The sequence below is a fragment of the Corallococcus sp. AB018 genome, assembly GCF_003986945.1.
GTDB lineage: Bacteria > Myxococcota > Myxococcia > Myxococcales > Myxococcaceae > Corallococcus > Corallococcus exiguus.
The window spans coordinates 1-54,375 of the sequence record NZ_RAWR01000035.1; the positions used below are offsets into that span (position 1 = coordinate 1).

At 69.6% G+C, this 54,375-nt stretch carries 38 protein-coding genes; 18 read left to right on the forward strand and 20 right to left on the reverse strand.

Annotation, left to right across the window (positions count from 1 at the left end; genetic code table 11):
* Nucleotides 1–68 precede the first annotated feature (68 nt).
* The 11 genes from D7Y11_RS10120 to D7Y11_RS10170 all read left to right on the forward strand — a co-directional run bounded on the left by D7Y11_RS10120 (nt 69) and on the right by D7Y11_RS10170 (nt 15,029).
* On the forward strand, nt 69–1,664 hold the full coding sequence (locus tag D7Y11_RS10120; protein ID WP_121751782.1) for a hypothetical protein: 1,596 nt from the start codon (nt 69–71) through the stop codon (nt 1,662–1,664).
* 42 nt (nt 1,665–1,706) lie between these two features.
* On the forward strand, nt 1,707–2,042 hold the full coding sequence (locus tag D7Y11_RS10125) for a cytochrome c (RefSeq protein ID WP_121751781.1): 336 nt from the start codon (nt 1,707–1,709) through the stop codon (nt 2,040–2,042).
* Nucleotides 2,043–2,101: 59 nt separating this feature from the next.
* Nucleotides 2,102–2,422 (forward strand): hypothetical protein, encoded by a 321-nt coding sequence (locus tag D7Y11_RS10130; RefSeq protein WP_120574424.1) that lies wholly within the window; start codon nt 2,102–2,104, stop codon nt 2,420–2,422.
* A gap of 188 nt (nt 2,423–2,610) precedes the next feature.
* Complete coding sequence (locus tag D7Y11_RS10135; protein WP_120574423.1) at nt 2,611–3,258, forward strand: hypothetical protein; 648 nt, start codon at nt 2,611–2,613, stop codon at nt 3,256–3,258.
* A gap of 64 nt (nt 3,259–3,322) precedes the next feature.
* Entirely contained in the window at nt 3,323–3,757 is a 435-nt protein-coding gene (locus D7Y11_RS10140) for a cytochrome c (protein ID WP_120574422.1), read from the forward strand.
* Entirely contained in the window at nt 3,757–8,112 is a 4,356-nt protein-coding gene (locus tag D7Y11_RS10145; RefSeq protein WP_121751780.1) for a DUF4114 domain-containing protein, read from the forward strand. The genes D7Y11_RS10140 and D7Y11_RS10145 overlap by 1 nt, the downstream gene beginning before the upstream one ends.
* Entirely contained in the window at nt 8,109–8,615 is a 507-nt protein-coding gene (locus D7Y11_RS10150) for a prepilin-type N-terminal cleavage/methylation domain-containing protein (RefSeq protein WP_120574420.1), read from the forward strand. The genes D7Y11_RS10145 and D7Y11_RS10150 overlap by 4 nt, the downstream gene beginning before the upstream one ends.
* Entirely contained in the window at nt 8,612–9,820 is a 1,209-nt protein-coding gene (locus tag D7Y11_RS10155; protein ID WP_120574419.1) for a PilW family protein, read from the forward strand. The genes D7Y11_RS10150 and D7Y11_RS10155 overlap by 4 nt, the downstream gene beginning before the upstream one ends.
* On the forward strand, nt 9,817–10,512 hold the full coding sequence (locus D7Y11_RS10160) for a Tfp pilus assembly protein FimT/FimU (protein WP_126933568.1): 696 nt from the start codon (nt 9,817–9,819) through the stop codon (nt 10,510–10,512). Before D7Y11_RS10155 ends, D7Y11_RS10160 begins: the two co-directional genes overlap by 4 nt.
* A 167-nt stretch (nt 10,513–10,679) precedes the next feature.
* Nucleotides 10,680–14,264, forward strand: a complete 3,585-nt coding sequence (mfd, locus tag D7Y11_RS10165; RefSeq protein WP_121751778.1) for a transcription-repair coupling factor — start codon at nt 10,680–10,682, stop codon at nt 14,262–14,264.
* A 36-nt stretch (nt 14,265–14,300) separates the two neighbouring features.
* Nucleotides 14,301–15,029 (forward strand): DUF2652 domain-containing protein, encoded by a 729-nt coding sequence (locus D7Y11_RS10170; RefSeq protein WP_126933569.1) that lies wholly within the window; start codon nt 14,301–14,303, stop codon nt 15,027–15,029.
* Between the two features lie 9 nt (nt 15,030–15,038).
* Here the strand turns inward: D7Y11_RS10170 and argE are convergent, their stop codons facing one another.
* The 6 genes from argE to D7Y11_RS10200 all read right to left on the reverse strand — a co-directional run bounded on the left by argE (nt 15,039) and on the right by D7Y11_RS10200 (nt 22,795).
* Nucleotides 15,039–16,181: an acetylornithine deacetylase gene (gene argE / locus D7Y11_RS10175; RefSeq protein WP_126933570.1), complete on the reverse strand. Its 1,143-nt coding sequence runs from the start codon at nt 16,179–16,181 to the stop codon at nt 15,039–15,041.
* 67 nt (nt 16,182–16,248) lie between these two features.
* Complete coding sequence (locus tag D7Y11_RS10180) at nt 16,249–17,781, reverse strand: hypothetical protein (RefSeq protein ID WP_126933571.1); 1,533 nt, start codon at nt 17,779–17,781, stop codon at nt 16,249–16,251.
* 26 nt (nt 17,782–17,807) lie between these two features.
* Nucleotides 17,808–19,211, reverse strand: coding sequence for a hypothetical protein (locus tag D7Y11_RS10185; protein WP_126933572.1), 1,404 nt, complete (start codon nt 19,209–19,211; stop codon nt 17,808–17,810).
* 144 nt (nt 19,212–19,355) lie between these two features.
* On the reverse strand, nt 19,356–20,819 hold the full coding sequence (locus tag D7Y11_RS10190; RefSeq protein WP_121751785.1) for a hypothetical protein: 1,464 nt from the start codon (nt 20,817–20,819) through the stop codon (nt 19,356–19,358).
* A gap of 63 nt (nt 20,820–20,882) precedes the next feature.
* On the reverse strand, nt 20,883–22,265 hold the full coding sequence (gene hutF, locus D7Y11_RS10195) for a formimidoylglutamate deiminase (protein ID WP_121751776.1): 1,383 nt from the start codon (nt 22,263–22,265) through the stop codon (nt 20,883–20,885).
* A gap of 44 nt (nt 22,266–22,309) precedes the next feature.
* Nucleotides 22,310–22,795 carry a DUF2383 domain-containing protein gene (locus tag D7Y11_RS10200; RefSeq protein WP_120574411.1) on the reverse strand — a complete coding sequence of 162 codons (486 nt, stop codon included), beginning with the start codon at nt 22,793–22,795 and terminating at the stop codon, nt 22,310–22,312.
* Nucleotides 22,796–23,046: 251 nt separating this feature from the next.
* Here D7Y11_RS10200 and ligD point away from each other — a divergent pair, with 251 nt between their 5' ends.
* Both ligD and D7Y11_RS10210 read left to right on the forward strand, forming a co-directional pair.
* On the forward strand, nt 23,047–25,611 hold the full coding sequence (gene ligD / locus D7Y11_RS10205; protein WP_126933573.1) for a DNA ligase D: 2,565 nt from the start codon (nt 23,047–23,049) through the stop codon (nt 25,609–25,611).
* Nucleotides 25,612–25,683: 72 nt separating this feature from the next.
* On the forward strand, nt 25,684–26,637 hold the full coding sequence (locus D7Y11_RS10210; protein ID WP_121751774.1) for a DMT family transporter: 954 nt from the start codon (nt 25,684–25,686) through the stop codon (nt 26,635–26,637).
* Between the two features lies 1 nt (nt 26,638).
* On the opposite strand, the gene D7Y11_RS10215 is transcribed toward D7Y11_RS10210, so the two are convergent.
* The 5 genes from D7Y11_RS10215 to D7Y11_RS10235 form a co-directional block, all read right to left on the reverse strand.
* Nucleotides 26,639–30,388: an FG-GAP-like repeat-containing protein gene (locus tag D7Y11_RS10215; protein WP_126933574.1), complete on the reverse strand. Its 3,750-nt coding sequence runs from the start codon at nt 30,386–30,388 to the stop codon at nt 26,639–26,641.
* A gap of 94 nt (nt 30,389–30,482) precedes the next feature.
* Nucleotides 30,483–32,030, reverse strand: a complete 1,548-nt coding sequence (locus tag D7Y11_RS10220) for a hypothetical protein (RefSeq protein WP_120574407.1) — start codon at nt 32,028–32,030, stop codon at nt 30,483–30,485.
* A gap of 21 nt (nt 32,031–32,051) precedes the next feature.
* A complete protein-coding gene (locus D7Y11_RS10225) occupies nt 32,052–33,470 on the reverse strand; it encodes a DUF1501 domain-containing protein (RefSeq protein WP_126933575.1) in 1,419 nt (472 codons plus the stop codon).
* 17 nt (nt 33,471–33,487) lie between these two features.
* Nucleotides 33,488–34,159, reverse strand: coding sequence for a hypothetical protein (locus D7Y11_RS10230; RefSeq protein WP_120574405.1), 672 nt, complete (start codon nt 34,157–34,159; stop codon nt 33,488–33,490).
* A complete protein-coding gene (locus D7Y11_RS10235; RefSeq protein ID WP_120574404.1) occupies nt 34,159–36,123 on the reverse strand; it encodes a DUF1585 domain-containing protein in 1,965 nt (654 codons plus the stop codon). The genes D7Y11_RS10230 and D7Y11_RS10235 overlap by 1 nt, the downstream gene beginning before the upstream one ends.
* A 175-nt stretch (nt 36,124–36,298) precedes the next feature.
* Here D7Y11_RS10235 and D7Y11_RS10240 point away from each other — a divergent pair, with 175 nt between their 5' ends.
* Nucleotides 36,299–36,868, forward strand: coding sequence for a DUF420 domain-containing protein (locus tag D7Y11_RS10240; protein WP_126933576.1), 570 nt, complete (start codon nt 36,299–36,301; stop codon nt 36,866–36,868).
* 9 nt (nt 36,869–36,877) lie between these two features.
* Here D7Y11_RS10240 and D7Y11_RS10245 read toward each other — a convergent pair whose 3' ends face one another.
* Genes D7Y11_RS10245 through D7Y11_RS10260 form a run of 4 tightly spaced genes read right to left on the reverse strand, consistent with a single transcriptional unit; the run spans nt 36,878 to nt 41,343 of the window.
* Nucleotides 36,878–38,068, reverse strand: coding sequence for a hybrid sensor histidine kinase/response regulator (locus tag D7Y11_RS10245; RefSeq protein WP_120574402.1), 1,191 nt, complete (start codon nt 38,066–38,068; stop codon nt 36,878–36,880).
* A complete protein-coding gene (locus tag D7Y11_RS10250; protein WP_169819688.1) occupies nt 38,065–38,502 on the reverse strand; it encodes a response regulator in 438 nt (145 codons plus the stop codon). The genes D7Y11_RS10245 and D7Y11_RS10250 overlap by 4 nt, the downstream gene beginning before the upstream one ends.
* Nucleotides 38,499–40,763, reverse strand: coding sequence for an ATP-binding protein (locus D7Y11_RS10255; protein WP_126933577.1), 2,265 nt, complete (start codon nt 40,761–40,763; stop codon nt 38,499–38,501). The genes D7Y11_RS10250 and D7Y11_RS10255 overlap by 4 nt, the downstream gene beginning before the upstream one ends.
* Complete coding sequence (locus tag D7Y11_RS10260) at nt 40,744–41,343, reverse strand: biliverdin-producing heme oxygenase (RefSeq protein WP_120574399.1); 600 nt, start codon at nt 41,341–41,343, stop codon at nt 40,744–40,746. Before D7Y11_RS10260 ends, D7Y11_RS10255 begins: the two co-directional genes overlap by 20 nt.
* Nucleotides 41,344–41,628: 285 nt before the next feature.
* Here D7Y11_RS10260 and gltB point away from each other — a divergent pair, with 285 nt between their 5' ends.
* From gltB to D7Y11_RS10275, 3 genes are all read left to right on the forward strand, one after another.
* Nucleotides 41,629–46,200 carry a glutamate synthase large subunit gene (gltB, locus tag D7Y11_RS10265; RefSeq protein ID WP_126933578.1) on the forward strand — a complete coding sequence of 1,524 codons (4,572 nt, stop codon included), beginning with the start codon at nt 41,629–41,631 and terminating at the stop codon, nt 46,198–46,200.
* Nucleotides 46,201–46,203: 3 nt separating this feature from the next.
* On the forward strand, nt 46,204–47,664 hold the full coding sequence (locus tag D7Y11_RS10270; RefSeq protein WP_126933579.1) for a glutamate synthase subunit beta: 1,461 nt from the start codon (nt 46,204–46,206) through the stop codon (nt 47,662–47,664).
* A 116-nt stretch (nt 47,665–47,780) separates the two neighbouring features.
* Nucleotides 47,781–48,101, forward strand: a complete 321-nt coding sequence (locus tag D7Y11_RS10275) for a hypothetical protein (protein WP_121751766.1) — start codon at nt 47,781–47,783, stop codon at nt 48,099–48,101.
* 32 nt (nt 48,102–48,133) lie between these two features.
* Here the strand turns inward: D7Y11_RS10275 and D7Y11_RS10280 are convergent, their stop codons facing one another.
* From D7Y11_RS10280 to D7Y11_RS10300, 5 genes are all read right to left on the reverse strand, one after another.
* A complete protein-coding gene (locus tag D7Y11_RS10280) occupies nt 48,134–50,299 on the reverse strand; it encodes a hypothetical protein (protein WP_233604820.1) in 2,166 nt (721 codons plus the stop codon).
* Between the two features lie 301 nt (nt 50,300–50,600).
* Nucleotides 50,601–51,998: an ammonium transporter gene (locus tag D7Y11_RS10285; protein ID WP_126933580.1), complete on the reverse strand. Its 1,398-nt coding sequence runs from the start codon at nt 51,996–51,998 to the stop codon at nt 50,601–50,603.
* Nucleotides 51,999–52,160: 162 nt separating this feature from the next.
* Entirely contained in the window at nt 52,161–52,583 is a 423-nt protein-coding gene (locus tag D7Y11_RS10290) for a hypothetical protein (RefSeq protein ID WP_126933581.1), read from the reverse strand.
* A 22-nt stretch (nt 52,584–52,605) separates the two neighbouring features.
* A complete protein-coding gene (locus tag D7Y11_RS10295) occupies nt 52,606–53,259 on the reverse strand; it encodes a hypothetical protein (RefSeq protein WP_126933582.1) in 654 nt (217 codons plus the stop codon).
* Between the two features lie 129 nt (nt 53,260–53,388).
* The gene (locus tag D7Y11_RS10300; RefSeq protein WP_126933583.1) at nt 53,389–53,721 is read right to left on the reverse strand and encodes a hypothetical protein; all 333 of its coding nucleotides are present in this window, start codon (nt 53,719–53,721) and stop codon (nt 53,389–53,391) included.
* A 330-nt stretch (nt 53,722–54,051) separates the two neighbouring features.
* On the opposite strand from D7Y11_RS10300, the gene D7Y11_RS10305 reads away from it, so the two are divergent.
* Complete coding sequence (locus D7Y11_RS10305) at nt 54,052–54,252, forward strand: hypothetical protein (protein WP_126933584.1); 201 nt, start codon at nt 54,052–54,054, stop codon at nt 54,250–54,252.
* Nucleotides 54,253–54,375 lie beyond the last annotated feature (123 nt).

The window sequence follows — 54,375 nt, forward strand, 5'->3', positions numbered from 1 at the left end:
CCCCCGACGCGGCCCCGGCGTCTCCCACCGAGGCGCACGCGCCCCGCGCCACGGGATTGCCCAGAGCGGTGTGGGCCGCGGTCGCGGCGCTCTACGTGGTCCTCTTCCCGTACCACCCGGGCCTGCGCTCGCCCAACGAGCTGTGCCGCCTGTGGCAGACACGCGCCCTGGTGGAGGACGGGACGCTGGAGATCAACCGCGCCCTGCGCGACTACGGCCCGGTGGGCGACCTGTCCGTGATGGACGGGCGCTACTACCCGTCCAAGGCGCCGCTGCTGTCCTTCGCCGCGGTGCCCGTGTACGCGAGCCTGAGGCTCCTGGGAGGCAGCCACCGCTACGCCGTGCCGGAGGTGCCGCTCGTCTTCTTCAGCCGCCTCTTCCTCACGGTGCTGCCCACGCTGGGACTGCTGTGGCTGGTGCGTCGCTTCCTGCGCGCGTTCCTGTCGCCCGTCGTCGCGGACGGCGTCACGGTGACGTACGCGCTGGGCTCGCTCGCGTTCAGCTACTCGCTGCTCTTCATGAGCCACCAGACGACGGCGGTGCTGCTCTTCGCGGGCTTCTACGCGCTCTGGAAGCTGTCGCGCGGCGAGTGGCGCGAGCGTGGCTACATCGTGGCCGGCGCGTGCGCGGGCGCCACCGTCGCCGCCGAGTACACCGGCGCGCTCGGTGTGCTGGGCCTCATCCTCTACGCCGTCCTCACCGTGCCAGGCACGCCGGAGCCGTGGGCCGCGCGGCTGAAGAAGCTGGGCCGGGCCACGGGGCTCGCCGTGGTGGGCGCGCTGCCCTTCATCGTGGCGCTGGGGCTCTACCACCAGGCCACCTTCGGGCACCCGCTGGAGACGGGCTACAAGCACCTCAACGACGCGGCCTACCAGCCGTGGCACCTGGGCGGCTTCCTGGGCATCCGCACGCCGGATCCGCGCGCCTTCGCGCTGTCGTTCTTCTCTCCGCTCAGGGGCCTCTTCACCCTGTCGCCGTTCCTGCTGCTCGCGCTGCCCGGACTCGTGCTGCTCAAGCGCCTGGGCCGGACCTCCGCGGAAGGACGCGCCCTCTTCTGGATGTCCGCGGCCACGCTCGCCGGCTACACGTACTTCACCTCGTCGTTCACCTACGACTCGTGGGGCTGGACGACAGGCCCCCGGCACCTCACGGGGCTGGTGCCCTTCCTGCTGCTGCCCGCGGGTCTGGTGCTGGAGCGGCTGCGCGGCGCCGGCAGGCCGGTGCTGTCCGGCATCGCGGCCATGCTGTGCGCGGCGTCCGTGCTCATCACGGGCCTGGCCACCTTCGTCAACTACATCCCCGACGACGTCTCCACCCCCGTGCTCGCGCTGGCCCGGCCGCTCATGCTGGACGGCTACCACCCGCCCAACCTGCTCGCCTGGCTGGGCCTGCCCACGTCCCTGGCCGGCGCGGTGCTGTTCGCGGCGCTCGTCACCGTGGCGGCGTCCGTCTTCGGGGCGCTGGGCCGGGACGCGGCCGGACGCGCGCCTCCGCCGGCGGTCTGGGTGGCGGGGCTCGCCACACTGGCGGTGCTCGCGAGCGCGCAGGCGGTGTTCACCCGGAACGACCGGGCGGATCAGAACGCGGTGCGCTTCCTGGAGTCCGTCTGGCTCCAGCCCCCCGGCCGCCCCACCGCGCCCTTCTGGCCCCAAGCCGGCTCCTGAGCGCGTGGCTATACTGGCCTCCCCCTCGCTCGGAGACCGTGCATGACCTCGCGGTGGTTCCTGCTGTCCACCCTCCTGCTGTGCTCCCCGGCCCTCGCCCACGCCGAGGACGCCGCCGCCCTCTGGGACAAGAGCTGCAAGAACTGCCACGGCCCGGACGGCCGCGCCCAGACGCGCATGGGCCAGAAGGAGTCCATCCCCGACATGAGCCGGGCCTCCTGGCAGAAGAGGGAGTCGGACGCCGAGCTGCGCAAGGTCATCGCCAACGGCTCGTCCCACAACCCCAAGATGAAGGCCTACAAGGACCGGCTCACCCCGGAGCAGATGGACGCCCTGGTGGGATACATCCGCACCTTCAAGGCCGAGGCGAAGGAGTAGCGCTCGTGAATAACCCTTCGCGTCCGGGCGTCGTGGGGATTGGGAGAATTGGAGCCGCCATGAAGACCCTCACCGTCGCCATCGTGTTCTGCCTGTCCATGGTCAGCCTCTTCACGTCGGTGCGCGCCGACGCCAATGCCTTCCCCCGCCTGGAGCCGGGCATCTCCCAGCCGGTCGCGCTGATGCCCAAGGGCGGAGACGGCAAGGGCGGTGGCAAGGGCGGCAGCGACGGTGGCAAGGGCGGCGGCGAGGAGGATGAAGAGGAGTACCGCCGGCAGACCCGCGCCCTCTCCCAGAAGGCCGCCCTGGAACTGGTGGATCCCGGCGTCCTGGACGACATGCTCCGCCTGCGCGCCGCCGTGCGCGGCGGCCACCGCTGACGCCGGGCTACCTCGCAAGAATGAGGGGGCTCGCAAAGTTTGCGCAGCCCCCTGACGTCACACGGCACCCCCCCGCATCGCGGACATCCCTTATTCCGGCGGGTTGAGTGCCGGAATTCCCGGCACGAAGCTTGCTGTTCAGTGGCTCCCAAGACGTACCTCCCCCAGGGTACGTGAAGGAGCCCCAGATGGTGCGTCGCCCAACCCCCCGCCGTCAGTCCCGTGGCTTCACGCTCCTGCTCGCACTGGGCGTGGTCACGCTGGTGACGATGGCGGTGATGCTCAGCTACAGCGTGGTGGGCCGCGAGGCCGACAGCCAGGCCGACACCCGCCGCCAGAAGCAGGCGTTCTTCGCCGCCGAGGCGGGCCTCGCGGAAGGCCGTGAGACGGTGCGCCTCATCATGGCCAACGCCAAGAACCTCGGCGAGCTCACCATCGACCTGCGCGCGACCCTGGGTGCGCCGGTCAACGACATCCCGGGCCTGGGCTCCGCGGCCCGCCCCTATTTCGAGCTGCTCCCGCCCGGCGGTGGCGAGGTGTGGAACCGCTACGAGCTGCTCACGAGCACCCTGGAGGATGCCGAGCTCCCCGCCAACGTCGACTACCCGGAGCAGCGCAACGTGCGCTACCGCGTCTTCGTGCGGGACGACGACGACAGTGATCCCAGCCCGGAGGTCGACGGCAACCAGCAGGTGTGGGTCGTCTCCATCGCCGAGGTGGCGAATCCCCGGGGCCGCCCGACGCGCTCCGTCGTCCAGGCGCTCGTGACCAACGTGAGCACCCAGTCGATCGTCGGCCCTGGCACCCCCTCCGGGAACGCCAACATCAACAACTAGTTCCCGCAGCCGGTGGCACCGCCGCGTCCCTTTTCCAGAACTCCTGCCTCCCCCCGAGCCCTCCATGAAACGCCTGACTCCCCTGCTGCTTCTGCTCCCGGCGCTCGCCAGCGCCCAGGACCGCGGCGAACTGGCCTTCAACAAGGCCTGCGCCAAATGCCATCCGGCCGAGGTGCAGAAGCGCTCCTTCGGCACCCGCGCACCGGCCGGCCCCCCCATGGCCACGGTGCTGCGCAGGAAGAGCCTGGAGGAGATCCGCACGTGGACCGTGGCACCGCACCGGATCAACCCGAAGACCAACTGCGACACGCGGCTCCTGGCCCCCGACGACATGGACGCGCTCGTGAGCTTCCTGGCGACGGTGACGGTGGCCACGCCGCCTCCGCGCCGGATGCTCCTGCGGCAGCAACTGGAGCAGGGCGGCACGCAGAAGGTTCGTGAACAGCCCGAAGCCGAAGAGAAGGCGAAGTCCCAGCCCAAGAACCAGGGGAAGAAGTGATGCGGACGTTCTACAAGGGACTCTTTGCCCTGGCGCTGACGCTCTCGTCGCCGGCCCTGACGGCCACCACGCCCACCCAGCTCTGCCGCAACGACCTGGACGAGGACGCCCAGGGTGACTTCAAGCTCGGTCCGGACGGCCTCACCGTCGCCAACGACACCATCATCCTGCGCCCTGACGGCCGCCTCCAGCTCAACACCAACCTCAAGAAGCTGGACTCGGAGAACATCACCTTCCCGTTCGACCAGCGCGTCACCATCAGCTACGTGTACGAGTCCGCCGGTGCGTCGCACGCGCTCGGCTACATGTACCTGGATGACGTGAAGGACCGCCACTACGCGGACGCCAACGGCAACCTCGTCGACCTCAACAACAACGGCATCCTCGACCTGCACGAGGCCCTCTACAACCTCACGCCGGCGGACGACACCAAGCTGACCCACAAGTACATCGGCGTGCTGCCGCGCCGCTGTGACAAGACCTTCACGTCCGGTGGCATCAAGTACAACCATCCCGAACTGGCGATGGACAAGGACTGCAAGGAGAAGTTCGAGTCCCAGCTCGACACCACGGACGCGCGGCCAGGACGCACGTCGGGCGCCTACAACATCAAGGCGGACTGGGTGGGGCTGCAGATGCCCCTGAACAACAACAACTTCGACACTCCCAAGGACCTCTCGGACAACGACGCGTCCGACAAGGGGTTGTTCCCCCACATCCCCAACCTGCTGGAGCCGAGCGCCGCAGCCAACGGCTATCTGGGCCTGGGGCGCATGGTCTTCCTGCTCGCGGATGACGACAGCGACAAGACCGTCTTCCGCAAGCTGGGCCCCGTGCAGGATGCCACCACCGACAACGACGGCATCCCGGACTACGACGTCTCCAAGTACGACTACCGCGGCCTCGAGCAGTCGGTGAACCCCGACCCCGGCATCACCGCCCGTGACCGCACGGTGGACCTGGGCCTCATCGAGGGCGGCAAGGAGATCGTCTTCTTCGCCATCGTCTACTACGACGCCCGCCACAACCTGGACAACGACACGGTCGCGCCCTGCCTCAAGCGCAAGAAGTACTCGGACAACGCCGCCGAGGACGGCAAGTGCCTGCTGCACCTGCGCACGTCCATCTCCGTGTTCTTCTCCAAGGCCACCTGGAACATGGACCAGAACTTCCTGGCCCCCGCGGACAACAAGGTGGCCGAGCGCAACATCGGTTGCGAGTACTCCGACCAGTGCAACCCGCCCGGCTACAAGGACGCCTGCACCATCGTCAACACGAACAAGAAGGCCTGCGGCTGGCTGGACGACGCCACCCTCCAGCGCCTGAACACGAACACCTACAACAACCTGCTCATGCCCAAGGAGGGCGTGACGGTGATGCGGCCTGGCACGGAGCCGGGGCTCGAGAAGAAGGAAATCGACCGGATGAACTACATGCCCCACGTCATCGTGGGCGCACCCACCACCGACCCCTTCCGGTGGATCCTCGGCTTCGAGGACCTCAACGGCGGTGGTGACCGGGACTTCAACGACATCGTGTTCCTCATCAACAAGGAGAACGGCGGTGGCGCCAAGTCCACCACCATCACCTCCAAGGTGCTGAGCCCGGAGGGCGATACGCCCGGCCAGAACTTCACCATCACCAAGGTGCGCTTCCGCCGTCAGGACGACGTGGCGCCCTACGCGAAGCCCGGCAATCCCCCCACGGAGATCCGCAAGGACTGCACTTCAGCGCCTTGCTGGACCGAGGAGGCCAAGAATGCCTGCACGTCGACCGGCATCCTGCCCACCATCACCTATTCCATCGCGGTGGACTGCCGCACCTTCGACCCGGTCAACATCAAGTACAACGACAACCCGAACCCCACGTGGGTGCCCGTGGTCTTCCCGGCCCAGACGCCCGCCGCCCAGGAGGTGGAGATCGACATCCTGGCGCTGGGCCTGACCGGTTCGCAGCTGTGCTGGAAGGTGGACATCAGCAGCCCCAACGAGCAGTGCCGTCCCATCATCGACGACGTCGACATCGGCTATCAGGCCGTGCGCGCGGGTGCCTATTCGCGCGCCACCCCCACCACGGTGGGCAACGTGGTCATGTGGGGTGTGAACGAGACGCCGGGACAGAACTGGGGCACGGGTTGGCCCTCCGTGGAGAGCAGCCTGCCCGCTCCCGGTATCCGGGCCTATGACGGCGCCAAGGACTACACCCTGCGAGGCCGGTTGTACCTCCAGTCCATCTACGACCCTGAGAACCCCGAGACGACCACCAACGAGCAGCAGTGGGAGGGCGGCCGCGTGATGGCCGTGTCCATGACCTCCGGTGAGCCGCGCAACCGCAAGCTCTACTCGATGAACGCCGCGGGCCAGCGCAAGGAGGTCAAGGAGCTGGCCGGCACCGCCGACAGCGTGCTGTTCCCGGACGTGCTCTGCAACGACTACAGCGAGATCGACAGGCGCTATCCGTATGACCTGAACAAGGACAACATCTGCGGCACGCCCACCATCACGCAACCCCCGGGGACGGACAAGCACATCACCGGCGACCACAACGACCGCGACTTCCTGGTGGACTGGCTGTACGGCTACGAGAACCGTCACGCCGCCGGGGCCAACAACGCGCGCCGGCCCTGGCCCATGGGCGGCGTCAACCAGTCCACCGTGGGCGTGGCCGTCCCGCCGTATCAGGACTCCTGGTACCAGGCCGCGAAGGCCAGCGAGCGCGACCTGTACTTCAAGAACTTCATGACGCCCCTGAAGGAGCGGAGCAGCATCGCCTATGTGGGGACGATGACCGGTGTGCTCCACGCCTTCGACACGGGCGAGTATCGCGCGGCCCTGAACGACGAGTGCGTCTCTGGCAGCCAGTACCGGGGCTTCTTCGTTCCGGAGAAGTGCGGCACGAAGGAGAAGCCCGCCGAGCGCATGTACGGCAAGGGCAGCGAGGTCTTCGCCTACATGCCCAGGCTGATGCTGGGCCAGTACCGCAACCAGTACGTGCGCTTCCGCAACTCCGGCACCCTCGTGCGCCCCCAGATGGACGCCACGCCGGCCATCGCCAACGTGGACCTGGGTGACAAGAACGGCTGGGACGCCAGCATCAAGTACGACTGGACCCCGCTGACCACGGAGAACAAGAAGCAGGGCGCCAAGACGGTGCTCGTCTCCGCGACGGGCAAGACCTCCCCCGTGGTCTTCTCGCTCGACATCACGAATCCGAAGGACTCGTGGTACCCCTCGCCCATGTGGGAGTTCAGCTTCATGGACACCGCCATGGCCTCCTACTTCAGCGCGGCGCAGGTCCTGAACAGCGCCGTGCTGCTGCCGGACAACAGCGGTTCGCGGCACGTCCCCAACGTCGCCCGCATCTCCTGGGGCTCCGCGGATGAGAAGGACCGGCGTTGGGTGTCGGTGGTGGGCACGGACTACCAGCCGGCGGACAAGCGCGCGGGCACCGTCTACGTGCTCGACATGAAGACGGGCCAGCCGCTCGAATCCGGCTCGGGTCCGGCGGGCAAGTACGCGGGCGTCATCACGCTGGAGAAGGGCTCCGGCGTCGCGGCGGCGACGCCGATGGTGGACCTGGACCGGGACGGCAGCTACGACGTGATGTACGTCCCCACCACGTCCGGAAGCGTCTGGCGCGTCAACTTCAAGAAGGTGAAGATCACCGACCCGGCCGGCGACCAGGTCCAGAAGTGCATGCTGGCGCATGCCGCCACGGCCCTGAAGGACCACAAGGACGCCGCCAGCCAGACGGCGCTGGAGCTCCAGCAGCTCTACTCCAGCATGGCGGTGCAGTTGGTCACCACCAAGACGGGGCCGGCGGTGCGGTTCTACTTCGGCACCAGCGACAATCCGGATGAGTACTCGGACGGCTATCCCGAGTTGGATCCCAAGAAGCCCACCTACCAGTACCACCTGCTCGCCTTCGAGGACTCGGACCCGACCGGCAGCAAGCCGTGCGCGGAGCTCAAGCCCCTGTGGGTGCAGAAGATGGATGCGGGCCAGAAGCTGTGGGGCGGTGTGGCGCTCAGCGAGGAGAACGTCTTCGCCGCCACCGCGGCGGGCACGGCCGCGGACATCTGCAACCTGAGCGATACGCTCAAGGGTCAGTCGTACGTCGCCAACAAGGGGACAGGCGCACTGATCAGCAAGAAGGACAACAGCTTCCACGCCATCGTCGCGCCCGTCATCCATGACGGCTTCGTCCTGCAGGGCACGGTGACCGGAGATGTCGCGCCGACGCCCGCGCCTGAGAACCCGGACGGGAAGCACAACAACCCGACCGCCAATGGTGGCGTTCCCCGTTCGCAGATCATGATGTGGGAGCCGCTGCCCGACGGGAGACTGCCGCAATGAAGCAGCGTGCCTCACGAGGCGTCACCCTGTTGGAGGTCATGGCCACGATGACGGTCATGCTGCTGGGCGTCATGGCGGCCATGACCGTCGTGACCCAGACGAGCGCCTCCAACCGGCGCACGCTGACCGCCAACCAGGCCCAGGTGATCGCGGAGCAGGCCCTGGAGCGGGTCATGACGCTGGGCTGCCTGAACCCGACCTGCAACAACCTGCGGGACGAGAACTACTCCGTCTGGCAGACGGCTTCGGGGGCGCTGCGGACCATCGCGCCCACGGAGCCGGGCCTGGTGGCGAGGGAGTACAGGGTGAACATCGACGTGGACAACCCGAGGGAGCCCATCACCATGGAAGGGGCCAAGGTGGGCTGGCCCCCGCTGGACCGCATCGTCGTGGCGGGAGCGCCTGGCACCGTCGTGAACGTGCGGGTGTCCGTGAGCTGGGATGAGCCGGGGTTTCGCTCGGACCGGCAGATGGTGGTCCTCCAGACGCGGATGGCGCCATGAAGACCTCCTCGTTCCAGGGCCGGGGGTTCACGCTCCTTGAGATGATGATCGCCAGTGCCCTGGGTGTCGTCGTCATCACCACGGGGCTGGTGGTGGGCACCCAGATGCAGAAGCGCGCCCTCTTCGAAGAGCAGACGATGACGGCGCAGGTGACGGGCCGGACCGTGAAGGACGTGCTCGTCGCCGACGTGTGGCGGGCGGGCGTGGGCATGGGCAACACGCCCATCGCCTTCGACGTCGACGATGAGCGGTCCGCCATCACGGTGTGGCACAGGGCCGACCTGACCGCGGACGCGACCTTCGTGCAGGCCCCCACGGCGGCGCTGGCCTCGGACGCCCTCCAGCTCTACTGGGGTGAGACGAACGGAGCCATCACGCTGGCGTCATGCCCGGGGGGAGACTTCCGGAACGGCAATACCTTCTGCGCGCTCCCCGAGGCCCCCACGGCCCTGGTCACACCCAGTGGCCCGACGCTCGCGGTCATGGCGAGCGGTGGCCGCCGGATGGCGTGCCCCGTGAACATCACCGCCGTGGCGCCTGGCGCGCCCGGCAGCATGTCCACCATCACCACCGACGGCGCCGACAAGAACCCTGCCTGCATCGACGGCGCTGCCGCCTGGAGCGGGCCCACAGGGCTGGCCATTGACGTCGTGAACTGGATGGCCATGCGGCTGGGGGGCGTGGCCTACCGGGTGAACTGGAGGAACAACATCCCCACGCTGGAGTACCGGCCCGTGGGGGAGGCCAACTGGTTGCCGCTGAGCCGTGACGTGGAACAGCTCACCGTGCGGGAGGGGCTCATCGACTTCAACAACCCCGACAACGCCCTGCAGTGGTTCCCCAATGAAGGCATGCTCCCCGTCCCCGCGCAGGCACACCCGGCCATCTCCGAGTGCACGCTGGCGAAGTACGACACCAACGAATGCTCACTGGGTCTGCTGGAGGCGGATGGCTCCGCGGTGGTGAAGCCCCCCAATGACCTGGATCTGCGCAAGAGGCTCCGCCAGCGGGTCCGCCAGTTGGAGGTGACCCTGGTCATCCGGACCCGTCGTTCCAACCAGGAAGCGATCCAGCCCGGGCTGGATGAGGAAGGCTTCGTGCGAGACGGGTACAGCCGCCGACGGTTCACCTTCACGGTCGAGCCCCGCAACTTCATGAGCGTGGGAATGGTCCGGGTGGCCGGAGCGGGAGGGGCAGCGCCATGAAGAACACGCGAGGAATGACGCTGCTGGAGATGATGACGGCCGTCGCGGTGTTGGGGGTGCTCGCCACCCTCGCCATTGCCGGCATGCAGGGCAACATCAGCGCCCAGCGCGAAAACACCGCGACGCGTGAGTTGTGGTCGTCCGCGCTGCGGGCACGCCAGCTCGCCATCAGCACGAACCAGCCCGTGCGCATCGTGGTGGAGAACGACATCACCCTGCCAGACGGCTCGCGGGCCACCGTGGCGCGCTGGGAGCGCCTGAAGTGTGGCACCGACCTCAGCCCCCCGGATGAATGGACCCTGGACAACTGCCCCAGTCCAGCCTGTGTGGACAAGACCTGCCGCACCGAGCCCAACTGCTGCACGGACACGGGGCAGGACATCATCATCCCCACCACGATGAGCGCCGCGGACATCAACAACCTGTGCTTCCTGCCGGGTTCCGGCCGGCCGGCGCTCAACAAGATGGACTGCCTGCAGGGGCAGCTCGGTCAGCCCGCCACCATCGCGGGGGCGGCGCCCTTGGATGAATCCATCCAGTTCCGGTTCACCTCCAACCGCGCCAAGAGCGTGCTGATGGTGGAGCCGCTGACGGGCATGTCCAACGTGATGGATTGCGATTCGATGTCCGCCACCACCACGGACACCGCCAAGCGGGACATCCGGCTGGCGAACGCCTGCGACAAGCCCTGAGCGGGCCTGCCGCGCGCCCGGGGACCTTCCCATGTCCCGGGCGCGCGTGAGCCTCCCCGCCCAGCGGCCGTCCCGCTGTCCCCCTGGACACGACAGGTGTCCGCATCCAGCGTTGATTTGGGAGAGGCCGCACCCTAATTAGCCGAGGGCCCCACACGGGCCCCCGAATGGATACCTCTCCTCCTCCGAAGTCCGATGGCACGCCCTGGCCCGGCGGCGCTCCCCCTTCCTCCGGTGATGCCTTCGCCCGGCTCCTCGCCTCCCTGCGCGTGGGACACCGTGCGCGGACGCAGGGGGTGAAGGGCGCGGCGCGCGGCCACCTGCTCGCCCGCCTGCACCGCGAGCTGCGCGCGCCCCTGGTGTGCGTGGCCGTGGATGAAGAAGCGGCGGACGCGCTCGCGCACGACCTGGCCTTCTTCCTGGGAGGCACCGGCAGCCTGCTGGAGCCTCGCGTGCTGCGGCTGCCCGCGGACGAGGTGCTCCCGTACGACGAACTGTCGCCGGAGGCAGGCCCCATCACGGAGCGCCTGGGCGCGCTGTTCCACCTGGCGCGCGGCACGCCGTTCCCCGCGCTGGTGCTGTCCCTGCGCGCGCTGCACCGCCGCGTGCTGCCGCTGGGGGTGATGGAGGGGCTGGCCCAGCGCGTGGAGGTGGGCCAGGACTTCGACCGGGACTCGCTGGCGCGGAAGCTGGCGTTGATGGGCTACCAGAACAGCCCGCTGGTGGAGGACAAGGGCACCTTCAGCGTGCGCGGCGGCCTGCTGGACGTCTTCAGCCCGCTGTACGAGCGGCCGGTGCGCCTGGAGTTCTTCGGGGACACCATCGAGTCCATCCGCGTCTTCGACCCGGAGTCGCAGCGCACCGTGGACGCGCTCAAGACGGTGGACCTGGTGCCCGCGCGCGAGCTGCTGCTCACCGACGACACCCGCCCGCGCGCCGAGGCCGCCGCCCGCGCGGTGGCGGACCGCATCAACCTGCCCACCATCAAGCTGCGCGAGCGGCTGGACGCGCTCCGCGAAGGCCTGCCCGGCTTCGGGCTGGAGGGGCTCTTGCCCGGCTTCTTCGAGGGCGGGCTGGCCTCGGTGTTCGACTACCTGCGCGCGTGGGCGAAGGAGCCCGTCGTCTACCTGGACGACCCGATGGGCCTGGACCGCGCGCTGGAGGAACTGACCGCGGAGCTGGCGAAGGGCGTGGAGGAGGCGGACGCGCGCCAGGACCTCACCTATCCACCGGAGCACCACTTCCTCACGCGCGAGGGCGTGGCGGAGGGCCTCAAGGCCCTGCGCGTGATGGAGGGCGGAGGCCTGTCGCTCACGCAGTCCGAAGCGCCCGTGGCCTTCACCTTCGGCACGACGCAGGACCTGCGCGAGGCCATCCTCGCGCACCACGGTGAGGAGGGCGCGCTCACCCCGCTGGTGGAGCGGCTCCAGCGCTGGCGCGACACCGGCGTGGCGTGCGCGGTGGCGTGCGGCACGCTCAGCCAGGCGGACCGGCTGAAGCGGCTGCTGTTGGACCGCTCCGTGATGGTGAAGGTGCACACGGAAGCGCTGCAGGAACCGGCGAAGCTCTACGAGCCGGCCATCTGGGCGCACCTGTTCACCGGCGAGGTGAGCCACGGCTTCATCGACCCGGAAGGCCGGTTGGCGGTGCTCGCGGACGAGGAGATTTTCGGCGTCCGCTCCCGCCGCCGCGTCAAGCGCAGCAAGAAGCTGGACGCGTTCGCCGCGGGCTTCAAGGACCTGAAGGAAGGCGACCTCATCGTCCACACCGACTTCGGCATCGGGCGCTACGCGGGCCTGACGAAGATGGAGGTGCAGGGCGTGCCGGGGGACTTCCTCGTCCTGGAGTACGCGGGGCGGGACAAGATCTATCTACCGGTGGGCCGCATGAGGCTCATCCAGAAGTTCACCGGCGGCGACCCGGAGAAGGTCCAGCTGGACAAGCTGGGCACGACGAGCTGGGAGAAGACGAAGAAGCGCGTCAAGGAGCAGCTGCTCAAGATGGCGGCGGAGCTCCTGCAGATGGCCGCCGCGCGCAAGGCGCACCCGGGCTATGCGTTCGCGCCGCCGGACCGCTACTTCGCCCAGTTCGAGGCGGACTTCGAGTTCGACGAGACGCCGGACCAGGCGAAGGCCATCGAGGACGTGCTCGCGGACATGCAGAAGGCGCAGCCGATGGACCGGCTCGTCTGCGGCGACGTGGGCTACGGCAAGACGGAGGTGGCGATGCGCGCCGCCTTCAAGGCCACGTTGGACCGCAAGCAGGTGGCGGTGCTGGTGCCCACCACGGTGCTGGCGCAGCAGCACTTCCACTCCTTCAAGAAGCGCTTCAAGGACTACCCCGTCACGGTGGAGGTCATCTCCGGCATCCGCAAGCCGCCGGAGATCCGCGACATCCTCCGCCGCGCGAAGGAGGGCAAGGTCGACATCGTCATCGGCACGCACAAGCTGCTGGCGGGCGAAGTGGCCTTCAAGGACCTGGGGCTCCTGGTGGTGGACGAGGAGCAGCGCTTCGGCGTGAAGCAGAAGGAGGCGCTCAAGCGGCTGCGCACGCAGGTGGACGTGCTGACGCTGACGGCGACGCCCATCCCCCGCACGCTGCACATGAGCATGTCCGGCGTGCGCGACATGAGCATCATCGCCACGCCGCCGCAGGACCGCCGGGCCATCCGCACCTTCGTGATGAAGTACGACGAGGGCGCCATCAAGGAGGCCGTGGAGCGGGAGATTGCCCGCGGTGGCCAGGTCTTCTTCGTGCACAACCGCGTGGAGTCCCTGCCGTCCATGGAGCAGGAGCTGAAGAAGCTCCTGCCCAACGTCTCCATCGGCGTGGCGCACGGCCAGATGGGCGAGGGGCAGCTGGAGAAGGTGATGCTCCAGTTCACGGAGCACAAGTTCCAGGTGCTGCTGTGCACCAGCATCATCGAGAGCGGCATCGACATCTCCAGCGCCAACACGATGATCGTCAACCGCGCGGACCAGTTCGGCCTGGCGCAGCTCTACCAGCTGCGCGGACGCGTGGGCCGCAGCAAGGAGCGCGCGTACGCGTACCTGATGGTGCCCACCCGCCGTCCGGTGACGAAGGACGCGCAGCGGCGCCTGGAGGTGCTCCAGAACTTCACGGAGCTGGGCGCGGGCTTCTCCATCGCCAGCCACGACCTGGAGATTCGCGGCGCGGGCAACCTGCTGGGCGAGAAGCAGTCCGGCGCCATCGCGGAAATCGGCTTCGACCTGTACGCGCAGCTGATGGAAGAGGCGGTGGCGGAGCTGCAAGGCCAGCCGCCCAAGGTGCACGTGGAGCCGGACATCAACCTGCCCATGCCGGCGCTCATCCCCGACGACTACGTGGCGGACGTGCACCAGCGGCTGGTGTTCTACAAGCGCTTCAGCCAGGCCAGCCACCCGGACGAGGTGACGGACCTGCGCGCGGAGCTGGTGGACCGCTACGGCGAGGCCCCCGACGAGGTGGACGCCCTCTCCGAGGTGACGCTCCTCAAAATCGACATGCGCGAGCTGCGGCTGCGCGCGCTGGAGGGGGGCCCGGCCCGGCTGTCGCTGGCGCTGGGCGGCGACGCGCTCCTGGACGGCGCGAAGGTGGCGGGGCTGGTGCAGCGCTCCAAGGGCTTCTACCGGCTGACGCCGGACATGAAGCTCATCGCCCGCGTGCCCCCGGAGGTGAAGGGGCACGCCCTGCTGGCGGAGGCGCACAAGCTGCTGCGCGACGTGGGCACCTGCGCGCTGCCCCGGCACTGACGCACGCCCGGGGACTTACGATAGGCTGGCCGCCGAATGGCGATTGAGAAGGCGTTGTTGCTCATCGCGGACATCGGCGGCTACACCCGCTTCATGCGGCAGCACCGCTTCGGTCTCGCGCACGCGCAGGACACGGTGGCCCAGCTGCTGGAAGCCGTCATCGACGCGTCCGGGCGGTTCAAGCTGGCGAAGCTGGAAGGCGACGCGGCCTTCTTCTACGCCGTGGGCGAGGACACCTCGCCGGTCGCGAAGCAGGTGGCGGCCATCCGCCGCGCGTTCCTGGAGCGCCGGGAGCAGCTGGCCATCGACCGCATGTGCAACTGCGACGGGTGCACGCAGGTGGGCAACCTGACGCTCAAGTTCGTGGCCCACGCCGGAGAGGTCGCCTTCCAGAAGGTGAAGCACCTCACGGAGCTGGCGGGGGTGGACGTCATCCTCCTGCACCGGATGCTGAAGAACGACGTGCCCATCTCCGAGTACGTCCTGATGACGGACGCGGTGCACCAGCACCTGGGGCCAGAGCTGCGCCAGCTCAGCCAGGGGCTGGAGCACGACTTCGAGGGCATGGGCCGCACGTCGACGCACTACATCGAGCTGAGCTCGCTGGTGACGAGCGTGCCCGCGCCGCGCCCCAACCTGCTGCGCAAGTTGTGGAACAAGCTGACCCTGGAGCTGCGCTCGCTGAAGTACGTGCTCGGCTTCAAGGAGGCGTGCGAGGGCTTCCGCAACGTCGAGGTCGTCGACGCCGTACCCGAGAAGCCCTGAGCCGCGCCTTCAGCCTCCCGTGCAGAAGCGCGCGACGGCCTGCGTGAGGGCGGCCTCGCAGCGCACCAGGTCCTCCATGGGGACGAACTCGCCCGTCTGGTGCGCGACGCGGATGTCGCCGGGGCCGAACACCACGGCCTCCGCGCCCAGCTCCGTGAGCTGCGGGGCCTCCGTGCCGAAGGACACCGTTTCGGACGCGTTGCCGCTGACCTGCTCCAGGAAGCGCACCACGTCCGCGTCGCCGCGCGTGTGGACGCCGCGGTCCATGCGCAGGACCTTGATGCGCGCCTCGTAGGCGGGCTCGTCGCGGGTGAGCTCCTGGCGGATGTGCTCCATCATCTCCGGGACGCGCTCGGCGGCCTGTCCGGGGATTGGGCGCCACTCCACGGTGAAGCGGCAGGAGCCGGGCAGGACGTTCTTCGCCTTGCCGCCCTGGATGAGGCCTACGTTCACGGTGGTGAAGGGCGGCTGGAAGCCCTCGTCGCGGTCCTCGCGGAGGACGGTGTTCGCCAGCGTCTCCAGCCGGTGCAGGAAGCGGCCGGCGCGGAAGATGGCGGACGCGCCCAGCTCCGGGTACGCGCTGTGCCCTTCCTTGCCCAGCACCTCCACCTCCGCCAGGCAGTAACCCTTGTTGGCGCGCACGGGGATGAGGCGCGTGGGCTCGCCGACGATGGCGTGCCTGGCGCGGCCCAGGCCGGCGGACACCAGCTTCTTCGCGCCCACCAGGCCGACCTCTTCATCGGCGGTGAGGATGACGAGCAGGGGCGCGTCCAGCTTCGGCAGGTCCTTGCGGGTGGCGGTGTGCAGCGCGCAGGCGATGAAGCCCTTGGTGTCGCAGGCGCCGCGGCCGTACAGCTTGCCGTCGCGTTCGGTGAGGCGCAGCGCGTCCGTCCAGGCGGCGTCGTAGGGCACGCAGTCGGAGTGGCCCACCAGGGCCAGCGCGGCGCGGTCGGCGTCGCCCTTGCGCGCGACGAGGTTCACCTTCGCCACGCCCGCGTCGTCGGTGTAGTGCTGGCGCTCGGCGGTGAAGCCCGCGGCCTCCAGCCTCGCCTGGGCGTAGTCGATGAGGGGCGCGTTGGGGCGCGAGGACGTGGTGTCCAGTGCCACCAGTTCCGCCAGGGTGGCCCGCAGCGCGGGCAGCGTGTCGCTCATGGGACGGCCTCCAGTCAGGCCACCTCCATGCCACCGCCCGCGCCGCGACGCCAGTGTGGCCGTGCCCTCAGCGTCGTGCGGAGGCCACCGCGTCCGCGTCCGTGGCCGAGGGGAACACGGAGTTGTCATCCGCTCCCGGCCGGCCCAGCCCCTTGGAGATGGCGGGCGCGGACGCCGTCACCCGGCCCACGTAGAAGACGCCGTGGTAGCCGTCCTTGTTGGGCGAATCCCAGACGTGCACGAAGAAGCGGTCGCCGTTGTCCTTGCCCTTCGTTTCCTTCACGCCGCAGTCCAGCTTGCGGCTGCGCTCATCCGGCGCGCAGATCCACGCAGAGCCGCTGTCGTAGGCCACGTCCAGCGCCACCACGTGCTTCAGCCGGGCGGCCAGGAGCCTCCCCATGGGCTGGTACTGCTTGTCCCAAGGCAGGCCCTTCGCTGTACGGGGATGGATGTTGCCGCTCACCACCAGATGGAAGCGCGCGGGGCCGGATTCCACTTCCTTCAACACCGTGGCGGCCAGGGCCTGCTCACGCTGTTGTCCCGTCAGCTTCGGGTGGTCATAGACGAACACCGCCACGTCCAGGCCTCGTGCGCGCAACTGCCGCAACTGCTCCAGCATGTTCGCCACCGCCTCGCTGCCACGGCCGTCCGGGTACGGGCTGCGCCAGAACGGGGCCTCCATCAGCTTGAGCCAGTCCTCTTCCCTGCCCTGGCTCTGGAGGAAGGTGGTGATGCGCGCCTGGTTCTCCACTGGCAGCTCCAGGCCCACCGACACGGGCGTGCCCACCCCGGTGAGCTGGCAGGCGGACTGCGCGATGAAGCGCGGCACCTCCTGCGTGCCATGCAGTTCTCCCAGCAGCATCACCCCGCCCGCCTTCGCCTGGGCCTTCAGGCCGAGGATGGGCGCGCCGCACTCGGTGAACGCGGGCGCGGACTCCGCTTCGGGTGCTTTCGCCACCGGTTGCATGGACGTGCGTGGGGGGCTCCCGTCCTTCGCCTCCAGGCCCGGCGCGATGGCGTTGAACACCCGCCACTCCATGGTCAGGTCGCGCGTGCCATGCGCGGACTCCGCGACGATGGCGTTCTCTCCGCGCGGCATCGCGAACCGGTCCTCGTCATCCTCCATGCTGAGGCCGAGGCCGCCTTCGAGCGTCTCCGGAGCTCCGGGCGCGGGAACGAGTCCCTGGCTGATATCGTCCATCCGCCGGCGGTCCATGCCCATGTTGCGGCTCGCGCCCCACTCCAGCTCCTTGCCGGGCGCGGAGAGCGTCTTGTTCGCGCTGCGGGTGACGCGGATGATCCACAGCTTGCTCTTCGTAGGTGTCTCCCGCTTGCCCAGCACGAGATAGCGGTGCCAGTAGCCAGAGATCTTCGAGCCACCGAACTCCTCCTTCCATTCGGTCTGCAGCACCGGGCTGTCCGGGGCCTCGCGGAAGCTCAGCTTCGCGTCCACGAAGTATTGGCGCACGGAGGGCCACACTTCCTCCAGGGGCCGGTCGTAGATGGCCTCTCGCCCCATCAGGTCCCAGTCCACTGGACGTGCGGCACAGCCCGCCGCCAGGAACACCGCCAGACATCCCACGTTCAGCATCGAGCGCATTCGCAGTGCTCCCTTCGTGGCATTCATCACAGACCCGACGGGGGCGACACCGCTCCCGGGTTCCCCAGGCCCTTGAGGACAGCGGGCTCGGAGGCCGTCACGTGCCCCACGTAGAAGACGCCGTGGTAGCCGTCATTGTTGGCCGAGCTCCACGTGTGCATGAAGAAGCGGTCGCCGTTGTCCTTCCCCTTCGCTTCCTTCACACCGCAGTCCAGCTTGCTGGTTTGCTTGTTCGCCGCGCAGATCCACGCCGTGCCGCTGTCGTAGGCCATGTCGAGTGCAGTGACGTCCTCGACCTGGTCCTTCAGCAGGTAGCCCATGGGCTGGTACTGCTTGTCCCAGGGCAGGCCCTTCGCCGTGCGGGGATGGATGTTGCCGCTCGTCACCAGGTGGAAGCGCTCCGGCTTTGCCTTCACCTGTGCCAGCACCGTCTTCGTCAGCGCGTCCTCGCGCTGCTGGCCGGACAGCTTCGGGTGGTCGTAGACGAACACCGCCACGTCCAGGCCCTGCGCTCGCAAGTGGCGCAACTGCTCCAGCATGTTCGCCACCGCCTCGCTGCCTCGGCCGTCCGGATACGGGCTGCGCCAGAACGGGGCCTCCATCAGCTTGAGCCAGTCCACGTCACCGCCCTGGCTCTGGAGGAAGGTGGTGATGCGATCCTCGTTCTCCACCGGCAGCTCCAGTCCCACCGTCACCGGCATGCCGGACGTGACGAGCTGACACACGGACTGCGCGATGAAGCGCGGCACCTCCTGCGTGCCGTGCAGCTCACCCAGCAGCATCACCCCACCCGCCTTCGCCAGCTTCTTCAGGCCGAGGATGGACTGGCCGCATTCGGTGAACGTCGCCGCTGCCTTCGCCACCGGCTGCTCCGTCTTCACCGGCTGCGTCTTCGCGAGCTTGGGCATGATGCCCCGGAAGACCCGCCACTCCATGGTCAGGTCGCGCGTCCCCTGTCCCGACTCCATGTAGAAGGCGTTCTCTCCCACCGGGAAGGCCAGCCGGTCCTCAGTGTCTTCCACGCTCAGGACATTCGGATCATCGCCCCCGGCAACGGCCCGGGAGATACCCCAGTCGATCTCCTTGCCCGGCTGGGACAGCGCCTTGTTCACCGACTTGGTGATGCGGGTGATCCACAGCTTGCTCTTCGTCGGCGTCTCCCGCTTGCCGATGACCATGTACCGGTGCCAGTAGCCCGCGATCTTCGAGCCGCCGAACTCCTGCTTCCACTCGGTCTCCAGCACCAGGCTGCCCCGGTCCTCCCGGTAGGGCAGGTTCGCATCCTTGAAGTACTCACGGACCGACGGCCACATCTCCTCCAGCGGCACGTCGTAGATGGCTTCGTAGTCCGGCGTCTCCAGGTCCTGCCGCCCCGCGCAACCCACCGCCAGGAGCAACGCCAGCCATCCCACTTTCACCATCGAGCGCATTCGCAGTGTCCCCTCTCGTTCCGCGATGCCCGAATAACGTCGTGGGGGCGGTGGACATATCGAGGCCCGTGAAAAGCCAGAGGCCGCGCGGGCCACCGGCTCCGGTGACTCGCACGGCCCCTGTGCTTCTGCCTCGGGTCCGGGTTACGGAGCGGACGCGGGCGCCGCGTCCGGGTTCCCCAGACCCTTGTTGATGGCGGGTTCGGACGCCGTCACGTGGCCCACATAGAAGACCCCGTGGTAGCCCTCCTTGTTGGTTGAGTTCCACCGGTGCACGAAGAAGCGGTCGCCGTTGTCCTTCCCCTTCGCTTCCTTCACACCGCAGTCCAGCTTGCGTCCCTGCACATCCGCCGCGCAGATCCACGCCGTGCCGCTGTCGTAGGCCATGTCCAGCGCCGTGACGTCCTCGACCTGGTCCTTCAGCAGGTAGCCCATGGGCTTGTACTGCTTGTCCCAGGGCAGGCCCTTCGCCGTGCGCGGATGGACGTTGCCACTCACCACCAGGTGGAAGCGCTTGGGTGTCGCCTTCACCTGCGCCAGCACCGTCTTCGTCAGCGCGTCCTCACGCTGCTGGCCGGACAGCTTCGGGTGGTCGTAGACGAACACCGCCACGTCCAGGCCCTGCGCTCGCAACTGTCGCAGCTGCTCCAGCATGTTCGCCACCGCCTCGCTGCCACGTCCGTCCGGATACGGGCTGCGCCAGAAGGGGGCCTCCATCAGCTTGAGCCAGTCCACCTCGCCGCCCTGGCTCTGGAGGAACGTGGAGATTCGCTCCTCGTTCTCCACCGGCAGCTCCAGGCCCACCGTCACCGGCATGCCCGCCGTGACGAGCTGACACACGGACTGCGCGATGAAGCGCGGCACCTCCTGCGTGCCGTGCAGCTCACCCAGCAGCATCACCCCACCCGCCTGCGCCAGCTTCTTCAGGCCGAGGATGGACTGGCCGCACTCGGTGAAGGCCGGTGCGTCCTTCGCGCCCGGCGCCTTCGCCACCTGCTGCTCCGCGCTCACCGCCTGCTGCTTCGCGAACTTCGGCATGATGCCCCGGAACACCCGCCACTCCATGGTCAGGTCTCGCGTGCCCTGTCCCGAGTCCACGTAGAAGGCGTTCTCTCCCACCGGGAAGGCGAGCCGGTCCGCATCGTCCTCCACGGAGACGCCATACGCCTCGCTCGCGGACGCATCCCCCGGGGCCCCCGTACCGCGATCACCGGGAGGTCCGCCGAGCCCGCGGCCAGCGCCCCAATCCAGCTGCCGGCCGGGCTGGGCCAGCGCCTTGTTCACCGTCTTGGTGATGCGGATGATCCACAACTTGCTCTTGGTCGGCGTCTCCCGCTTGCCGATGACCATGTAGCGGTGCCAGTAGCCGGCGATCTTCGAGCCGCCGAACTCCTGCTTCCACTCGGTCTCCAGCACCAGGCTGCCCCGGTCCTCCCGGTAGGGCAGATTCGCGTCCGTGAAGTACTCACGGACCGACGGCCACATCTCCTCCAGCGGCATGTCGTAGATGGCTTCGTAGTCCGGCGTCTCCAGGTCCTGCCGCCCGGCACAGCCCCCCACCGCCAGTCCCATCAGCATCACCAGCGACAACCAGATTCCTGAACGCATCCACATCCTCCCGCACCCTCAACGCGCCGACGGCGCCCCCCATATCGAACCGGGTCCCCTCCCCTACGGGTAGAGGCGCCGGGCGAGCTGCTGGAAGGCCCTGCCACTCTCCTCCGTCAGCGGATGGCGGCCGTCCCGGACCACGAGCCGCCCCGCCACCGCCACCTCGCGCACCGCGCCTCCCGCCGCGCCGAAGACGATGCCCGGCAGGAGCGACGCGGAGCTCGCGCCCACCAGCGACGGGTGATGCACGTCCACCGTGAAGAAGTCCGCGGGCGACCCCGGCGACAGCGTGCCCGTGCCCATCCCCAGGCTTCGCGCGCCCTGCACCGTGGCCATGTCGAAGAGCCGCGCCGCCAGTCCATCCAGCGTCCCTGTTCCCGGGTCCAGCACCGCGCGGCGCAGCCGCACCAGCCGCAGGTGCTGCTCCAGCTGCCGGGCCTCGTCCAGCAGGTCCACCACCGTCTGGCTGTCCGAGCCGAAGCTCACGCGCGCCCCGGCCTTCACCAGCGCGTCCGCCGGCACGATGCCGTCACCCAGGTTGCGCTCCGTGGACGGGCACGCGCACACCGTGGCCTCCGCGCGGCCCAGCAGCGCCACTTCGTCCTCCGTCAGGTGCACGCCGTGCACGGCCGTGAAGCGCGGCCCCAGCAGGCCCACGTCCGACACCAGCTCCACCGGACGGCGGCCGTGCTCCGCGAGGCACGCCTCAATCTCCTTCGGCTGCTCCGCCACGTGCATGTGGATGGGCATGCCGGCGGGCGCGGAGCGGGCCACCTGCGTCAGCCAGTCCCGCGACACCGCGCGCACGCTGTGCGGCGCGAGCCCCACGTTCACCCGCGCGTCACCGCGTGTCGCGTGGGCCAGCGCCTCCGTGGTGGACAGGAACGTGTCCACGTCCGCGTCGATGAAGCGGCGCTGGCGCGGGTTCGCTTGCACGTTGAAGCCCGCGCGCCCGTAGCCCACCCGCAGCAGGCAGATGCGCAGCCCCACGTCCGTGGCCGCGCGGATGACCGCGTGCGCCAGCGCGTTGCGGTCCGCGTAGGGCGTCCCATCCGGCTGGTGGTGCAGGTAGTGGAACTCGCCCACCGTGGTGATGCCCGCGAGCACCATCTCCAGGAACACCTGCCGGGAGGCGATGTGGACTTCATCCGGCGTGAGCGCCTCCGCGGCGCGGTACATCGCCTCGCGCCAGGACCAGAAGTCGTCCTGGCCTCCGGCGGACGCCACGTATTCGGTGCGCCCGCGGATGAGCCGCTGGAACGCGTGCGAGTGGCCGTTGACGAGCCCCGGCAACAGCGCCCGCCCCGCGAGCCGCTCCACGCGCGCGCCTTCGGGCACCGCGGCGAGGACCCGGCCATCCGCGCCCACCGCCAGCGCTCGGCCTTCGTGGAAACGCCCTTCCGTGAAGAGGAAGTCGGGTTGGTAGACAGTGATGTCGCTCACGCGCGGCAGCGTATGCCAGTTCGCCGCGACGCGCGGTAGCGGCTTCAGGCGCCCATTTCGGCGGTGTCCATGAAGGGCAATCGGCTGTCCGCCCAGGGCCGGGTGCGCACCGCGTCGCGGATCCACGTGCCGTGGCGCCGTTCGTCCTCACGGTGGCGCCGGATGAGGGCCTTCACTTCGGGGGACCACTCGAACTGGAGCGCCAGCTCATAAGCCCGGTCGAACAGCTCCTCGTTGCCCAACATGGCCCACAGCGTGGCCTCCGTCCCCATCAGCCCCGTCATGGCCGTCAGGCCCTTCATCGCGGAGCCCTTCAGGTCCGGGCGCAGCGTCACCGGCTCGCCCCCGAAGTGCTGGATGAGCGCGTTGAGGTCCTGCACGTGGCGCAGGTGGTCCGCGCGGAAGCTGTTGAGTCGCTCGCGCACCAGGGCGGGCCCGATGCGGGCGATGGCCACGTCATACGCGCCCACTGCATCGGCATCGAGCTGGGCCAGGCTGTGCAGGCGATCCACTTCGGACTTGTTGGCCATGGGTGCCTCCTCCAACCGGGTGCCGAGAATGCTTGGGCCCGAACAACGTGGGGCCTCCTCCGCGCGGAACCAACGGCCCTCCCCGGTACCCATCCCTCCTCCGCACCCAGGGCAGGCGGGCAGCCTGCGCTTCACTCGGGGGTGTGGCCGAAAAGCGGGTCCCGGGTCCGCATGGAGCGCCTGCCCTCCTGGTCGCCCACCAGGCCATGTAAGGAATTGCGCGCCCGCCCTCCTGTGCAGAGCGTTGGAGGGTGAAGACCTCCGAGACCCAGAAGCGGCTGCGGCGCTACCAGACGAAGCGCGACTTCCAGCTCACCCCCGAGCCGTCCCCGGACGTGGTGGCGCCGAGGACGTCCGCGCCCGTCTTCGTCATCCACAAACATGACGCCACGCGCCTGCACTACGACCTGCGCCTGGAGATTGGCGGCGTCCTGGTGAGCTGGGCCATTCCCAAGGGCCCCAGCCATGACCCCTCCGTGAAGCGGCTCGCGGTCCAGACGGAGGACCACCCGCGCTCCTACGCGGACTTCGAGGGCCACATCCCGGATGACCAGTACGGCGGCGGTGATTCGCTGCTCTGGGAGTCCGGCACCTTCGAGGTCGTGCCTCCCGGCGACGCCGAGGCGCAGCTGAAGCGCGGGCACCTGGAGGTCCTTCTGCACGGCGCGAAGCTCAAGGGACGCTGGCACCTCATCCGCACGCGGCCGCGCGGCGGCAAGGAGCAGTGGCTCTTCTTCAAGGCGAAGGACGCATACGCCAAGGCCGGCTACGACGTCACCGTGGAGCGCCCCGAGTCCGTGAAGAGCGGCCAGGTGGAGACGCAAGGGCCTCGCAAGCCCGGCGTGCTGCGCGACAAGAAGCCCGCGGCGCGCCTGCAGAAGGTCGTGCGCAAGTCCGCGAAGGCGGCGCGTCCCCCGAAGACGCCAGAGCAACTGCTGGAGCGCGTGTGGCCGCCCATGCTCGCGCGGCTGGCGGTGTCCGACGAAGTGCACGACGAGACGCACTCCTACGAGGTGAAGTACGACGGCTTCCGCGCCGTGTGCGCCCTCACGAAGGGGAAGCTCGCCTTCCAGAGCCGCCGGGGCAACGACCTGACGAGCCGCTTCGGCCGGCTCGCCGCTTCGCTGCGCGAGCTGCCCGTGCGGGACGTGGTGGTGGACGGAGAGGTGGTCGCGCTCGACGAGAAGGGGCGTTCGCGCTTCCAGCTCCTGCAGCACACGGAGGAAGGCACGGAGCAGCGCTTCATGGTGTTCGACCTGTTGTGGCTGGACGGCGAGGACCTGCGCGAGCTCCCCTACGAGGAGCGCCGCGCGCGGTTGGAGCAGCTGATGGCCGACGTGAAGCCGCCGCTGCAGCTCTCCGAGAAGCTGGACCTGCCGCTGTCGCGCGCCCTGCTGGAGGCGCGGCGCAAGGGGTGGGAGGGCATCATCGCCAAGCGCAAGGACGCGCCCTACACGGGCACGCGCTCCGGGGACTGGCTGAAGCTGAAGGTGGTGGCGGGCCAGGAGGTCGTCATCCTGGGGTACCTGCCCATCAAGAACGCGCGGGCGAAGTCGGAGATTGGCGCGCTGCGCGTGGGCGTGCACGGCAAGAACGGCTTCCACGACGTGGGCAAGGTGGGCACGGGCTACACCTCCGCGGACCGTCGCGAGCTGCGCTGGCTGCTGGACGCCACGCGCGTGAAGAAGCCCGCCGCCGTGGATGCGCCCACGAACACGGACACCGTCTGGGTGAAGCCGAAGTACGTGGCCCAGGTGAACTTCACCGAATGGACGAAGGACGGCCGCCTGCGCCATCCCGTGTTCCAGGGCCTGCGCGGCGACAAGGTGCCGAAGGAGGTCGTGCGCGAACACCCCGCCCCCATCGAAGGCGCCGCACGACGGGGCTCGCGGCGCGCGCCCATGCAGGCCGCCGCCCGCACCGCGAAGGCGCCCGCCGTGAAGACGCCGCGTGGGAAGCAATGCGCGCCGGAGGTGGCCCTCACGCACGGCGAACGCGTTCTGTTCCCCGAGTCCGGCCTGACGAAGGCGGACGTGTTCGCGTACTACGAGCAGGTGGCGCCGCTGCTGTTGCCCGTGCTCGCGGACCGGCCCCTGGCCCACCAGCAGTGGCCCGCGGGCATCCAGGCCGCGGGCTTCTTCCGGCACGAGCTGTCCGGCATCCCCACGTGGATGCCCACGCTGCGCGTGCGCCATGAGGACAAGACGCTGCGCCACGTGAACGTGAAGGACGCGTCCGCGCTCCTGTGGCTCGCCAACCAGTCCGCGCTCACGCTGCACATGTGGCTGTCCCACGCGCCACGGCTGGCGCAGCCGGACTTCGTGGTGTTCGACCTGGACCCTGGCGAGGGTGGCTGGAAGGACGTGGTGAAGGTGGCCACCCTGCTGCACGCGCGCCTGGATGAGTTGGGGCTCAAGGGCTTCCCGAAGACGTCCGGCAAGCGCGGCCTGCACGTGCTGGTGCCCCTGGCGCCGGGCCACACCTACGCGCGCACCCAGGCGTTCGCGAACGCGCGGGCGCGCGAATTGGAGGAGGAGCTGGGCGACATCGCCACCACGGAGCGCTCCATCCGCGCGCGCGGCGGGCGGCTCTACATCGACGCGGGACAGAACGCGCGCGGCAAGACGGTGGTGGCGCCCTACTCCCTGCGCGCCGTGGAGGGTGCGCCCTTCTCCGCGCCGCTCGACTGGAGCGAGGTGAACGGCCGCCTGGACCCGTACCGCTTCCGCCTGAAGACGTTGAAGAAGCGCCTGGACGCCGTGGGGGACCTGTTCGCGCCCGTGCTCCGGGTGAAGCAGGTGCTGCCAGACGGGTGAGCTTGCGGCTGACGCGCCGCGCCCTGAACGGATGTTTCCCGAAGGGGCGGCGCGTGCTAGTGCGGCGCCGCCATGTCGTCCGTGACCGTCGTGCCCCCGGCCGTGAAGCCCGCGCCGCGGTGGAAGGTGTCCCTCGCCTACGCCACCTGCTTCATCCTCTGGGGCTCCACGTGGGCCGCCGTGAAGGTGGGGCTGGAGGACCTGCCGCCCCTGCGCTTCGTGGGCACGCGCATGCTCGTGGCCGGGGTGGCGCTGTTGCCCTTCGCGCGCTCGCGCGGGACGGCGCTGGGGGGCGGCACCGGGTGGCGCATCGCGGGGCTGGGCGTGCTCCAGCTGGCGGTGCCCTTCGGGCTGCTCTTCGTGGCGCAGCAGTGGATTCCCTCCAGCTGGTCCGCGCTCCTCTTCTCCACCTTCCCGGTGTGGCTGCTGATGGTGGGCCGCTTCGTGTTTCCGGACCAACCGCTCACCGGGAGCAAGCTCTTCGCCGCGGCGCTGGGCCTGACGGGCGTGGTGGCGCTCCAGTACAAGGAACTGGTGTCACTCAGCTTCTCCGGACAGGTGCTGCTGGGCTGCGCGATGACGCTGTTCGCGGCGTCGGTGGTGGCGGTGGCCAACGTGCTGGTGCGCCGGCACATGACGCACGTACCGCCGCACCTGCTGACGCTGGTGCAGACGTTGAGCAGCGCGGTGCTGCTGCTCTCCGCGTCCGCGATGCTGGAGTGGAACCAGCCGGCGCACTGGACACCGAAGGCGGTGGGCGCGCTCCTGTACCTGGCGCTGGGCGGGACGGTGCTCACCTACCAGTGCCTGTACTGGCTGCTGCCGCGCATCTCGCTGGCGGCGCTGGGCGCCATGGCGCTCCTGGACACGCTGGTGGCGGTGACGCTGGGCGTGGCGCTCTTGGGCGAGCCGCTCACGCCGTCGCTGCTCGCGGGCGGCGCGCTCATCCTCACGGCGGCGGCGCTCGCCAACCGCGACGAGGCCCCGGAGGCGAAGGTGCCTCCGGAAGCCCCGCCCGCGGGGTGAATCAGAACGGCAGGGGCAGCGCGTACGCCGTGCCGTTCTGCGTGCCGGTGCGGTAGCTCCTCGGCGCGCCGATGACGACCGACGGCGGCGAGCCTCCGGAGCCCGGGACGACGGCGATGGACTGGCCCAGGTAGGAGCGCTCCGCGCCGTCGCCCACCACCAGCAGGAAGGGCGACAGGGCTCCAGTGGACTTCACGCCGCCGGCGAAGAGGAACGCCGCGCCGTCGCCGTCCGAGGCCACCGATGCGTTGGGCGCGCCCACCCACAGGTCCGGCACGCCGTCACCGTTCAGGTCCCTGCCACCCGACAGCGACGTGCCGAAGCTCACCGCGCGGGCGCGGTACGTCACGGGGATGGGGGTCAGCCCGTCGTTGATGGCGCCCACCACGGTCTCGCCATTGGCCGGGCGCTTCGCGTTGATGGCGGCGACGTCGTAGAGCAACACCGTGGGCTGGTTCACGCCCTCGAACAGGTAGTTGTTGGCCGACACCGCGATGAAGTCTCGCGAGTCCCCCAGGAACTTCCCCGCGCGCGTGGTGGCAATGCCCAGGTTCATCAGCGCGATCTTCTTCTCCGGATCCCCCGCGATGCGCACCATGGAGGACGCCGTGCGGCCACCACACCTCGTGCCGCCCGCGTCGAAGCCGTAGGCAATCACGATGCCCGAGTGCGCGTTGTCCGAGTAGCGCCACGCCACCTCGTGGCAGCCGTCCCCGTTGAGGTCACCCACCGTGGCGATGGCGGAGGTCGTCGGCATCGTGGTGCTCGCCCAATCACCGCCCTCGGACGCGTCCGGCATGGCGGTGGTCGGCCAGGACCAGGCCGGGTCACAGGCCAGCGTCATCTTCGCGAGCGACGCATCCTCGGGCGCGCGGCCCAGGAACACGTCGATGCCGCGGTCGCGCAGCACGGCCAGGTCCTGCTTGCCGTCTCCGTTGAAGTCGAAGCCGCCCACCACGCCCCGGCCGATGGTGGTGCGCTTGCAGCGGGTGTTCGCCGGGTCGTGGCAGCCGGTGACCACGGACGGCGCGAACACGCGGTAGGCCTGCTTGAAGGTGCCGTCCACCTGGCCCAGCGACACCAGCAGTCCGCCCAGCGACTGCGTGGCCGTCGTCATGCAGGCGTTCGCCACGTAGGGGTCGCGCTCCGTCGCGGCGGAGTTCGTCGCCGGGATGACGAGCCCCGTGGCGCCGGCCACCATGTCCGGCCGGCCGTCGCCGTTGAAGTCCGTGAACGCCACGTCCACGCCCACGTTGCGGCCGCCGTGCCACGGAGAACTGGCGCCCTCCCCTGACACGATGGCTTTGCCCGGCTCCGCGGTGTCGAAGGTGTACGCGCGGCCCACGGTCATGTCCGCGCCGTCGCTGTTGGGGCCCGGGCCGGAGAAGCCCGGCGAGCCCACCAGGGCCATCACCTTGTCGTTGAGGCGCGCGACGGCCACGGTCTCACCGAAGCGCTCCACGCTGGCCTTGGCCGTGACATCCATGCCGCTGCGCGACCACTCCGCGATCGTCGCACCGGCCTTGGAGAAGACATCCACGCGACCGGTGAAGGCGCCCGCCGTGGAAGACGCGCGGCCGGAGAAGCCCGCCAGCACCGGACCCGACGGCAGGTTCCACGCCGCGAGGCCCGCGCCCAGCACCTCCGACTTCGCCGCGCCGCCCAACGCCGCGAGCGGCTTGTTCATCACCGTGTCCTTCGACAGGCCGGTGAGCGGGAACACCAGCACCTTGCCCGCGTTGCCCAGCGTGGCCGTGCCCGCCGTCACCGCCGCGTACGGCGCGCCCAGGAGCAGCTCCGGCCCCGGCGTGCCGTCCACGTCCATCACCGCCCAGCTGCGCGTCGCGGTGATGCTCCGCGCGTCGCCGTAGAAGCGCGCGTAGGCGTTCGCGAACGGCACCGTCGCCGGCTTCACCGTCGCTGGATCCGCCGGCAGCGTCGCGCCCCGCAGGTCGAACAGGTACGCGCCACCCGCGTCCTGCGCCGCCGCCACGCCGCCCGACGTGCGCAGGTCCGGCGCGTCCGCCTTGTCCGCCATCACCAGGAGGAACGGGGGCCGGCTGCCTTCACCCGGAATGGCGCCCAGACGGAAGGTGCCCTCGTTGGCCATCGTCTCCACTGCGGTGTTGGACACCAGCACGTACTGGTCCGGCGCGGAGCGATAGCGCGGCGCCGTGTCGCGCGCGAAGTACACCGCCACGGCCATCTGCTGCCCATTGGCGGTGCCGTCCGCATTGTAACGGGTCAGCCGGTGCAGTGCCGCCAGGTCCGGCCGGCCGTCGTCGTTGAGGTCCGCCACCACGAGCGCCCGGCCCAGCTCCGTGGTGCTCTTCAGCAAGAACTCGCCGGTATCCTTCACGTCCTGGCCGCCCAGGCGCACCACCGGCAGGTCCGGAACGGCCTGCCCCTTGGTGAGGATGAAGATGTCGATGACGCCGCGCCGGCTGATGCCAGAGAGGGTGGACAGGTCCGCGCCGGGCGAGCCCACGAACAGGTCCATGTCCCCGTCGCCATCCGCGTCCGCGATGGCCAGGCCCGTGCCGAACCCGCCGCGGCCCAGGCCCGTGAGCGCGGGCCTCATCAGCGCGGGCCCCTGGCCCGGCTTGAACGAGTAGAGGTACACCGCGCCCGAGTCACCGATGGTGACGTCCGCGGCCGGCGAGGACACCGCCAGGTCCGCGATGCCGTCGCCGTCCAGGTCACCCGCGGCCAGCATGTCGCCGAAGAGCGCGCCCTCCGTCTCACCCGTCAGCACCCAGGTGGGCTTCGTGGGCAGGCCGGACGCGCTGCCCTTGTAGATGAACACCGCGCCGCCCGTGGGGCGCGACAGCTCGCTCTCGCGCTGCCCCACCGCCAGGTCCTGGATGCCGTCACCGTCGAAGTCCGCGGTCACCAGCGTGGCCACGTCCGACAGCTTGCCGTGCGCCAGCAGGGGCCGCGTCAGCTCGTCCAGCACGCGCACCGACACCGGGGCCACGTCGCCGGTGAAGGCGTCCTTCGCCTCCAGCACGACGGTGCCGGTCGCGCCCGCCTCCACCACGACGCGGCCGTTCACCACGGAGCCGGGGCCGGACTTCTTCGTCCACGTCACGCGGTCCGAGCCGCCCGTCGTGCCCAGCGGCGCGGACGAGCCCGACGGCACGCCCAGGTACTGCGGGTCACCCACCAGCTTCGCGGCCTTGCTCACGGTGTACTGGAGCGACTCCGTGTCGCCGGACTTCGTGTCGCGCACCGTGATGACGTCCTGCGCCTCCACCTGCCCCGCCGTGTAGAGGCCCGTGTCGGTGAGCGTGGCGCCGGAGCCGTTACCGGTGAGCGTGAAGGTCGCCGTTCCCACCAGGCCTTCCAGGGCGATTTGGAAGGACGTGCCCGGCCGCAGCATCGCGCGCGCGGGCGCGACGCCGAACCTGGAGATCACCTTCACCCGCACACTGGTGGCGCCGCCGCACTGCTCATCCACCACCGTCAGCGTGGCCTCGCCGGCCGTGCCGCCCGCGACGAAGCGGTTGCCGCGCATGTCGCCGGAGGAGCCGCCTGCCTCCGCCCGGAAGGAGTAGTGGCCGCTGCCGCCGCCGGCCGTCAGCGTGGCCACATCGCCGGAGCGCACCGTCGTGGGTTCCGCCGACAGCGACAGCGGGGCAAGGCCCTCGCAGGGGCCCACGTAGGGAAGCTGCTCGGCGGGCTTGAGCTCACCGTCACAGGCCAGGGTCAGCAGCACCGCGAGGGGGGTCGCGCGGAGGAGACGTTTCATGAGGGTGCCTCGGAAGGGGGCGCCCGTCCTCCCCCGGGACGAAAGGAAGACGGGCGCATGGACTGACTTGAGAAGCAGTCTTGAAGCAGCGACTTCAGGGCAGCGCGCCGGAAGACACCCAACGCTGGATGAGGGCGATGCCCTGCGGATCCAACGGCCCATCCGCGGGCATGCGCAGGTCGCGCACCGCCGCGTTGATGAGCTGGGCGTTGGTCTTCCACAACTCGTAGGTGTTCAGCGGCCGGCCGGGGCTGGTGATGTGGCACTTGGCGCAGCGGGCCTCGTGCACGGGCCGGATGTCGCGCGCCCAGCTGGGGACCGTGGTGAGCGGCTGGTAGAGGAAGGGCATCTGCCGGCGCGCCTCCGAGCCGTCCTCGAAGCGGGACACGACGTTCAGCGTGTGGCCGCCCGGCGCCAGGGAGGAGAAGGAGAACGCCTTGAGCGTCTCGCCGTCCGCCTCCAGGCCGCCCATGCTGAACGCGGGCCCGGTGGCTTCGACATCCTGGTTCTCCAGTTGGAAGTGGACGCTCTTCGGCGCGGTGCCCGGCGGCAGGCGGGCCTGGACCACCAGCCCGTCCTCCACCACCAGCATGCCCTGGTGCATGCCCGTCACGCGCGGCGCCGGAGTCTGGCTGATGGACAGGGACTGCTCGCCCACGCGCACCCACGCGCAGCCGCTCTCGTCCGCGGCCAGCAGCACCACCGAGCCGGACGGCAGCCCCTCCGCGGAGCCCCAGACCTTCGCGTCCGCGTCGTAGGTGAAGAGCCGGTCCCCGGCGCGGGCCCAGAGGTAGCGCCCCGCGCTCATGAGCTGCTCGGGCAGCGCCGGCAGCGACACCGTGCTCCAGCCGTCCGTGTTCCGGCGCAGCAGGCGGGTGCTGGTGAGCACCCAGGTCTCCCCTGCCGTGCCCGTGCCCGCGCTCAGCCCCGCGAGCGCGCGCACCGTCTCACCGCCCGCGAGCGGCGCGTCCGTGCCGCGCACCTGGTAGACGCCCGGCGCGGACGCCACCACCACGTTCAGCTTGCCCTCGCGCGCGAACCACAGGCCCGCGAGGCCGTCCTCCGCGGGCGCGGCCGCCATGGTGGTGATGCCGGAGAGCGGCTGCCCGGACAGCTTCAGCGACGCGAGCACCCCCCCCTGGATCTGGAACAGGCCCGTGGGATGGGCAATCCAGGCGGCGCCGTCCGCGGTCTGCGCGGTGGCGACGATGCCGGTGCCCAGCACCTCCTGCCACAGCGGTTCGATGAGCCAGCCCTGGTCCGCGAGGAACAGGCCACGGTCGGTCTCCACCAGGGCGCTGTGCGGCCCCAGGCGGAAGGTGGCGCGCACGGAGCCTGGCGCCGCCGTGTTCTTCGGGTGGGCGGCGAGCGCGGCCTTGGTGCCATCCAGCCGCAGGCGCACGGCCTCGCCTGTCGCGGTGGCGAAGATTCCGCCGCCGGACTGGTCCGCGAAGCCGGGCACCGCGGACAGGGACTGCGCCGTGGTGACCTGATGGGCCTTGAAGACCGCGGGCTTCGCCGGGTCGCTGCCCGGGGGTGCGTCCTCGCCGCATGCGGTGGACAGCACCGCGGACATCAGCAGGAGCGAGGTGGGGAGGAAGCGCGCCACGGTGGGGGAACCGTGGCGCGGACGGGGACGCATGAGGGGAGTGCTCATCAAGGTTCAGGCAAGGATGAACCGCAGCGGGTCCACCCGCGTGATGCTGTAGTCCAGCTTCGCCGAGGCCAACACCGTGGCGATGATGTGCTCGGGGAAGATGTTGGAGCCGTTCGGATCATTGGCGCCCGTGCGCAGGTCCACCAGACCCGGCGACATGCCGATGTCACCGCTGCGGCCCACCACCAGGTTGTGCTTGATGCCCGCGCCCATCATCAGGCAGCTGTTGGACAGGTGGTGGTCACGGCCGCCCGTGGCGTTGATGGTGGGCGTGCGAGCGAACTCGCTGAACACCAGGATGGTGGTGTGGTCCATGAAGTTGCCGCCGCCCGGGTGCTGGGTGGCGCGCAGGTCCGTCACCAGCAGGTTCAGCGCGTTGAAGCCCGCGCGCTGGTTGGTCGCGTGCGTCTGCTGCGTGCCGAAGTGGGTGTCCAGGCCGCCCGCCAGGTTGATGGACACGCACTGGCTGATGCCCTTCTTCAGGGCGGTGGCCACCATGGCCGCGCGGCCCGCGGCGCTGTTGTACGGGTAGGACTGGCCGTTGAGCCCGTAGAAGTCGCGCACGGTCTGGTTGGCCGCCAGCTGGAAGCGGAACGAGTCCGACAGCTTGTTCTCCATCACCGTCTGCATCTGGCCGCGGCTGCTCTCGTAGGCGGTGCCCACGCCCCGTGCGGTGAGCGCCTGCTCCTCGCAGGTGATGGGCATGCCGTTGAGGTCGATGAGGCTCTTCTCGATTTCGCTGTCCAGCTGGCGCGCGGCGACAGGCGGATCCAGCGTGAGCACCAGGTCCGCCAGGCCGCTCACGCGCAGCGCGTTGGCGTAGCCGCCGTAGCGGTCGTTGTAGGACTCCACGCCCTGGGCGATGGACGGGATGGGCACCGTGGGCTTCATCTGGCCCACGATCTCCGTGGCGGTGGAGGAGCCGCGCGCCGCGCTGCCGATGGGCATCTTCCCGGTGAGGAAGTAGCGGTAGCCCACCTCGTGGGTGAGCGTGCTCATGTTGATGCCGCGCACCACCGTCATCAGGTCGTAGTGGTCCGACAGGTTGGCCACGCGCGGGTCGCCGATGGCCGGTCCGAACGCGATGTTCGACGGGGCCGCCCCTGCCCGGTCCTTGGGGATGACGGGGATCTGCGCGTAGGCCCCGTCGGTGAGCAGGTTGTAGCCCGGCATGATGCGCGTCTCGGAGACGCGGTCGGCGGTGAACACCGCCGGATCACGCGGGTCGAACGCGAGCAGCTGGTCCCACCCTCCGCTGAAATACACGAACACGAAGCAGCGGTCGGGCGGCGCCATGTTCGTCGCCTGGGCCACGGCCTTGAAGGGGATGCCTCCCAGCAGGAGGGAGCCCATGAAGCCGGCTCCGGCCTTGAGGAAGTCGCGGCGCTCGGGGGAGCTGAGGTCGTCTTGGCGTGTCTTCTTCATCGCAGGCACCGTCAAGGTCAGTAGGTGATGAAGCGCGAGTCCGTCAGCATGGCGATGCACACCACCGCCAGCGCCTGGTCGCGCTTCTTGAGGGTTTCGGCCCGAGCGGAGGCCTTGCGGAAGAACGTCGCGTAGCGCGTCAGCTCCTCACCGGCGAGGGGCGCGCCCCAGAACCGGGTGGAGAGGTACACGAGCGTTTCGTTCACCTGCGCGTCCGTGAGCTTGGTCAGGTCGCTCATGGGCGTGGGCAGCGTGCGGCCCAGGGTGCGCAGGCTCAGGTCCGCCTGCGCGATGTCCTTCTGCGCCTGGGCGATGCAGACCTTGCGCGCGCCGTCGTCCAGGAAGCGGGCGAAGACGAGGTTGGGCTCCGTGTTCTCGGAGGTGATGAGCGCGTAGTCGGCGCGGCCCAGCGACTGGGCGCGTGCCTCCAGCTCATCCCACTCCATGCCCACGGCGACGCGGATGGACTCCTTGAGCTGCGCGACGGTGAGGCGGCGGGGCGCACGGCCCACGCTGCCACCCTGGGCCTCCGGGTCCGGCAGCGGGTCGATTTGATCCGTGTTCCCGTGCGGGTTGGGCACGGGGTCCAGCTGGGCGTCCAGCGGGACGGGCTTGGCGGGGACGTCCACGGAGCCCTGGGTGCAGCCCGTGGCGAGCGCGAGCAGCGCGGTCAGCAGAAGGCGGCGCATCAGTCGATCCTCCGGTACGCGTCGGACATCACCACCTGCTCGATGAGGCCCTTGAGGCTGTGGTTGTTCTTGGCGAAGTCCTGCGACAGCGTCTGCAGGTACATCCGCTGCTCCTCGACCGTCATGGCGCGGCCCAGGAACTCGTTCCAGACGCGCTTGACGGTGCAGCGCTCCAGGTCGCCCGTCTCCATCATCCGCTTCACCAGCGTCTGCGGACCGCCCTCGATGTTCTTCTCCTCGTCCGCGGTGCGGTAGAGGTAGGTCTTCAAGAGGCCCAGCGAGTTGGCGCCGTCGCCGTCGAAGGCCTGCATCACGTACTGGCTGCACTCGTTGTCGCAGCTGGTGTTACCGGCGAGGGCGCAGTCGCGGCACTTCACGTCCAGCTTGGGGAACTGATCCGGGGACAGGAACAGCGCGGAGCGCTCCGCGTAGCGGCCCCAGTGCGCGCCCGTGGGCTCGATGGTGGCGTGGCAGTAGTTGCAGCCGCAGCGCGTGGCCAGGTTGTTACTCCGGTTGCAGATGTCGTCCGGGGACGGCAGGTTCGCGTCCGCGGCCGGGGCGAAGTGCTTGCAGAGGAACGCCTCGTAGAACTCGTTCACGCGGGCGCGCTGGGTGGGGAAGCGGTAGAGGAACGCGGGCGTGGTGAGCACGCCGGAGTGGGTGCCCTCACGGACGTACTCGCTCCACTGGGTGGCGTTCGCGTACGTCACGGCGGGCAGCGTGGCCGCGTCCGCGGGGGACTTGATGCTGAAGACGCCCGCGCCCTGACGCTGCCGGTAGAACTCCGACAGCGTGCCGTTCACGAAGGAGCGGCGGGTGGTGAGGATGTTGAAGTAGGGCTCGTCGTTCCGCACCACGGAGTCCGTGATGTAGAGCGGCTCCTCGTTGAAGGCAGCGACGCGCGCGGTGTGCACGTCGGTGATTTCGCAGCGGCGCATCTTGTCGCCGCAGCCGCAGCTGCGGTCGCTGTTGAAGCGCGACGTTTCACAGGACGCACCCGTGTAGGGGTTCGTCGCGCGGTCCTGCGCCTCCACGGCACACACCTTCACGGTCTCCGTGGTAGTGGACCAGTAGGGCTGCACCGTGGTGGTGACGTAGCCGTCGCGCTGCACGCACCCTGTTTGCGCCTTCCAGACGCCCTTCTGGTTCGTGGAGATGTCGAACCCGCAGCGTTCCAGCCTCATGCTGGTCGTCGGGGTGGTGGGATGCTCCCAGGCGGTGATGACGCCCGTGGCCGGAAACGGCACCAGGATGTTGGTGGTGTTCTTGTTCGGGTCCGGCAGGCAGAGGTAGCCCACGGACTTGCTCGCGGAGGCCAGGTAGCGGTTGTCGCAGAAGTTCACGTACTTGCCGTACGTCGCGTCGGCCTTCAGCGCGTTGCAGTCCGCGAACTTCAGCTCGGGCGACGTGGAGGCCACGTCCAGTTGGCGGCACTGGTAGAAGTTCGTGTCGTAGTCGTAGCTGACCGGCAGCGGGATGCCCTGCTCGTCCCGACAGGCGGGGGCCGTGGAGTTGCTCTGGTGGGGGTCCTGCGGGTTCGCCTTGCAGCTGTCCTGCGCGATCTCCCCATCACAGCGCTGGCTCTGGCCGCCGCGCAGGGTGTTGGAGTTGTTGCCCGCGAAGCTCAGCGGCGTGCCGGACACGCGGTAGTCGCCGTTGCCCTGCACGCTCGAGTTGATGTTCGAGCGCAGCAGTGCGCGGTGGTAGTTGCGCATCCGCGCGTAGAAGGACTCATCCTTCATCATCGCGCGGACGTCTTCCGCCGTGACGGAGCCCTTGGCCTGGAACGCCTTGTACTCCTCCATGGTCGGAGGACGTCCCAGCAAATCGAGAGAAAGCTGACGGAGATGCCGCTCCAGGGGAACTTTCGCCACGGGCGCGCACACCGCTTCTTCAGCGGCTGCGGGCAGGGCGAGCAGGAGGGCGGCGCTCGCCAGGGGGGCAAGGCAACGCACGCTGAACACGGGGAACCTCCGAGAGGGGGGGTCGGGGGTGACGCAGTGAACCGAAGTATGAAGGAATTTCCGGTTTGAGATCTAGTTGACCTTACCGATTCCATTCAACCGACATGTAGGTATTAGCAGGATTCCGCTTGGAGACCCTGTTGCAAGCCGCCCGGACGCGGTCCACAAGGGGGACATGTCCAACGCTGCTTCCGGGCTCACCCCGTCGTCCTCGTCCGCCAACGACCGCTCCTTCTTCATCGCGATCGGCTTGGTGTCCGCTGGCGCGCTGGCGCTGCTGGCGTGGCTGCTGCTCATCCGGCGCGGAGGCGCGGGCATGGGCGTGGACCTGCGCTTCATGCCGGCGGTGAACGCGGGGCTCAACGCGACGGCGGCGGCGCTGCTGCTGGGCGGCTGGGTGGCCATCAAGCGCGGCGCGCGGAAGGTGCACCAGAATCTGATGGTGAGCGCGTTCGCCGCGTCCGCGCTGTTCCTGGTGGGCTACCTCGCCTACCACTTCGTGCACGGCGACACGCGTTACGTGGGCGACTTCCGCGGGCTGTACCTGACGCTGCTGGCCAGCCACGTCATCCTGTCCATGCCGGTGCTGCCCATGGCGCTGGTGGCCTTCTACTTCTCCTGGCGGCAGCAGTTCGCCCGGCACCGCAAGGTGACGCGGTGGCTGGCGCCCATCTGGCTCTACGTGTCGGTGACGGGCGTGGTGGTGTTCTTCATGCTGCGCGGCGGCGTGCCCGCCGTCTCCTGAAGCGCCGCGCTACCGCGCGGTGTGCTCGGACGTGGACCGCGCGGGCCCCGCGGCGAGCGCGATGCCCCGGGGCAGGCGCACGGTGAAGGTGGAGCCCTGCCCCTCCACGCTGCGCACGGCGAGCGTGCCGCCGTGCAGCTCCACCATGCGGCGCGCACTGGCCAGGCCCACGCCGCTGCCGGAGACGTCCTGGGACACGTTGCGCCCGCGGTGGAAGCGCTCGAAGACGAAGGGCAGGTCCTCCACCGGGATGCCAATGCCCTGGTCCGTCACGGACAGCAGCACGAACTGCTGCGTCTCCCCCTCCTCCATCGCCAGTTGCACGGTGACGGTGGAGCCCGCGGCGCTGTACTTCACCGCATTGCCCATCAGGTTCTCCAGCACGCGCTCCAGGGCGTGCGCGTCCCACTCGCCGGTGAAGTCGCGCCCGTCCGGCGCCTCCAGGACGAGGTGGTGGCGTGACGCGTTGGCCTCCAGCTCGCGCACCTTGCCGCGCACCATGGCCAGCAGGTCCATGGACTCGCGCTTGAGCGGGCGCTCCTGGCCGCGCGTCACCTCCAGGAAGTGGTCGATGAGCTCGCCCATGCGGTGCGCCGCGCGCACGATGTGGCCCAGGCGTGTCTCCAGGGCGGGCGTCATCGCGGCGGCGGGAATCTGCCGGCGCAGCACCTGGGCGTTGAGCGTCATGATTTGAAGCGGGCCCTTCAAGTCGTGCGTCGCCAGCGAGAAGAGCTCGTCGCGCACGGCCAGGGCATCGCGGGCGGCGGCCTCGGCGCGCTCGGCGCGCAGGCGGCGCTCCTCCAGTTCGCGCGTCATCAGCACCGTGTCCACCGCGGCCCGCAGGCTGCGGCGCAGGCGCTCCGGGCTGAAGGCCTCCTTCACCAGGTAGTCCTGGGCGCCGGCCTTCATGGCGTCCACCGCCACGCGCTCGTTGCCGCTGCCGGTGAGCACCACCACGGCGGGCACCCTGGGCAGGCCCAGCTCCGCGAGCTTCTGGAGCATGCTGACGCCGTTCATGCCGGGCAGGTGGTAGTCGAGCAGCATCGCGTCCACCGCGTTGCCGGACAGGTACGCCAGCGCGTCCTCCGCGGAGGACACCGGCACCACCTCCCATTGCATGTCCGGGTCACGCGCCAGCGCGCGGCTGACCGCGAGGCGGTCCGCCATGCCGTCGTCCACCAGCAGCACGCGCAGGCTCATGCTTCCGGCTCCTGGGGCTCGGGCAGACGCGCGGCCTTGAACCAGAAGGCATGGAGTGCTTCGGCGGTGGCCTGCAACTGGGGACCGACTTCGGGCTTGAACAGGTAGCTGTTGGCACCGTCCGCGTAGGCGCCGTCCACATCCTCCGCGGCCACGGACGAGGAGAAGATGATGACGGGGATGGAGCGCAGGTCGGGGTCCGCCTTCAGCGTGGCCAGCACCTCGCGCCCGCCGATGCCCGGCATGTGCAGGTCCAGCAGGATGAGCACCGGGCGCTCCGCGTCCGCGTGGACACCGCGCCGGTAGAGGTAGTCCAGGGCGTTCTCGCCGTCGCGCACGCGCACCACCGGCACGGGCAGCGGCAGACGCTTCGCGATGCGCATCAGCGCCTCCGCGTCCGGATCACTGTCCTCCACCAGCAGGAGCGGCTTCATGATCGCGGTGCCTCGCCCAGTGTGAAGAAGAACGTCGAGCCCCTTCCCAGCGCGGAGTCCACCCAGAGCATGCCGCCGTGCAGCGACACCAGCCGGCGCGCGATGGCCAGCCCCGCCCCCGTGCCGCCGCCGTAGGCCTGCGCGGGGTGCAGGCGGCGGAACAGCTCGAAGATGGCTTCATGGAATTGCGGCGCGATGCCGATGCCGGGGTCCTTCACGTAGAAAAGGTAGGGCGCGGTGACATGCCGCGCCGCCTCCGGGCGCGTTTCTCCTGGCCCCAGGAAGCCCACCTCCACCCAGCGCGGCTCGGCTGTCTGGTACTTGGCCGCGTTGCTGATGAGGTTGGCCCACACCTGACGGATGCGGACGGCGTCACACGCCACCGTGGGCAGGCGGCGGGGCAAGCGGACCTCCACCCTGCCCTCCTCCAGCCGCGCGCCCAGCGTCCTCAGCACGTCCTCCACCAGGGACTGCTGATCCGTCTCCTCCCACGACAGCTCCAGCCGGCCCAGGCGGCTGTACTCGAAGAGGTTGTCGAGCAGTTCGTGCGTGCGCTTCGCCAGCCACGCCAGGGACTCCAGCTGCCCGAGTCCGTCCGCGCCCAGCGTGGGGCCGAAGTCCTCCTGGAGGAAGGAGCTGTACTGGAGGATGCCGCGCAGGGGCTCCTTGAGGTCGTGCGCCACGGTGCCGCCGAACGCGTCCAACTCCGCGTTGGAGCGGGCCAGCTCCCGCGACAGCCGGGCCAGCTCCTCCGCATGCCGCAGCACCACGCCCACCAGCGCGCCCTTGAGCGCGCGCGCCGCCTCCAGGTCCTGCGCGGACCACGGGGTGCAGGCGCCCTTCATCTCCTCACGCCACACGTCGAAGGACGTGCGGGGCCGCAGCCGCGCATGGCCCGGTTCCGGACGCACGGGCTTGTTCGGATTGCCGGCCCACGACACGGTGCGCGCCACCTCCGGGCGGAACCACAGCGCGAAGTGCGGCACGGAGGGGTCCAGGCGCACCGCCAGCAGGCCCGCGGCCACGTCCGCGCGCGAGGCCAGCGGCGGGTACACGGCCCCCAGCCGGTCCACGTGGAAGGCCTCGTCCGGCAGCTCCCGCTCCGAAAGCCACGCCACCAGGGCGCGCACCTCCTCCGCGGACGGCGTGGTGCCGAGCAGCAGGGGCGACGCCTCCGGACCCGCGCTCGCGCCCAGCACCAGCGCCACGCCGTGGGAGCCCGTGAGCTCCATCAGCAGCGGGGCCTGCGCCTCCAGCGCCTTCGCGGGGCTGCGCTCGCCCAGGTTCGGCAGGACCAGCGCGTTGAGCAGCGACGCACGACGCGCCTGGGCGGCGGACTCCAGGCTCCGCTCCTCCGCGGAGAGCTGGAGCGACAACAGCCGCGCCAGCACCTCGCACGCCTGCCGCCGCGCGGCGGACACCGTGCGGGGCGCCAGGTGATGGCAGGCCATGAGCCCCCAGAGCTGTCCGTCCTTCAGGAGCGACACGCTGAAGGACGCGCCCACGCCCATGTTGCGCAGGTACTCCAGGTGGATTTCCGACACGCTGCGGAGCGCGGAGCCGGACAGGTCCAACGGGCGCTGGGTGCCGGGCAGCACCGGCGGCACCAGGGGCACGGCCTTCGCGTCCACGTCCGCGATGAGGCGCATGGGGTTGCGCGTGTAGAGGGCGCGCGCCTGCGCGGGGATGTCGCTCGCGGGGTAGTGCAGGCCCATGAAGGAGTCCACGCCCTCGCGCACGCTCTCCGCCACGACCTCGCCGTGGAAGTCCGCGTGGAAGCGGTAGACCATCACCCGGTCGTAGCCGATGAGCTCCCGCACCGCGTCCGCGGCCTCTTGAAGCAGCGCGACCGTGCCCTTCGCGCGAGCCAGCGGCGACACCAGCCGCTGCACCGCGCCCAGCGCGGTCTCCTCCGCGCCCACGTCCTCGTCCGCCAGCGGCTCCAGCTCCAGCACGCGCAGGCCGTCGCTGTCATGCAGGAGCGCGGAGCAGCGCTGTCCCGACACCTCCACGGTGACGGGCCCCGGCCCCGCCTCCACGCGCGCGAGCAGTCCGTGCGGAAGCACGCCGGACAGGGGCTTGCCCACGAGCGCATCCGGCCCGGCGCCGAGCAGCACCTGGACGTTCGCGCTCACGACCGCGACGGCCTCCGTGTCCCGGTGGAAGGCGACGAGCACACCCCGCGGCTGGATGCCGCCCAGCAGGTGGATGGGCTCGCGATCACAGACGCTGAGGTCCGCATCAGAGACGGACGGGGACATCGTGCTCTCGCATCAACCAGGCGGCGAAGGTGTCGAAGGTATCGCGGGCGCCCTGCACGACGGCCGCGTCGAAGGTCTCGGAGGCCGCCCGTTCGGACGCCCGGGTGAGGGCTTCACCGAACGCACGCCACATGGGGCCCACCTGGTCGCCATAGGCCCGGAAGAAGGCGAAGTTCCCCACGCGTGCGTCCGGCCCGAAGTGGCGCGTCAGGTGGCGCAGGATGAGCTGGCCCCCCAGCGTGGAGCCCTCCAGCACGTACGCGCAGCCCAGCGCCTCCGCCAGGCCCGGCAGCGCCGGCAGCGAGGAGGCGCGCGGCAGCCGCGCGAGCGAGGCCATGTCGTGCCCCATGGCGCGCAGGTCCGCGTCCAGCAGCGGCGTCTTCCAGCGCGCCCCCAGGTCCAGCGCTGGCTCCAGGGCCGCCAGGGGACCGGCGAGCAGCGCCTCCAGGGGCAGATAGAGGCCGTAGAAGGCCTCCAACTGGCGCTGGTAGTCCCCGGGCGTCAGGTGCGCGTCCATCAGACGCACCACGCCCTCCGTGCGCTCGTGGTGGGGGCGCGTCTCCGTCTTCAGCCGCTGCATCAGTTCCAAAGTGGCCGGAGGATCGGAAGCGGCGCGGCGGGGGGAAAGAACCAATTGCGCTGAATGTTGGCCGTTCATCGCAGGCGACTGTCGTCCGTTCACTCAGGCCTGCGGCGGGGGGCGCACGGAGCGTGAGGCTTCACGGGGTGCCTGTTTCCCCGGCACCACTCCACGCGGTGACTCAACCCCCTGGACCACCCTGTCTTTACGGGCTGCGACACGACGCGTTAGCCTGGAGGCTCAACAGCTTGGCTTCCCGCGTCATGCGGGAAAGGGGTCCTGACGATGCCGTTCACCCTCCCTCCGCGCTACGGGCTGTATGAGCCGGAGACCGAGCACGACGCCTGCGGCGTGGGATTCGTGGCCCACATCCGGGGACAGCGCTCTCGGGGCATCGTGGAGGACGCGCTGGAGCTGCTCAACCGCCTGAGCCACCGCGCCGCGGCAGGGCGCGACCCGGAGACGGGCGACGGCGCCGGCATCCTGGTGCAGTTGCCGCACCGCTTCTTCAACCATGAAGCGCCGCGGCTGGGTTTCGAGCTGCCGCCGCGCCGCCAGTACGGCGTGGCGCAGGTGTTCCTGCCGCAGGAGCCGGAGGCGCGCCGCGCGTGCGAGGCGCTGTTCGAGGACGTGGTGGAGGAGGAGGGGCAGCGGCTGCTCGGCTGGCGCGACGTGCCAGTGGCGCCGGAGGAACTGGGGCCGCTCGCGCGGGAGGCCGCGCCGTTCATCCGTCAGCTGTTCATCGCTCGGCGCCGCGTGGTGCCCAGCGCCTTCGAGCGCAAGCTCTACCGCATCCGAAAGCTGGTGGAGAACCGCGTGCTGGCGCGCGGCGTGGATCCGCAGGGGCGCTTCCACGTGGCCAGCTGTTCGTCGGAGACGCTCATCTACAAGGGGCTGCTGTTGCCCCGGCAGCTGCCGCGCTTCTACGCGGACCTGCGGCACCCGGAGTTCGTCAGCGCGCTGGCGCTGGTGCACTCGCGCTTCTCCACCAACACCTTCCCCACGTGGGAGCTGGCGCAGCCGTTCCGCTTCATCGCGCACAACGGTGAAATCAATACACTGCGTGGCAACCGCAACTGGATGACGGCGCGGCGAGGGCTGCTCCAGACGGCGAAGCTGGGCGGGAGCCTGGAGCCGCTGTGGCCCATCATCGTCCCGGGCAAGAGCGACTCCGCGCAGTTCGACAACATGGTGGAGCTGCTCTACCTGGGCGGCCGCACCCTGCCCCACGCGATGATGATGATGATCCCGGAGGCGTGGGAGGGTCACAAGGAGATGGGCGACGAGCGCCGCGCCTTCTACGAGTACTCCGCGTCCCTGCTGGAGCCGTGGGACGGCCCCGCGGCCATCGCGTTCACGGACGGACAGCTGATTGGCGCGACGTTGGACCGCAACGGCCTGCGCCCCGCGCGCTACCTGGTGACGGAGGACGACCGCATCATCCTGGCGTCGGAGACGGGCGTCATCGACGTGCCCCCGTCGCAGGTGCGCCGCAAGGGCCGGCTGACGCCGGGCCGCATGCTGCTGGTGGACACCACGGAGGGGCGCATCCTGGAGGACGAGGAGGTGAAGCATGAAATCACCTCGCGCTGGCCCTACCGCCGCTGGCTCCAGCGCAACGTCTTCACCTTCGAGGACCTGCCCGCCGTCCCCGCCCCCGCGCGCCTGAAGGGCGAGACGCTGTGGCGGACGCAGCGCGCGTTCGGCTACACGGATGAAGACGTGCGCACCACGCTGGTCCCCATGGCGGAGACGGGCAAGGAGCCCACGGGCTCCATGGGCACGGACACGCCGCTGGCGGTGCTGAGCGACCAGGCACCCACCCTCTTCAACTACTTCCACCAGCTCTTCGCGCAGGTGACCAACCCGCCCATCGACCCGCTGCGCGAGGCGCTGGTGATGACGCTGGCCACCGCGCTGGGCCCGGAGGGCAACACCTTCGAGGAGACGCCGGAGCAGTGCCACCGGCTCTCGCTGCCCGGCCCCATCCTCACCAACGGGCAGCTTGCGCGACTGGCGAACCTGCGCGGCGACACCGGCCTCTTCGAGCCGCGTCCCTTGAGCCTGCTGTACCCGCACGCGGGCGGCGCGGCGACAGCGCTGGAGGTCGCGGTGGAGCGGCTGTGCACGGCGGCGGTGGATGCCGTCGACGCGGGCGCGAGCATCCTCGTGCTGAGCGACCGGGGCGTGGACGCGGCGCACGCGGCGATTCCGGCGCTGCTGGCCGTGTCCGCGGTGCACCAGCGGTTGGTGCGCGACGGCACGCGCATGTACACGGGCATCGTGCTGGAGACGGCGGAGGCGCGCGAGGTGCACCACTTCGCGTGCCTGTTCGCCTACGGCGTGTCCGCGGTGAACCCGTACCTGGCGCTGGACACGCTGCGCGCGCTGGCGGACGCGGGGGAGCTCAAGGCGGACGCGGACAAGGCGCAGGCTCAGTACCTCCACGGCCTGGAGGAGGGCCTGCTCAAGGTGATGTCCAAGATGGGCATCTCCACGCTCCAGTCCTACCGCGGCTCGCAGCTCTTCGAGGCGGTGGGTCTGCAGCGAAGCCTCATCGAGAAGCACTTCACCGGCACGTCGTCGCGAGTGGAGGGCGTGGGTCTGCCGGAGCTGGGACGCGAGGTGGCGGAGCGGCACGCGCGCGGCTTCGGCGTCGGCGCGGACGGCGAGGAGGACCTGCTGCCGGTGGGCGGTCAGTTCCGCTGGCGCCGGCAGGGCGAGCGCCACAAGTGGAACCCGGCCACCGTGGCGAAGCTCCAGGCGGCGGTGCGCGCGAACGACGCGGCGCAGTTCCAGGAGTACTCGAAGCTGGCGGACGACGAGACGCGCGAGCACAGCAACCTGCGCGGCCTGTTGGACGTGGTGACGGACGGCTGCACGCCGGTGCCGCTGGAGGAGGTGGAGCCCGCGCTGGAGCTGGCGCGGCGCTTCGTCACCGGCGCCATGTCCTTCGGCTCCATCAGCGCGGAGGCGCACGAGACGCTGGCCATCGCGATGAACCGGCTGGGCGGCAAGTCCAACAGCGGCGAGGGCGGCGAGGAGTCCCGCCGCTACACCCAGGACCCCAACGGCGACTCGCGCCGCAGCGCCATCAAGCAGGTGGCCAGCGCGCGCTTCGGCGTGACGGCCGAGTACCTGGTCAACGCGGACGAGCTCCAAATCAAGATGGCCCAGGGCGCCAAGCCCGGCGAGGGAGGCCAGCTTCCGGGCCACAAGGTGGACGAGCGGATTGCGCGCGTGCGCTGGAGCACGCCGGGCGTGACGCTGATTTCGCCGCCGCCGCACCACGACATCTACTCCATCGAGGACCTGGCGCAGCTCATCTACGACCTCCAGTCCGTGAACGCGAAGGCGCGCGTGAGCGTGAAGCTGGTGAGCGAGGTGGGCGTGGGCACCATCGCCGCGGGCGTGGCCAAGGCGGGCGCGGGCTGCGTGGTGGTGGCGGGCTACGAGGGCGGCACGGGTGCCTCTCCCCTCTCCAGCCTCCAGCACGCGGGCCTGCCGTGGGAGCTGGGGCTGGCGGAGACGCAGCAGGTGCTGGTGCACAACGGCCTGCGCTCGCGCATCCGCGTGCAGGTGGACGGCGGCCTGCGCACCGCGCGCGACGTGCTGGTGGCGGCGCTGCTGGGCGCGGAGGAGTTCGGCCTGGCCACCGCGAGCCTCGTGTCCGTGGGCTGCATCATGCTGCGCAAGTGCCACCTCAACACCTGCTCGGCGGGCATCGCCACGCAGGACCCGGCGCTGCGCGAGCGCTACCAGGGCACGCCGGAAAACGTCGTGAGCTTCTTCCTGCTGCTGGCGGAGGACCTGCGCCTGCACATGGCGAAGCTGGGCGTGCGAAAGCTGGATGAACTGGTGGGCCGGGTGGACCTGCTGCGCCAGCGCGCGGCGGTGGACCACTGGAAGGCGCGCAAGCTGGACCTGTCCGCGCTGCTCGCCGCGCCGTCCGCGCCAGCCACCGAGCCGCGCCACTGCCAGACGCCGCACCGCAAGGACGTGGCGGACCACCTGGACCACGAGCTGCTCACCAAGGCGCAGTCCGTGCTCGCGGGCGGGCCGCCGCTGATGCTGACGCTGCCGGTGGCGAACACGCACCGCGCGGTGGGCGCCATGCTGTCCGGTGAGATTGCCCGCCGTCACGGCGCGCAGGGGCTGCCGGACGGGAAGCTGCGGGTGAAGCTGAAGGGCTCCGCGGGCCAGAGCTTCGGCGCGTTCCTCGCGTCGGGCGTGACGCTGGAGCTGGAGGGCGACACCAACGACTACCTGGGCAAGGGGCTGTCCGGCGGACGCATCATCGTCTACCCGCCGGAGGGCAGCCGCTTCACGCCCGAGGAGAACGTGCTCGTCGGCAACACGGTGCTCTACGGCGCCACGGCCGGCGAGGTGTACCTGCGAGGACTCGCGGGTGAGCGCTTCGCGGTGCGCAACAGCGGCGCGCAGGCGGTGGTGGAGGGCGTGGGCGACCACGGCTGCGAGTACATGACGGGCGGCGTGGTGGTGGTGCTGGGCCAGACGGGCCGCAACTTCGCGGCCGGCATGAGCGGCGGCACCGCGTATGTGCTGGACCGCGAGCGCTCCTTCCGCGAGCGCTGCAACCTGGAGATGGTGGAGCTGGAGTCGCTGGTGGACGAGTCGGAAATCTGGCTCGTGCACGGGATGATTGAACGCCACCTGCACCACACCGGCAGCGCGCTCGCGCGGCGGGTGCTCGACAACTGGGAGCTGATGGTGCCGCAGTTCATGAAGGTGATGCCGTCCGACTACAAGCGCGTGCTCCAGGCGCGAAGGGCGGCGCGCAGGCCGCCACCGGCCGCGGGCGTGCAGCAACTCCACGTCGTTGGCGGGGGGACCTGAACCATGGGCAAGCCCACGGGTTTCATGGAGTGGCAGCGCGTCCACGCACCCAAGCGGGACAAGGTGGAGCGCCTGGAGGACTGGCGCGAGCTGCACCTGCCGTTGTCCGCGGACGAGGCGAAGCGGCAGGCGGGACGCTGCATGGACTGCGGCATCCCCTTCTGTCACCAGGGCTGTCCCCTGGGGAACCTCATCCCGGACTTCAACGACGCGGTGTACCGGGGCCAGTGGAAGGAGGCGTACCAGGTGCTCAGCCGCACCAACACCTTCCCGGAGTTCACCGGACGGCTGTGCCCCGCGCCGTGCGAGGCCGCGTGCGTGCTGGCCATCGACCGGGACGCGGTCACCATCGAGCAGATGGAGAAGGAGATCTCCGAGCGCGCCTTCGCGGAGGGCTGGGTGAAGGCCCGGCCTCCGGCGCGGCGCACGGGCAAGCACGTGGCGGTGGTGGGTTCCGGGCCCGCGGGCCTGGCGGCGGCGGCGCAGCTGAACGCGGCCGGGCACAGCGTGACGGTGTACGAGAAGGACAGCCGCGCCGGAGGCCTGCTGCGCTACGGCATCCCGGACTTCAAGCTGGAGAAGGCGGTGCTGGACCGCCGGCTCGCGCTGATGGAGGCGGAGGGCATCGTCTTCCGCACGGGTGAGGATGTGGCCGTCACGCCGGGCTGGCGCGCGCTGCGCGAACAGTACGACGGCGTGGTGCTGGCCCTGGGCGCGCGCAAGGCCCGCGAGCTGGACGTGCCGGGCCGCGAGCTGTCCGGCGTGCTGCAGGCCATGGACTACCTGGAGCACCAGAACCGCGTGGTGACGGCGGGAGCATCGCCGGACGCGCGGCTGGAGGCCCAGGGCAAGAGGGTCATCATCCTGGGCGGCGGCGACACGGGTTCGGACTGCCTGGGCACGGCGCTGCGCCAGGACGCGGCGAGCGTGATGCAGGTGGAGCTGCTCCCCGCGCCGCCGCAGCTGCGCGCGAAGGAGAACCCGTGGCCGCGCTGGCCACTGGTGTTCCGCACGTCGTCCAGCCAGGAGGAGGGCGGCGAGCGCGCCTTCGCGATGATGACGAAGCGGCTGGAGGGCGAGGACGGCCAGCTCAAGCGCCTGCACGCGGTGCGCGTGGAGGTGCAGCGCGAGCCGAACGGAGCACTGAAGCTGGTGGAGGTGCCGGGCTCCGAGGAGGTGTTCGAGGTGGACCTGCTCGTGCTCGCCATGGGCTTCACCGGCCCGAACACGGACCGGCTGGCGGAGGAGCTGGGCGTGACGCTGTCGCCGCGCGGCACGGTGCAGGTGGACGCGAAGTTCGCCACCTCCGCGCCGGGCGTGTACTGCGCGGGCGACGCCAGCCGGGGCGCGAGCCTCATCGTCTGGGCGCTCGCGGACGGACGTGAGGCGGCGCGCGCGCTGGACACCTGGCTGTCCGGCACCGCCTCCGCGCTGCCCACGCGCGGTCAGGATTGCGCGTTCTAGACCTGGGTCAAAGTCAGACGCCTCACAGGAAAACGGGGCGTCTGGTTGCTTTTCCATTCCAGACGCGTCGGACTCCCGACACGGCCCTCGTCCTGGAGGGCCGATTGGGAGGCAGCATGCGGAAGCTGGGATTGGCTGGAGTCCTGACGGCGCTGTGGGCCGTGGCGGCGCTGGGCTGTGGGGGTGTGGCGCCCGCGGAGGAGGATCTCGCGAGCACGGAGCAGGGGCTGGAGGCGTGCGTGCCGAACGCGACCTATTGCAGGCCGGACGGCTCGCGGGTCTGTGACTACGACGGCTTCTGCCGCCTCCCATGTACTCCGGGAGGCCCGTCGTCCCAGTGCGGGAGCCGCGAGCAGTGCTGCCTGGGCTACTACGACCCCTCGGAGGACATCCTCGTCCTCCCCCACTGCGCGCCCTCCTGCAACTACCCGCAATGAGCCCGGGGGCGCGGGCTCGCCGGACCTGAGGGTCAGTGGACGCGGGCCGCGGGCGGCTGGAGGAAGTCGAGCGGCAACTCCCGCAGCTGCGTCCTGAAGCCGGGACGCAGCTCCAGCAGCTGCTTCACCACGCCGATGTCACGGATGGGGCCCACCGTGAGCGCCGGCGCTGGCGCACCGGGGGGCACGTCCAGGGGCACGCTCCCAGCGAGCGCCTCCATCCGGGACAGGAAGCCCAGGTCCAGGTCGATGAACCATCCGCACGTGGTGCAGCTGGCCAGCTCCTGCAGCCGCTGATGCCGGCGCAGCAGGTCCGCGAATGGCCACGACGCCACGGCGGACCCGAACTGGGCATCCGGCACGGTGAACATGAAGCCCGGGCCCCCACCCGTCAGGAACTTGGACAGCCGGGCCGGGATGCCCGACGTGGGGCTGACGTGCACGAAGGCCAGGTTGTCCGTGCCCGAGAAGTCGTTCGTGCCCGTGTCCTTGAAGTGACAGCCATTGCACGTGTTGACGGAGAACTCCTTCCGCGCGCAGACCTCCGTGGCATCCGTGGGCACCACGCTGAAGCCTTCCCAGTGGGTCGGCGGCGCCACCAGCGCGTTGGCGCCCAGGAACGGTCTGCCATTGAGGGTGCGAGGCACCGTGAAGTGCGCGGTGCACCGGGTGGGGACGGTCACCGGCTGCTCGACGCCGTTCTTGACCTGCGTGCGGACGAAGGTGTCGATGTCCGGATCCGTCTGGGAATCATGGGTCGCGTCATCGGGAGTCAGCGCCATCGTGTGGACGCGAAGGGGCCCGTTGGAGGGTTTGTCCTTGCCGGTGACGGGGTGCTCGTCCGCCAGCCGGAACTCCCGCATCTCCCACGGAAACGCCAGGGCGACCTCGTTGGTGCGAATCTGGTTGAGCGCGTTCGCGTTGCCCTTCCCCGGAGCCCGTCCCCGCAGGACGACGCTCTGGGTCATCTGCGTGAGCTGCGCCTTGTAGGCCACGTTGAAGGACGTGAACGTCCCCAGCAACGCCCACTGCCGTGCCCAGGCGACGACCGGCGCGCACCCCTCGCCGGGCACGCCGTATTCGAAGATGACGGTGAAGGGCTTGAGGTTGCACGTCGCCTCCGTTCCACCTCCCCAGGATGAGGGGCGCGTCAGCCCGAAGATGAAGCGCAGTTCGCCCGGGTCGTTCGGCTTGTCGTCGTAGTCCCGGATACCGGCCAGGTCGATGCGGTTGACGATGGCCAGCAGCCGGAAGGGCGCGATGTCCAGGTCCAGCGGATTGCTCAGCACCACCTCCCAGCGGCCCGTGGAGGTGTTCTGCTGGAAGGCCGAGGTCGCGCCGCTGGCTGCGGCCCAGGGGGCAATCACTTCGTCATACATCTTGCGGCGCGCGGGCACCGTGTCGCCGTTGGATTGGAAGTCATTGAGCCAGAGCGACAGCCAGTTCAGCACGAAGGCCTCCGGCCGAGCGCCGGACCCCTGGGCCATCTCCCGCATGAGGTGCGCGAAGGTCCATACCCCGCCCTTCGTCCCCGCGCCGGTGCACGGGTCCCACGTGCGCGCCGGGTCGAGCACCACGGCCGGGTCGCGGATCATCTGCGTCCGCTCCCACTGGGGCTGGGTGGAGGTCGGCACCAGCGGGCAGTTCGTGACCGGCACCTGCCTACCCCACCCGAAGGCCTCCGCGTCCACGGGGAGCCCCTCGTAGCGGGCGACCGGGTGGCGGCCGTTGAACAGGATGGACTCCCGGGTGGTCGGACCAAGCTCGCCCGAAGCCAGGCGGCGCTCGTTCTCCTGGCGTCGCTCCAGCTCCGAGTCCGGGAGCCGCGTGAAGAGCGTGAAGAAGTCCGGACCGGGGCTCGAGGGAATCGCGCCCAGCCGCGCCAGGGTGTCGGAGTGGAACAGGACCGTGGGCCGAGCCGGATCTCCCACCACGCGCACCAGGCTGTCCGAGAGCAGCCGGTTGGCGGGGGGCGGCAGCTTCACGTGCACCGCCGTCGTCTCCCCCAGCGGCGTGGGCTGTTCCAGCTTCTGGACGAAGGTTCCGGCGACGGACAGGCCCGGCACGAGGGGCAGTTCACCCAGGCTCGTGCTGCTCCCCCGCGACTCCTCCGCGGCACCCTGCCGCGAAGGCTCCTGCGCCGGATCCTTCGCGCAGCCACTGACGGCCAGCACGGCTCCCAAGACGGCGATTCTCAACTCCTCGCACTTCCGAAACATACATGTCCCCCGGTAATGCCAGCCTTTGCATGAACTGGATGGCATTGACTCAACGCCGCAGGGGTGAAGTGCGCGCACGGACGTCCGACCCATGACGGGGCGCAGTCTCGCCCCGGACAAGGTGCTGCCCGCGCGAGTGAGCAGCAGGGGCTCCACCCATTCCCTTCCCGACAGGCGCACGGCCTCGCGGGGTCCACACGCTTGGAGGCCCAACGCATCACGGAGCCCACCCGCGTGAAGCGAGGGGCCCCGTGTGCACCGGCGTCGGTGGGGAAGAGCGCTACGCGGGAACGGGCTCCGACGGAGCGGCGTGCTCCGGGACGGAGGGCGCGCTGCTCGCGGCGGGCGCGGGCGGCGTGGGGACGGCGAGTGCGGCGGTGGGGACCTCGCCCACGGTCTCTCCGTGCTGGCTCAGGTCCAGGCCCTCTTCCTCCTGCTCAAGGGTGACGCGCAGCGGGACGATGCGGTCGACGATCTTGTACAGGATGTAGGAACCCACGAAGGAGAAGACGGAGACGACGACCAGCGCCAGCAGGTGCATGAGGAAGGTGCGCGTGGTGCCGTAGATGAGGCCCACGTCCTTGGCGAGCACGCCGGTGAGCACCATGCCCACGATGCCGCCCAGGCCATGGCAGGGGAACACGTCGAGCGTGTCATCCAGCGCGGTGCGGCTCTTGAAGTGGACGGCGGCGTTGCTGACGAAGCTGGCGACCAGGCCCACCACGATGCTCTGCCCCACGGTGATGAAGCCGGCGGCGGGGGTGACGGCGACCAGGCCCACCACCGCGCCCACGCAGGCGCCCATGGCGCTGGGCTTGCGGCCGCGCAGCCAGTCGAAGGCGATCCACCCGAGCATCGCGGCGGCGGAGGCCGTGTTGGTGGTGGCGAAGGCGAGCGTGGCCAGCGACGACGCGGACAGCGCGGAGCCGGCGTTGAAGCCGAACCAGCCGAACCACAGCATGCCCGTGCCGAGCATCACGAAGGGAACATTGGCGGGAGCATGCGTGGCGTGCGTCAGGTGCACCTGGCGGCGGCCCAGGACGATGGCGCCCGCGAGCGCGGCGAGGCCCGCGGACATGTGCACCACGGTGCCACCGGCGAAGTCGAGCACGCCCCACTGGCGCAGGAAGCCCTCCGGGTGCCACGTCCAGTGGGCGAGCGGCGCGTAGATGAAGACGCTGAAGAGCACCATGAAGAGCAGGTACGCCTTGAAGCGCACGCGCTCCGCGAACGCGCCGGTGATGAGCGCCGGGGTGATGATGGCGAACTTGAGCTGGAAGAGCGCGAAGAGGAGCAGCGGCACGGTGGGCGCGAGGTCCGGATGCGTCTCGCCGCCCACGCCGCTGAACATGAAGAAGGTGCGCGGATCACCGATGAGGCCGTGGAAGCTGTCGCCGAAGCAGAGGCTGAAGCCCACCACGACCCACAGCACGCTGATGACGGCCATGGCGATGAAGCTCTGCATCAGGGTGGAGACCACGTTCTTCAGCCGCACCATGCCGCCGTAGAAGAACGACAGGCCGGGCGTCATCAGCAGCACCAGCGCCGTGGCGGTGAGCAGCCACGCGGTGTCCGCCGGGTTGATGGGACCGCCCTGCTTCACCTGCGCCGCCGGGGCCACCAGCAGTCCCGCCACCCCCACCGCCACCAGCAGGGCCATCGCCATCCACTTCTGCATCGCCGCACCTCTCCAGAGAGCTGACGCGATGCAGTATAGGCTCAATCCGGGCTATTTTCAATCCAATGGGGGATATAATCCTCAATGTTAAGCATAAATTCTTACATACTAAGCCCATCAATCAACGTTTCAGCAGCAACCGCCAGGACGGGCCCCTGGTTGCTACCGCCTGTCCAGGATGCGTCCCTGTCCGTCGATCGCGAAGACGGCGCCTCCGTCCAGGATGGGCTCGTTCAAGCCGCAGCGCGCCGGGTTCGGGGAGAACCACACGAAGAACAGGTCTGCTCCCGATTGGAGGACATGGGTGTCGTAGGTGCTTCGCCTGGAGAGGCACTGCGCCATGCGCTTGTCGGGCTCCTGGGTCTGGAGCTCCGAACTCGGAGGCAGGAACTCGTTCATCGCGATCTCAAGGGCGGCCATCACGGGGCCCTCCAGGTGAACGCCCTCCTTGAACGAGTTCGGGAACACCACGGCGGCGGCCTCTTCCGGAGGCGCCCACGAAGCCTTCTTCACCTTGTGGTACCCGAGCAGCGAACACCCGGCCAACGGGAGGCAAAGCAGGGCAAGCCCCATGGACGTCTTCATCGCGAATCCTCCCTGCGAACGACTACGGCAACCATGACTGCCCCTCGAACAGGTCGAAGCTGAAGTCTCCCGCAGTTCCGGAAGCCTTCCCGATGGGGATCCATTTTCCACTTCGCAGCGCCGACACGACCCGGGAGGAGTCGTTGTAGTCGTACGCAAGGCATCCGCCATTCCGAGGCCCATAGAAGAGGAGCAGTTCGTGCTCCCAGATCCACCCGGACTTGTCCACGAAGCGGGCGGAGCCCCACGGCGACCAATCCGGCGCGTGGTTCGCGCCCATGTCCTCGCGGGAAAACTCCCAGTTGTGGGAATGCGGATGCGCGGGTCCGAGGATGACGGGGTCGCGGGCGTTGGCATCCCGAACTGCCAGCGGCACCTTGCAGTATTTTCTGCCTCCAAGCCCGTCTCCGCCAAGGTCCGAGAAGTAGCTGAGGAAATAGGCTTTCGATTGGGGGGAGGAGTACCAGAGTGCGCAGTATTCCTTGCCCTGCCGTCCATGCAGGGTCGAAGCACCGGGCATCTGGATCATCCGCTCACAGGCGACTTGAGCCAGTTCTTCCCGCGTCTTGAAGGGCCCCGCCAACGGACCCTCGACCTCGTAGATGCCACTGGCAAGTTGGCGGACTCGGATGTCTGGATGCGGCGCCGAGCATCCCAGAACCACAAGCAGCACCATCCAGTACACGTTCGTTGGCACTCACGGTCCTGCGGCAAGGTGACAGCGGATGCCTATCAAACCGCGTGCGCCCGACTCCAGCGCATCGGGACGGGTATCTCCCGTGGAAAGCCGGACTGTCCAACCCGGTCAGTCCTCGGAGTCTTCAGGCAGCGGGTTGTTCATCAGGGTGAGCCGCCCGGGGAGCTGGACCACGAGGAGGCCCTTGCTGTCGATGCGGATCTGCATGCAGTGGACGGCCTCGCCACTCTTGAGCCAGGCCTCCGCCTCGTCCCGGGTCGCGAAGTCCCGTTCGACCTTGATCTTGAAGCCGGGGTCGAGGCGCTCGCGGTAGTAGTGCGCGAAGTCCTCCAACTGCTCGTGCTCCTGGACGTAGAGCAGGCAGAACGCAGCGATCTCGAAGGCGCTCCACTCTCGCGTTCCTCGCGCATGCTTTCGACCCCGAGAACTTCCGCATTCCATTTGCGACTACCTAGCCGACAGAGGCGCCTTATCTGGGCAGTCCTCCTGAGCCATTGTGACAATTGTTTGCTGAATCCTCGGACAACAATCCTGACACGACCAGCCCCAGTCTGACGGGAGACTCTGCTTCCGCTTTGAATCAAGTCTGCACACATCAAGGCCCTGAGAGCCACCCCTCTAAACATCTTCGGCATCTGCTGGTTGCGAGGGGAGGAAGGCATGCTGGCTGGCAAGCAGGTGTGCGCTGCAAGGGACTGCTCAATCGGCACACCCTGGCCCCTGTGCGGACGATAGCCCCTTGGCCACTGTTGAGCTGGGGGTTCAACCGTCATGTTCGAAGCCATCGTGGAGCACTTCCTTACCCAGAGTCCACTCACCGTCATGGCCCGGGTGGTGCTGGAGCGCGTCTGTGACGCGGCGTGGGTCGATGCGGCGTTTCATGAGCACCGGTGCCGACAGTATGAGCGCGAGTTGCTGTTCTCCGATGTCGTCGACCGCATGAGCTTGGTGGTGCTGGGCATGCTCCCCTGAGCCATCCCCTCATATGAAACCGAGCGCTTCTTTGAAGACAGGGTGCTGATGGAGGAGTTCGGCGAAGCGCTCGACAAGCGGAAGCAGTCGCTCCTCCTTCATCATGGGAATGGCTTGGTAATA

What these genes read in the sequence shown, in the direction of transcription:
- D7Y11_RS10145 (WP_121751780.1), top strand. Translation starts at nt 3,757, where the DNA reads ATGCGGACGTTCTACAAGGGACTCTTTGCCCTGGCGCTGACGCTCTCG.
- D7Y11_RS10240 (WP_126933576.1), top strand. Translation starts at nt 36,299, where the DNA reads ATGTCCAACGCTGCTTCCGGGCTCACCCCGTCGTCCTCGTCCGCCAAC.
- D7Y11_RS10180 (WP_126933571.1), bottom strand. Translation starts at nt 17,781, where the DNA reads ATGCGCTCGATGCTGAACGTGGGATGTCTGGCGGTGTTCCTGGCGGCG.
- D7Y11_RS10270 (WP_126933579.1), top strand. Translation starts at nt 46,204, where the DNA reads ATGGGCAAGCCCACGGGTTTCATGGAGTGGCAGCGCGTCCACGCACCC.
- D7Y11_RS10200 (WP_120574411.1), bottom strand. Translation starts at nt 22,795, where the DNA reads ATGGCCAACAAGTCCGAAGTGGATCGCCTGCACAGCCTGGCCCAGCTC.
- D7Y11_RS10135 (WP_120574423.1), top strand. Translation starts at nt 2,611, where the DNA reads ATGGTGCGTCGCCCAACCCCCCGCCGTCAGTCCCGTGGCTTCACGCTC.
- D7Y11_RS10225 (WP_126933575.1), bottom strand. Translation starts at nt 33,470, where the DNA reads ATGAAGAAGACACGCCAAGACGACCTCAGCTCCCCCGAGCGCCGCGAC.
- D7Y11_RS10150 (WP_120574420.1), top strand. Translation starts at nt 8,109, where the DNA reads ATGAAGCAGCGTGCCTCACGAGGCGTCACCCTGTTGGAGGTCATGGCC.
- D7Y11_RS10125 (WP_121751781.1), top strand. Translation starts at nt 1,707, where the DNA reads ATGACCTCGCGGTGGTTCCTGCTGTCCACCCTCCTGCTGTGCTCCCCG.
- argE (WP_126933570.1), bottom strand. Translation starts at nt 16,181, where the DNA reads ATGAGCGACACGCTGCCCGCGCTGCGGGCCACCCTGGCGGAACTGGTG.
- D7Y11_RS10295 (WP_126933582.1), bottom strand. Translation starts at nt 53,259, where the DNA reads ATGGTGCTGCTTGTGGTTCTGGGATGCTCGGCGCCGCATCCAGACATC.
- D7Y11_RS10215 (WP_126933574.1), bottom strand. Translation starts at nt 30,388, where the DNA reads ATGAAACGTCTCCTCCGCGCGACCCCCCTCGCGGTGCTGCTGACCCTG.
- D7Y11_RS10305 (WP_126933584.1), top strand. Translation starts at nt 54,052, where the DNA reads ATGTTCGAAGCCATCGTGGAGCACTTCCTTACCCAGAGTCCACTCACC.
- D7Y11_RS10210 (WP_121751774.1), top strand. Translation starts at nt 25,684, where the DNA reads ATGTCGTCCGTGACCGTCGTGCCCCCGGCCGTGAAGCCCGCGCCGCGG.
- D7Y11_RS10190 (WP_121751785.1), bottom strand. Translation starts at nt 20,819, where the DNA reads ATGCGTTCAGGAATCTGGTTGTCGCTGGTGATGCTGATGGGACTGGCG.
- D7Y11_RS10185 (WP_126933572.1), bottom strand. Translation starts at nt 19,211, where the DNA reads ATGCGCTCGATGGTGAAAGTGGGATGGCTGGCGTTGCTCCTGGCGGTG.
- D7Y11_RS10300 (WP_126933583.1), bottom strand. Translation starts at nt 53,721, where the DNA reads ATGGAATGCGGAAGTTCTCGGGGTCGAAAGCATGCGCGAGGAACGCGA.
- D7Y11_RS10245 (WP_120574402.1), bottom strand. Translation starts at nt 38,068, where the DNA reads ATGAGCCTGCGCGTGCTGCTGGTGGACGACGGCATGGCGGACCGCCTC.
- D7Y11_RS10260 (WP_120574399.1), bottom strand. Translation starts at nt 41,343, where the DNA reads ATGCAGCGGCTGAAGACGGAGACGCGCCCCCACCACGAGCGCACGGAG.
- D7Y11_RS10140 (WP_120574422.1), top strand. Translation starts at nt 3,323, where the DNA reads ATGAAACGCCTGACTCCCCTGCTGCTTCTGCTCCCGGCGCTCGCCAGC.
- D7Y11_RS10160 (WP_126933568.1), top strand. Translation starts at nt 9,817, where the DNA reads ATGAAGAACACGCGAGGAATGACGCTGCTGGAGATGATGACGGCCGTC.
- mfd (WP_121751778.1), top strand. Translation starts at nt 10,680, where the DNA reads ATGGATACCTCTCCTCCTCCGAAGTCCGATGGCACGCCCTGGCCCGGC.
- D7Y11_RS10290 (WP_126933581.1), bottom strand. Translation starts at nt 52,583, where the DNA reads ATGAAGACGTCCATGGGGCTTGCCCTGCTTTGCCTCCCGTTGGCCGGG.
- D7Y11_RS10255 (WP_126933577.1), bottom strand. Translation starts at nt 40,763, where the DNA reads ATGTCCCCGTCCGTCTCTGATGCGGACCTCAGCGTCTGTGATCGCGAG.
- D7Y11_RS10130 (WP_120574424.1), top strand. Translation starts at nt 2,102, where the DNA reads ATGAAGACCCTCACCGTCGCCATCGTGTTCTGCCTGTCCATGGTCAGC.
- D7Y11_RS10285 (WP_126933580.1), bottom strand. Translation starts at nt 51,998, where the DNA reads ATGCAGAAGTGGATGGCGATGGCCCTGCTGGTGGCGGTGGGGGTGGCG.
- D7Y11_RS10250 (WP_169819688.1), bottom strand. Translation starts at nt 38,502, where the DNA reads ATGAAGCCGCTCCTGCTGGTGGAGGACAGTGATCCGGACGCGGAGGCG.
- D7Y11_RS10220 (WP_120574407.1), bottom strand. Translation starts at nt 32,030, where the DNA reads ATGCGTCCCCGTCCGCGCCACGGTTCCCCCACCGTGGCGCGCTTCCTC.
- D7Y11_RS10170 (WP_126933569.1), top strand. Translation starts at nt 14,301, where the DNA reads ATGGCGATTGAGAAGGCGTTGTTGCTCATCGCGGACATCGGCGGCTAC.
- D7Y11_RS10230 (WP_120574405.1), bottom strand. Translation starts at nt 34,159, where the DNA reads ATGCGCCGCCTTCTGCTGACCGCGCTGCTCGCGCTCGCCACGGGCTGC.
- D7Y11_RS10275 (WP_121751766.1), top strand. Translation starts at nt 47,781, where the DNA reads ATGCGGAAGCTGGGATTGGCTGGAGTCCTGACGGCGCTGTGGGCCGTG.
- D7Y11_RS10155 (WP_120574419.1), top strand. Translation starts at nt 8,612, where the DNA reads ATGAAGACCTCCTCGTTCCAGGGCCGGGGGTTCACGCTCCTTGAGATG.
- gltB (WP_126933578.1), top strand. Translation starts at nt 41,629, where the DNA reads ATGCCGTTCACCCTCCCTCCGCGCTACGGGCTGTATGAGCCGGAGACC.